This window comes from Anaerobacillus alkalilacustris (genome assembly GCF_001866005.1).
GTDB lineage: Bacteria > Bacillota > Bacilli > Bacillales > Anaerobacillaceae > Anaerobacillus > Anaerobacillus alkalilacustris.
The window spans coordinates 1-44,105 of sequence record NZ_MLQR01000040.1 but is presented as its reverse complement, the minus strand read 5'-3'; the positions used below and the strand labels follow the sequence as shown (position 1 = coordinate 44,105).

36 protein-coding genes, 1 tRNA gene, 1 rRNA gene and 1 riboswitch are annotated in these 44,105 nt (G+C 33.8%); of the genes, 28 read left to right on the top strand and 10 right to left on the bottom strand.

The window, feature by feature from the left end; all coding sequences use genetic code 11:
* The first annotated feature begins 131 nt into the window (after positions 1-131).
* A 5S ribosomal RNA gene (gene rrf / locus BKP37_RS15915) occupies positions 132-247 on the top strand.
* A gap of 412 nt (positions 248-659) precedes the next feature.
* Here the strand turns inward: rrf and BKP37_RS15910 are convergent.
* A complete protein-coding gene (locus BKP37_RS15910; RefSeq protein WP_071310614.1) occupies positions 660-851 on the bottom strand; it encodes a hypothetical protein in 192 nt (63 codons plus the stop codon).
* A 133-nt stretch (positions 852-984) separates the two neighbouring features.
* On the opposite strand from BKP37_RS15910, the gene BKP37_RS15905 reads away from it, so the two are divergent.
* The 8 genes from BKP37_RS15905 (at position 985) to BKP37_RS15870 (ending at position 9,234) form a co-directional block, all read left to right on the top strand.
* The gene (locus BKP37_RS15905; protein WP_071310613.1) at positions 985-2,127 is read left to right on the top strand and encodes a trans-sulfuration enzyme family protein; all 1,143 of its coding nucleotides are present in this window, start codon (positions 985-987) and stop codon (positions 2,125-2,127) included.
* Positions 2,128-2,336: 209 nt separating this feature from the next.
* A tRNA-Met gene (locus BKP37_RS15900) sits at positions 2,337-2,413 on the top strand.
* Between the two features lie 234 nt (positions 2,414-2,647).
* Entirely contained in the window at positions 2,648-3,643 is a 996-nt protein-coding gene (gene thiL, locus BKP37_RS15895; RefSeq protein ID WP_071310612.1) for a thiamine-phosphate kinase, read from the top strand.
* 1 nt (position 3,644) lies between these two features.
* Positions 3,645-4,103, top strand: a complete 459-nt coding sequence (gene tsaE, locus BKP37_RS15890) for a tRNA (adenosine(37)-N6)-threonylcarbamoyltransferase complex ATPase subunit type 1 TsaE (protein WP_071310611.1) — start codon at positions 3,645-3,647, stop codon at positions 4,101-4,103.
* Positions 4,100-4,801 (top strand): tRNA (adenosine(37)-N6)-threonylcarbamoyltransferase complex dimerization subunit type 1 TsaB, encoded by a 702-nt coding sequence (gene tsaB / locus BKP37_RS15885; protein WP_071310610.1) that lies wholly within the window; start codon positions 4,100-4,102, stop codon positions 4,799-4,801. The genes tsaE and tsaB overlap by 4 nt, the downstream gene beginning before the upstream one ends.
* A gap of 15 nt (positions 4,802-4,816) precedes the next feature.
* Entirely contained in the window at positions 4,817-5,266 is a 450-nt protein-coding gene (rimI, locus tag BKP37_RS15880) for a ribosomal protein S18-alanine N-acetyltransferase (protein ID WP_071310609.1), read from the top strand.
* The gene (tsaD, locus tag BKP37_RS15875; protein WP_071310608.1) at positions 5,266-6,282 is read left to right on the top strand and encodes a tRNA (adenosine(37)-N6)-threonylcarbamoyltransferase complex transferase subunit TsaD; all 1,017 of its coding nucleotides are present in this window, start codon (positions 5,266-5,268) and stop codon (positions 6,280-6,282) included. The genes rimI and tsaD overlap by 1 nt, the downstream gene beginning before the upstream one ends.
* Before the next feature lie 822 nt (positions 6,283-7,104).
* Complete coding sequence (locus BKP37_RS15870; protein ID WP_071310607.1) at positions 7,105-9,234, top strand: hypothetical protein; 2,130 nt, start codon at positions 7,105-7,107, stop codon at positions 9,232-9,234.
* Positions 9,235-9,415: 181 nt separating this feature from the next.
* Here BKP37_RS15870 and BKP37_RS15865 read toward each other — a convergent pair whose 3' ends face one another.
* The gene (locus BKP37_RS15865; RefSeq protein ID WP_071310606.1) at positions 9,416-11,344 is read right to left on the bottom strand and encodes an ABC-F family ATP-binding cassette domain-containing protein; all 1,929 of its coding nucleotides are present in this window, start codon (positions 11,342-11,344) and stop codon (positions 9,416-9,418) included.
* 262 nt (positions 11,345-11,606) lie between these two features.
* On the opposite strand from BKP37_RS15865, the gene moaC reads away from it, so the two are divergent.
* Entirely contained in the window at positions 11,607-12,101 is a 495-nt protein-coding gene (gene moaC, locus BKP37_RS15860; protein ID WP_071310605.1) for a cyclic pyranopterin monophosphate synthase MoaC, read from the top strand.
* 331 nt (positions 12,102-12,432) lie between these two features.
* Positions 12,433-13,062, top strand: coding sequence for a redox-sensing transcriptional repressor Rex (locus tag BKP37_RS15855; RefSeq protein WP_071310615.1), 630 nt, complete (start codon positions 12,433-12,435; stop codon positions 13,060-13,062).
* On the opposite strand, the gene BKP37_RS15850 is transcribed toward BKP37_RS15855, so the two are convergent.
* On the bottom strand, positions 13,050-13,232 hold the full coding sequence (locus tag BKP37_RS15850; protein ID WP_071310604.1) for a hypothetical protein: 183 nt from the start codon (positions 13,230-13,232) through the stop codon (positions 13,050-13,052). The two genes, BKP37_RS15855 and BKP37_RS15850, sit on opposite strands and share 13 nt — an antisense overlap.
* A 171-nt stretch (positions 13,233-13,403) precedes the next feature.
* Between BKP37_RS15850 and BKP37_RS15845 the strand changes: the two genes are divergently transcribed.
* From BKP37_RS15845 to thiH, 3 genes are all read left to right on the top strand, one after another.
* Positions 13,404-14,825: an MDR family MFS transporter gene (locus BKP37_RS15845; RefSeq protein ID WP_071310603.1), complete on the top strand. Its 1,422-nt coding sequence runs from the start codon at positions 13,404-13,406 to the stop codon at positions 14,823-14,825.
* Positions 14,826-14,913: 88 nt separating this feature from the next.
* A riboswitch (TPP riboswitch) is annotated at positions 14,914-15,024 on the top strand.
* 149 nt (positions 15,025-15,173) lie between these two features.
* Positions 15,174-15,947, top strand: a complete 774-nt coding sequence (locus tag BKP37_RS15840) for a thiazole synthase (RefSeq protein ID WP_071310602.1) — start codon at positions 15,174-15,176, stop codon at positions 15,945-15,947.
* A 76-nt stretch (positions 15,948-16,023) separates the two neighbouring features.
* The gene (gene thiH, locus BKP37_RS15835) at positions 16,024-17,130 is read left to right on the top strand and encodes a 2-iminoacetate synthase ThiH (protein ID WP_071310601.1); all 1,107 of its coding nucleotides are present in this window, start codon (positions 16,024-16,026) and stop codon (positions 17,128-17,130) included.
* Positions 17,131-17,221: 91 nt separating this feature from the next.
* Here the strand turns inward: thiH and BKP37_RS15830 are convergent, their stop codons facing one another.
* Positions 17,222-17,422: a YdiK family protein gene (locus tag BKP37_RS15830; protein WP_071310600.1), complete on the bottom strand. Its 201-nt coding sequence runs from the start codon at positions 17,420-17,422 to the stop codon at positions 17,222-17,224.
* Positions 17,423-18,136: a CPBP family intramembrane glutamic endopeptidase gene (locus BKP37_RS15825; protein WP_071310599.1), complete on the bottom strand. Its 714-nt coding sequence runs from the start codon at positions 18,134-18,136 to the stop codon at positions 17,423-17,425. It abuts the gene before it with no gap.
* 586 nt (positions 18,137-18,722) lie between these two features.
* Here BKP37_RS15825 and BKP37_RS21070 point away from each other — a divergent pair.
* The 4 genes from BKP37_RS21070 to groL all read left to right on the top strand — a co-directional run bounded on the left by BKP37_RS21070 (position 18,723) and on the right by groL (position 21,779).
* Positions 18,723-19,094, top strand: a complete 372-nt coding sequence (locus BKP37_RS21070; RefSeq protein ID WP_425424998.1) for an RNA-guided endonuclease TnpB family protein — start codon at positions 18,723-18,725, stop codon at positions 19,092-19,094.
* The gene (locus tag BKP37_RS21065; protein WP_425424997.1) at positions 19,031-19,264 is read left to right on the top strand and encodes a zinc ribbon domain-containing protein; all 234 of its coding nucleotides are present in this window, start codon (positions 19,031-19,033) and stop codon (positions 19,262-19,264) included. The genes BKP37_RS21070 and BKP37_RS21065 overlap by 64 nt, the downstream gene beginning before the upstream one ends.
* A gap of 493 nt (positions 19,265-19,757) precedes the next feature.
* Positions 19,758-20,042, top strand: a complete 285-nt coding sequence (gene groES, locus BKP37_RS15815; protein ID WP_071310598.1) for a co-chaperone GroES — start codon at positions 19,758-19,760, stop codon at positions 20,040-20,042.
* A 102-nt stretch (positions 20,043-20,144) separates the two neighbouring features.
* Complete coding sequence (groL, locus tag BKP37_RS15810) at positions 20,145-21,779, top strand: chaperonin GroEL (RefSeq protein ID WP_071310597.1); 1,635 nt, start codon at positions 20,145-20,147, stop codon at positions 21,777-21,779.
* Positions 21,780-21,863: 84 nt separating this feature from the next.
* Here the strand turns inward: groL and BKP37_RS15805 are convergent, their stop codons facing one another.
* From BKP37_RS15805 to BKP37_RS15795, 3 genes are all read right to left on the bottom strand, one after another.
* Positions 21,864-23,081 carry a site-specific integrase gene (locus BKP37_RS15805; RefSeq protein ID WP_071310596.1) on the bottom strand — a complete coding sequence of 406 codons (1,218 nt, stop codon included), beginning with the start codon at positions 23,079-23,081 and terminating at the stop codon, positions 21,864-21,866.
* 290 nt (positions 23,082-23,371) lie between these two features.
* Positions 23,372-23,614: a helix-turn-helix domain-containing protein gene (locus BKP37_RS15800; protein ID WP_071310595.1), complete on the bottom strand. Its 243-nt coding sequence runs from the start codon at positions 23,612-23,614 to the stop codon at positions 23,372-23,374.
* A gap of 149 nt (positions 23,615-23,763) precedes the next feature.
* Positions 23,764-24,783, bottom strand: a complete 1,020-nt coding sequence (locus BKP37_RS15795; protein WP_071310594.1) for a hypothetical protein — start codon at positions 24,781-24,783, stop codon at positions 23,764-23,766.
* Between the two features lie 570 nt (positions 24,784-25,353).
* Between BKP37_RS15795 and BKP37_RS15790 the strand changes: the two genes are divergently transcribed.
* The 5 genes from BKP37_RS15790 to BKP37_RS15770 all read left to right on the top strand — a co-directional run bounded on the left by BKP37_RS15790 (position 25,354) and on the right by BKP37_RS15770 (position 31,659).
* On the top strand, positions 25,354-25,809 hold the full coding sequence (locus BKP37_RS15790; protein WP_071310593.1) for a hypothetical protein: 456 nt from the start codon (positions 25,354-25,356) through the stop codon (positions 25,807-25,809).
* Positions 25,810-25,893: 84 nt separating this feature from the next.
* A complete protein-coding gene (locus BKP37_RS21060; protein WP_084034781.1) occupies positions 25,894-26,169 on the top strand; it encodes a tyrosine-type recombinase/integrase in 276 nt (91 codons plus the stop codon).
* 385 nt (positions 26,170-26,554) lie between these two features.
* A complete protein-coding gene (locus BKP37_RS15780; RefSeq protein ID WP_071310591.1) occupies positions 26,555-27,421 on the top strand; it encodes a DUF4007 family protein in 867 nt (288 codons plus the stop codon).
* Positions 27,418-30,828: a hypothetical protein gene (locus BKP37_RS15775; RefSeq protein WP_071310590.1), complete on the top strand. Its 3,411-nt coding sequence runs from the start codon at positions 27,418-27,420 to the stop codon at positions 30,826-30,828. The genes BKP37_RS15780 and BKP37_RS15775 overlap by 4 nt, the downstream gene beginning before the upstream one ends.
* Before the next feature lie 15 nt (positions 30,829-30,843).
* Positions 30,844-31,659, top strand: a complete 816-nt coding sequence (locus tag BKP37_RS15770; RefSeq protein WP_071310589.1) for a phosphoadenosine phosphosulfate reductase domain-containing protein — start codon at positions 30,844-30,846, stop codon at positions 31,657-31,659.
* A 464-nt stretch (positions 31,660-32,123) separates the two neighbouring features.
* On the opposite strand, the gene BKP37_RS15765 is transcribed toward BKP37_RS15770, so the two are convergent.
* Entirely contained in the window at positions 32,124-32,402 is a 279-nt protein-coding gene (locus BKP37_RS15765) for a hypothetical protein (RefSeq protein WP_071310588.1), read from the bottom strand.
* A gap of 309 nt (positions 32,403-32,711) precedes the next feature.
* Here BKP37_RS15765 and BKP37_RS15760 point away from each other — a divergent pair, with 309 nt between their 5' ends.
* The 3 genes from BKP37_RS15760 to BKP37_RS15750 are packed head-to-tail and all read left to right on the top strand — an operon-like array spanning position 32,712 to position 41,376.
* Positions 32,712-34,526 (top strand): hypothetical protein, encoded by a 1,815-nt coding sequence (locus tag BKP37_RS15760; protein ID WP_071310587.1) that lies wholly within the window; start codon positions 32,712-32,714, stop codon positions 34,524-34,526.
* Positions 34,526-36,073, top strand: coding sequence for a pyridoxal-phosphate-dependent aminotransferase family protein (locus BKP37_RS15755; protein WP_071310586.1), 1,548 nt, complete (start codon positions 34,526-34,528; stop codon positions 36,071-36,073). The genes BKP37_RS15760 and BKP37_RS15755 overlap by 1 nt, the downstream gene beginning before the upstream one ends.
* On the top strand, positions 36,073-41,376 hold the full coding sequence (locus BKP37_RS15750; protein ID WP_071310585.1) for an FtsK/SpoIIIE domain-containing protein: 5,304 nt from the start codon (positions 36,073-36,075) through the stop codon (positions 41,374-41,376). The genes BKP37_RS15755 and BKP37_RS15750 overlap by 1 nt, the downstream gene beginning before the upstream one ends.
* Positions 41,377-41,397: 21 nt before the next feature.
* Here the strand turns inward: BKP37_RS15750 and BKP37_RS15745 are convergent, their stop codons facing one another.
* Positions 41,398-41,631, bottom strand: a complete 234-nt coding sequence (locus BKP37_RS15745) for a hypothetical protein (RefSeq protein ID WP_071310584.1) — start codon at positions 41,629-41,631, stop codon at positions 41,398-41,400.
* An 877-nt stretch (positions 41,632-42,508) separates the two neighbouring features.
* Here BKP37_RS15745 and BKP37_RS15740 point away from each other — a divergent pair.
* Both BKP37_RS15740 and istA read left to right on the top strand, forming a co-directional pair.
* Entirely contained in the window at positions 42,509-42,784 is a 276-nt protein-coding gene (locus tag BKP37_RS15740) for a hypothetical protein (RefSeq protein ID WP_245712547.1), read from the top strand.
* Positions 42,785-42,938: 154 nt separating this feature from the next.
* Positions 42,939-44,105 (top strand): IS21 family transposase (istA, locus tag BKP37_RS15735; RefSeq protein WP_071310582.1); only part of this gene is annotated, 1,167 nt, incomplete at its 3' end.

Below are 44,105 nucleotides of genomic sequence, written 5' to 3'. Positions count from 1 at the left end.
GACGTGTGGAGCTGAGAGATACTAATCGGTCGAGGACTTATCCTAAAAATAAGAATTGAATTCACACTCAAGAATCTTAAATGTATGTTATCTAGTTTTGAAAGAATGATTTCTTTCAACTAAATATATTATCTAGTGGCGATAGCGAAGAGGTCACACTCGTTCCCATGCCGAACACGATCGTTAAGCTCTTTTGCGCCGATGGTAGTTAGGGGCTTCCCCTTGTGAGAGTAGGACGTTGCTAGGTAAAAAAAGAACACATTCCAATGGAGTGTGTTCTTTTTGTTTTCGGAAATTGAGTATTTGCGTTAAGTGGTGCTGCATCTGCGTCTGCTAGTATCGCTTTGAAGTAAGCTTCCTCGATGCAAAGCAGCACGTAGTAAATTCAAAGAAGTATATTCATGAGGTAAACGAAGTCAGTAGCTTTTCTGCGTCTAAGAGTGTCGCTTTGCAGTGTGTTTCCTCGAAGCAAAGCTGCATGTGCTGAGCACAGAAAGAAAAGGTAACGCAAAGGAGTGATGCGTGACCAAAATTGTCAAGCACAGAGGAGAAAGGTAACGCAAAGTGCAAAGCGCAGATCCATGATCAACATACTTACACAAAGAGAAAAAAACGGTAAAGATAGATACTGAAACTACCCAAGGCCTTCGTCCAATTTTCTATGAATTTTCATTACTTTGCTTAATTTCCTTTTCACTAAAAATTTCGTTAACCTCTTCTAATTGTTTATGCTGATCAACGGCATCGCCTGCATAGAAAGGAGTTGAGTGGAAAATATTTTTTGGATTTAGATCGCCCCGTATAGTAACTCCTTCTTTAGATAAATACTTTTCTCTTTCTTTGTTACTCATATATAAAACCTCCCATAAATTAGTAGGCTATAGTTATTCCCTATCCTTTAACTATTACTTAAACAATGGTAAAATTCTAAATAATATATTTTTTTAAAATGAAATTTTTGAACAGTTAATTGGAGGCATAAAAATGACATTTAAGTTTAATACGAAAACCGTTCATTTTCAAAAGAAAATGGAAGAAATGAATGTAAGTAAATCACAACCGATTTATCAAACATCTGCGTTCTCTTTTAAAGATTTAGATGATATGGAAGATTTTTTTAAAGGAAATAAGGAATATCTATATACAAGATATAGCAATCCGAATACGGATGACTTAGGTCAGGGAGTAGCGCAATTAGAAGGGGCACCTAAAGGTTTAGCTACTTCATCTGGTATGTCTGCGATTCTAGCAGGGATATTAGCGGTGGTTAGTCACGGTGATCATATTATTGCCTCTGAAGATATTTATGGTGGTACTTATCAGCTTTTTGCAAATGAATTAAAAGAGTTTGGTATTGAAGTTTCTTTTATTTCTATGCATAATTCTGTTGAGATTGAGAATGCTATTAAAGGAAACACAAAACTGTTATATTCTGAATCCATTACAAATCCACTTTTAAGAGTGGAAGATATTGCATCTATTGTTTCTATTGCAAAAAGGAATAATTTAAAGACAATGATAGATAATACATTTGCAACACCTTTTTTAATTAAACCATTTGAATTAGGTGCAGATTTAGTTGTTCATAGTGCCACTAAATATATTGGTGGTCATAGTGATGTGACTGCAGGGGTATTAGTAGGAAAAGAAGAAATAATTGCTAAAGCTAAATCAAAGGTTGTCAATTTAGGTTGTAACCTAAGTCCTTTTGAAGGATGGTTAGCTTGTAGAGGGTTGAAAACTTTAGCTGTTAGAATGGAACGCCAAGTAAAAAATGCACAAGCCCTTGCTGATTTATTACGAAATAACAGATTTATTGACAAAGTTTATTATCCGCAATCAGTTTCCCCTAATGGAAATGGAGCTATTGTTACAATTGATCTTGGTGAACATTGTGATTTACACCTATTTTTTAAATCTTTACAATGGATAAAAATAGTACCTACTTTAGCCGGAGTTGAATCTTCAGTTACTTATCCACTCGGGACGTCACACCGTTCAGTTCCTGATGCAATTAGACAAAAGTTGGGAATTACGAAAGGCTTAATCAGAGTTTCGTTGGGAATTGAAGATTCTGTCGATATTATTAACGCCTTTGCACAAGCTATAGAAAAATCTAGAGTATAATTTGCATTAAGGTTATTAATATGTTAATGTATACATGTTAGCGATAAACATCTGCAAACGCAGATGTATTATCGCAAGATGGAGCACATTGAGTTTAGCTTCGAAAGATAAGCACAGCAACTCGACGCACAACTACTGAGTATTACTAGTAGAGGAAGAGCGAGTCGATGCATCAAAAGCAAGTAATTAAACGACATATTTTATATTATCGCGGGGTGGAGCAGTCTGGTAGCTCGTCGGGCTCATAACCCGAAGGTCGTAGGTTCAAATCCTGCCCCCGCAACCAAAAATTATTTCATTTCCATTTAAGTAAACACAACTACGCAAGATCCTATGACTTGCGTTTTTATTAATTTTAAGCAAAGTAATGTCAAACTTCTACTATAACTCCAGTACTACTAGGTTTTTTTCAGAAAATAAGATACACTACTATATGAACAACCTTAGGAAGATACCTAAGGTTTTTTACACATTTCAATGGACAATTTTAAAAAATTATTTCAAATAGGTGTGAAACTACTTGTTACGTGATGAATTTGATTTTATTACTAAAATAAAGCCTAAAATAGCTCATCAATCCTCATTAAAAAAAGGAATCGGTGATGATGCAGCTGTTTTTGAAGGTAATAGCATGTTTGATGAGCTTATATGTATGGATACAATGGTAGAAGGTGTTCATTTTACTAAAGAAACGATGGCACCTTTTATGATTGGATATAAAGCTCTTGCGGTAAATATTAGTGATATTGCTGCGATGGGTGGAGTACCGACGTATTACCTTGTTTCAATTGCCATTCCTAATGATTGGGATGAAAAAGAACTCAAAGAAATTTATGAAGGAATGAAATCTTTAGGAGATAAGTATTCAGTCGATTTGATTGGTGGTGATACTGTTTCTTCTAAACAAGGACTCATCATCACAGTTACCGTATGTGGAAAAATAGAAAAAGAATCTAGTCTATACAGAAGTAACGCATCTCCAGGAGATTTCGTTTTCCTTATTGGAGAAGTAGGTGGTTCTGCAGCTGGTTTAGAGCTATTACTAAAACACGGGTTACATTATCCTTTTTCAAATCAAGAAAAAAAGTTAATAGAAGCACACCAGTATCCAACTCCACAAATTGAGGCAGGACAGTTGCTAGCTTCTAGTAAGCAAAGGATATCATTAAATGATATTAGTGATGGACTAGCCAGTGAAGCTAATGAAATTGCAGAAGCAAGTAATGTTACGTTAAATATTGACTATGATAAAATACCTCGAAATTCATTTATAGAGCCGTATTCTGAAGAAAAGCAAAAGCAGTGGATCCTTTTTGGTGGTGAGGATTATCAGCTTATAGGAACAATACCTAAGGCTTTTTATTCTGAAATTAATCAAACGTTTAATCAAAACGGTATAAAGTTCACTATTATAGGTGAGGTAAGTTCAGGGGATGCCGAAGTTTATTTAATAAATAATTATGCTAAACAAATCTTGCCTAAAAAAGGCTTTAATCATTTTAATAAAGGTGAATAATATGGATAACTTTACGATATATACATCGTCTCCAGAAGAAACAATGGAATTTGCAGAGAAGTTAGGTAGACTAATTCAAGCAGGTACAGTTATTACCCTTGAAGGGGATTTAGGTGCTGGGAAAACTCACTTTACAAAGGGGTTAGCGAAAGGACTAGAAGTAAAAAGAACAGTGAATAGCCCTACATTTACAATTATTAAAGAGTATAAAGGAAGATTGCCTCTCTATCATATGGATGTTTATAGAGTTAGTGATGGTGATGAGGATTTAGGGTTTGATGAATATTTCTATGGTGAGGGTGTTTCTGTTATTGAATGGTCTAGCTTAATCGAAGAACAGCTTCCATCAGAACGCCTCGATATTCAGATATTTCATCAAGGAGACCAAGAACGGAGAATAGTACTAAGCCCAATTGGTGAAAGGTATAATCTATTATGTAAGGAGCTACTGATTAAATGAAAGTATTAGCCATTGATACGTCTACTTTTGTGTTGGGTGTGGCATTAGTAGATGGAGATAAAGTGCTAGGAGAATTAACTACTAACCTAAAAAAGAACCATTCTCTTCGTTTGATGCCAGCTATTCATTCGATCATGAACGATGCAGGAGTTTCTCCTAAAGAATTAAATCGAATTGTGGTTGCTGAAGGACCTGGTTCGTATACAGGAGTTAGAATTGGTGTTACAACAGCTAAAACATTAGCTTGGACGTTAAAAATACCACTGATAGGTGTGTCTAGCCTAGAAGTTTTGGCCCAAAATGGTCGCCACTTCAACGGAGTTGTTTCACCAATTTTTGATGCAAGAAGAGGTCAAGTTTATACAGGGCTTTATGGAGTAAAAAACAAGGTGTATACGAAAATCATGGATGATCAAATCTGTCTTTTAGAGGATTGGGTAACATTATTAAATGAGAAGTATGAGAATGTTCTTTTTTTAGGTAATGATATTCCAATACATAAACATATAATGGAAGAAAAGTTAGGAAATAAGGTTCAATTTGGTTTATTAAGTGATCATAATTCAAGACCAAGTGAATTGGCGAGATTAGGATTATTGAGAGAACCAAATGTCCATATACATGATTTTACACCTAACTATATTCGATTAGCAGAAGCTGAGGCAAATTGGTTAAAGGAACAAAAAAATAATAGTTAACAAGGTAGTTGTCTTATGGGAGAAAATTATAAAATACGCTATATGTTTTCTGAAGATATAGATGATGTATTAAAAGTTGAGCAAAATTCTTTTGCGACTCCTTGGAGCCGTACGGCCTTCGTTAATGAGCTTGTTAATAATAAATTTGCTCATTATCTTGTCCTAGTGAGAAATGAAGAAGTCATTGGATATTGTGGAGTTTGGGTAATTGTTGATGAAGCGCATATCACAAACATTGCTATACATTCTGATTTTCGAGGCCTTAAGCTGGGAGAACAGTTACTTGTACACGCAATCGAACTTTCTCGTACACTAGGAGCAACAAAGGTAACGTTAGAAGTAAGAGTATCCAATCATGTTGCACAAAGACTTTATGCTAAACTTGGGTTTCAACCAGGGGGAATTAGAAAAAATTATTATACAGATAATCAAGAGGATGCTCTTGTCATGTGGGTGGTATTATAATGAGCGATAAAATAATCTTAGCTATTGAAACAAGCTGTGATGAAACAGCAGCAGCGGTTATAAAGAACGGTACTGAAATTTTATCAAATGTAGTTGCTTCTCAAATTGAAAGTCATAAACGCTTTGGTGGTGTTGTCCCTGAGATAGCATCCAGGCATCACGTGGAGCAAATTACAATCATAATTGAAGAAGCCATGAAAGAAGCGAATAAAACTTTTGAGGACTTATCGGCCATAGCTGTAACAGAAGGACCGGGGTTAGTAGGCGCTTTATTAATAGGTGTAAATGCGGCAAAAGCACTAGCATTTTCTCATGATTTACCGCTTATAGGGGTTCACCATATTGCTGGTCATATTTATGCCAATCAATTAATAACTAACTTTAAATTTCCACTTATGACATTGGTGGTTTCTGGTGGACACACAGAATTAGTCTATATGAAGGAACATGGTAATTTTGAAGTTATTGGAGAAACTAGAGATGATGCTGTTGGTGAAGCATATGATAAAGTAGCAAGAACACTAAGCTTACCTTATCCTGGTGGACCACACATTGATCGTCTTGCAGCGGAAGGTTCTCCAACAATAGATTTACCTAGAGCGTGGTTAGAGCCTGACTCATATGATTTTAGTTTCAGTGGATTAAAATCAGCAGTGATTAACACATTGCATAATGCAAAGCAGCGTGGGATTGAGATTTCAAACGAGGATTTAGCTGCTAGCTTTCAGGAAAGTGTAATTGAAGTGCTTGTGGAAAAGTCGAAAAGAGCAGCAATTGAATATCGTGTTGAGCAATTTTTGCTTGCTGGTGGAGTTGCAGCAAATAAAGGGTTAAGAAAGAAGTTAACTGAGGAATTTGATCAGTTAGCGATTGAGTTGATCATCCCCCCTTTATACTTATGCACAGATAATGCAGCAATGATTGGAGCGGCTGCTTTTAATTATTTAGAAAAAAAACAATTTGCGAATTATGAACTAAATGGTGACCCGGGTTTGGATTTAGAAAGAGAGTATTAATATAAAAGGACTGTCGATTGAAGTAACAAGTTCAGGTTTGAGAGGGAAAAAGTGAATTGACAAGATAAATAACGGAGAGTTTGGCATTCAAAACCCATAGAGATTAACATTGTAAATAGCATACAAAACGCACAGATATAACATCTGTGCGTTTTTATTCTGTGAATTGCTCTGCTAACGGACACAGGAGACCTTATTTTACCGATTTGATCAAATTGTTCGAGCTATCGGACATGAGGTACGTTATTTCATGAAAATCTGCTATATTTGGTGCTAAATTAAGTTTATAACGAACCTGATGTCCACTCCTTTTAAAAACCCCTTTGTTCACAAATAACGGCTCTCTTGTCCGATAGAGTTAATATAATCAACAAAAGATTAGGTAATACTAATATTCGCATTTTTTCTTCGATATTTACTCGTATTAACTTTTATATTCTTGAATAACTGAGATACAAATATATGGTATCAAGTGACTAACATTTGTTGTTCAAATAAAGGATGCTTTAGTGCAATAATCCATCTACTTCTTTCACATTAAAACTTTGTAAAATGTAGAAAGTAAATGAAGTTATTTTTACATAGAAGTCAATAGAGAACGTAGGTACTTATTAACAACTCTCTTGTGGATAATGTGGATAAGTAGTAAAAAACGTATAAAATTAGGCTAAAAACATGTTGATAAAATTTTTGGGGATAAAATCAGTATTTATGTTAATAAGTTTCTTGAAACCTTTTGTTAATCATGTTTATTATGTGGATAAAGTTGTTGATAATGTGGATAGATCATAAAATAGTACTGTAATTAATTGAGGGAGTAGAATGAATATAAAATTTAAAAGTTGTTTTGCGTATTTTATCTTATTTTTGTTGTTAATAAGTTGTGAAAAGGTTTATTCAGCAGAAGAAATAGAAAAAAACTTAGTATTAGTACTAGTTCCAGATTTGTCATTTCAAGAAGTAAAATGGCTAAAAGAAAAAGGAGAATTTCCACAGTTGTGGAAAACTGGTGGAATGGCTGCGATGAATGTTCGTCCTGATGGACCATACTCTTTTTTAAATAACGCTGTAAGTCTAAGTGCAGGAGTTCGAGGGTTAGGTATAGAAGGTTGGAATGCTTATTCAAAAGGAGAATTTGATAATGGGACATTAGTAGAGGAACGTTATCAACAATGGACTGGGAAACTTGTTGATGAGGGCATTATTTTTCACCCGTACTTACATAAGCTTGTGGATAAAAATAAAGAAACGACCTATCGAGCGGATATAGGGATTTTAGGACAAACATTAAAGGAAAATAGTGTCCATAGTTATGTTCTTGGAAACAGTGATTATAATGAAGAGAAAATTCGTTACGGTCCTCTTCTAACAATGGACCAAGAAGGTTTAACAAAAGGCTTGTTAGATGCAACTAGAAAAAGTCCAGGATCTGCAGCAGGTGTTGTAATGGATGTGGATAAAATATTAGCCTACTTATCCACATTTAATAATCAATCGTCCTTCTTTGTGATTGAATGGGGAGATTTATACCGGTTATATAAGCAAAAAGATGTTATGACAGATGAGTATTTTTCAAAACAGTATGAATTAACATTATTAAATTTAGAGTTGTTTATGTATCAGCTTTTAAGTGGTAACTATACTGATAATCTTATGATGGCATCACCAATGGTTCATAATGATGCCTATCATAATAAAGAACGGTTAGCTCCTTTTTTTTATTGGCAAGGTTCTTTAGGGGAGCATATCTTTCATATTTACTCTAGTACAACTAGGCAACCATTTATCATTAGTAATTTTGATCTTGTCCCGACGTTACTCAATTATTTTCATATAGATCATTCAAATAAATTTTTTGGTAAGCCACTACATATTAAAGAGGTAAATGAGTCATTATTGGAAAGCGGTCTCAAGAGTATTGATTTAATGTTTGTTATTTTTAAAACTAGAAATGTTGTTCTGTCTAGTTACATAACCATACTTGTCCTCTTATTAATTTTGGTTAGTGTTATTATTTTTTTGAAAGATCAAAAGGAAGGGTGGAAACAGACTGCAAAAGTCTTACTCGTAAGTGGTATTAGCTCACCGTTATGGTTATTACTAACACCATACGCTCTAAATTATATTCAAGCTAATATTTACTTATTGTTATTAACTTTATTGAGTTTCTTAACAGGCTATGTATTAGTTAGATATGTTTCCAACCCTATTTTTGCTATAAGTGTCTCTTTATTTGTAGCGATAACAGTTGACTTGTTTTTAGGACATTATTTTATGCAAAGATCATATTTAGGCTATGATCCAATCATTGGAGCTCGATATTATGGGATTGGAAATGAGTATGCAGGAATTTATTTAATTTCTAGTATCCTTTTATTAGATAATCCTCTGTTTAGAAAGTGGTTTTTGTTATTGTTCATTAGTTTAGGACAGATCTTTGTTTTAAGCTTCGCAAATCTAGGAGCTAATGCCGGGGCAACGATAGCCACCGGGGTTATGTTTGGGTTTTTTTATTATCGATTTTACGTTACTAATTTTCAGTGGAGGAAACTACTGCTTATTTTTAGTGTCTTAGTTCCAGTTGTTATAGCAATCCTATTTTTTGCCCAATTAAATGGAAAAGAGTCTCACATTGGATATGCTTTTTCAAAATTATTTCAAGGAGACGTGCTTTATATCACTGATACGATTAAAAGGAAACTAGAGATGAACTGGAAGATTTTCCGATTTAGTAATTGGACACAGTTATTTGTAACAACATATTTTTTGATTGCTTTGTATTTATGGAGAGGGAAAAAAATTGTAAGGAATGAAGCGAAAAAGTTGATAATACAAACAGGGGTGGTAGCGTCGCTTGCTTTATTAGTATTTAATGATTCAGGAGTTGTTGCAGCTGCTACATCAATGTTTATCATTGTTTGTACAAGTTATTATTGGGCTTTGGAAAATTAAGAATTTAATATTAAGAAGGTGTAGGGAGAGTCTCTTCCTACACCAATTGAATCAACTAATTTGTACTTAAGGGTCATTAGCCCCCCACCTCTAAGCGTAGCGTAGGTGGGAACTTCCATTCAGGTGGAGTTGAGACTCCATCTGAATTTCCGATGTTCTAGCGAAGCTAGAACGAGTTCTCTTAACCTTCTAACTCGCTCCATTCATCCATTAAAATATCAAGCTTATTTTTTAGGTCTTCGATTTCACTATTCAGTTGACTAACACGTGTGTGGTCTTGGTATACTTCAGGATCGCAAAGCTCTTCTTCTTTCGCGGCTATAGAAAGCTCTAATTTTTCGATTAACTGTTCAATTTCCTCAAGTCGGCGTATGCGTTGGCGTTCTTTACGTTTTGCTTCTTTATCTTGAAGAAAGTTTTGCTTTGTTAGTTGCTCTTCATTTAAAACGACCTTTTCCAACTCTTTTTCTTTGAGTTGCTGACGTTCTATGTTTTCTTGTTTTTTTGCAATATAGTAATCGTAGTCTCCTATATAGTCAATTAATCCATCCTTAGTCATTTCTACAACCCGTGTTGCCATACGATTAACAAAGTAACGGTCATGAGATACGAATAAAATAGTTCCAGGATAGTCTAGTAACGAGTCTTCTAGTATTTCCTTACTATCTAAATCAAGGTGGTTTGTCGGTTCATCCAAAATAAGAAAATTTGCTTTTTGCATCATAAGTTTTGCTAATGCTAACCGTGCTTTTTCACCACCACTTAAATCAGAAACAATTTTTAAGACGTCATCTCCACTAAATAGGAAGTTACCAAGTATTGTACGAATTTCTTTCTCAGGAGTTAAAGGGTAATCGTCCCATAGTTCGTGTAAGACTTGTTTATTTGAAGAAAGTTTTGCTTGTTCTTGATCATAATAACCAATATTCACATTACTACCGTATTTGATCGCTCCAGTTAAAGGCTCTAATTGTTTTGTTATTATTTTTAATAATGTTGATTTTCCGATTCCGTTCGGCCCAAGTAGAGCAATACTTTCGGTTTTGTTAATAGATAGGTTAAGATTTTCAAATAAAGGGTTTGAACTAGGATACCCACCAGAAAGTTGCTCAGTCCGTAGTACATCATTTCCAGTTTGCTTTTCGATATCAAAAGAAAAACGGGCAGATTTTTCGTCGCCTTGAGGCCGATCAAGAACATGCATTTTTTCTAACTGCTTTCGTCTACTTTGTGCTCTTTTGGTCGTAGAGGCTCTGGCAATATTTTTTTGAATGAATGTTTGTAGCTTATCGATCTCTTCTTGTTGTTTTTCAAATTGTCTCAATTCGATTTCATAACGTTTCGCTTTTTCGTCTAAATAATGGCTATAGTTACCGACAAATTTTGTTGCTCTTGTTCGTGAGATTTCGTAAACAATGTTTGCGACTTTATCTAGGAAATATCGATCGTGAGAAACAATTAATATGGCTCGATCATAATGAAGTAAATATTGCTCAAGCCAAGAAAGAGTTTCTAAATCTAAGTGGTTGGTAGGTTCGTCTAAGATAAGTAAATCTGGACGTGTTAATAATAGTTTACCTAAAGCCAATCTTGTTTTTTGACCGCCACTTAATGCAGAAATCTTTGTAGAATAATCTTTATCTGAAAAATGAAGTCCTGATAATATTCCACGAATATCAGCTTCATATTTGTAGCCGCCCTTTTCTTTAAAACTTTCAGAAAGAATATCATAGTCCTTTAATAATTTTTCATAGTTTTTTTCATTGTTAGTTTGAGACGGATCCCCCATCTTTGCTTCTAAGTCTCGTAATTCTTTTTCCATCTTCATAAGAGGCTCAAATACAGTAAGCATTTCATCCCAAATTGAACGACTAGATTCTAGGCCTGTATTTTGTGCTAAATATCCTACTGTTACCCCTTTTGGTATAATGACTTCTCCAGAGTTATAGGATAATTTCCCAGCAATTATTTTAAGTAGAGTAGACTTGCCAGCACCGTTTCGACCAACAATAGCTACTCGATCTCTTAATTGGACTTCTAATTTTATATTCGATAATATAGGTTCTGCACCAAACGTTTTTGTCAATTGTACACATTGTAAAAGTATCATTTTTCATCATCCTAACATGTAGTAGCTAGTATCACTTATATTAGTTTACCGTAATCAAATATGCTCAAGCAAGAAAACTTCTGACGCGGGTCAAATCTTAATTAAAAGAATTATGGTTGACCTACTTTAATATGAAGTGAATGATAAACGAAAGTAATTAAATTGTAATATTATCTTTCCTAGTTATAAGAGTAAGATTAGATACAAATTTCACAAAATAGTGTACAATGTAGTTGTAACGAATAGAAAGGGGACATTTGATATGTCATCGTTTACTCATTTTAATGAACAAGGCCGTGCCAAAATGGTTGATATTTCAGAAAAAAACGAAACGGTTAGAACTGCTATTGCTAAAACGAGCGTGACAGTATGTGAAGAAATTCACAAAAAAATCGTGGAGGGTTCAATCGGAAAAGGAGATGTACTTGGTGTAGCCCAAGTTGCGGGAGTAATGGCTGCCAAAAAAACAGCTGATTGGATTCCTATGTGTCATCCACTTGCGCTAACTGGGGTCGATGTAACCTTTAACTGGTCTGCAAAAGAAGACCAACATATACTAAATATTCTTGTAAAAGTTAAAACAAAAGGAAGTACGGGAGTGGAAATGGAAGCGCTAACTGCTGCTTCTGCAGTAGCTTTAACCGTCTATGACATGTGTAAAGCTATCGATAAAGGAATGGTTATTGGTCCAACTTACCTATTAGAAAAAACAGGTGGGAAAAGTGGAGACTTTAAAAGAGAGCTAGAAATAGAGTAGTCTGATTTCAATAGCAATAGTTTAACAAAATATTCAACTTACGTTATAGTAATAGTAGATGGAGTATATTGGTTATCCATCACTAACCATCAAAAGAGAAAAATAGGTTATTTATATTAAAAATAAGTACAGATAAAATAAATATATTTTATCTGTACCAAATATATTGGAAAAGGTCAGGAGTTAAGTTTACTAGTATGTCTTGTCTGAGACAATATACAAATAACGATTTTTCGTTAGAGGAAAGAACGTATGTGAATATATTTCCATAGGTTTTAATTATTACCTTTATTCAAAATTAAAGGTACAGGTTGGAGGCGTGATTATGAATATTGATCAAGGGAAAATACCTCAAGCTACTGCAAAACGATTACCTTTATACTATCGTTTTTTGGAGAACTTACAAGCATCTGGTAAGCACCGCGTATCATCTACAGAATTAAGTGAAGCAGTTAAGGTAGATTCAGCAACAATTAGAAGAGATTTTTCCTATTTCGGAGCGTTAGGAAAAAAAGGCTATGGATATAATGTTAATTATTTACTGTCGTTTTTCAGAAAAACATTAGACCAAGATGAGATAACGAAAGTAACATTAATAGGTGTTGGTAATTTAGGTACAGCGTTTTTACATTATAATTTCTCTAAAAATAATAGTACAAAAATTGACATGGCATTCGATGTCCAGGAAGATAAGGTAGGGACTGAGGTAGGGAATGTCCCAATTCATCATTTAGATGATTTAGAAAAAATTCTTGACCCAGATGTTACGGTCGCTATTTTAACGGTACCTTCCTCGGTAGCCCAAAAGGTAGCTGACCGTCTTGTTGATTGTGGCATTAAAGGAATTTTGAACTTTACACCAGCAAGATTATCAGTACCGAAAAACGTAAGAGTCCATCACATTGATTTATCAGTTGAACTTCAGTCGTTAATTTACTTCTTGAAACATTATCCAATGTAGCTACTTAGGTTATCACTACTTAAAAGGTGATAATCTTTTTTTTTAAAAGATAAGAAAGTGGGGATTTCTGTAATTTGGTACTGTCTAGCTTCAGAGCTTACTATTTCGATCACTTCAGACAAGCAACTAACTTCAATTCCTGCTTGAAAGCCTTCGTTGATTAGCTTCATGCAGCTTTGCTCTTGAGCAAACGGTGTGGCACAGGAGCAGCTGCTCGTGACTAAGGGCGCCATGCGCTTTTCTTATGAATATTTTCTTTTCGCCCCCCTAAACATTCTATTCTAGCCAATCACATGATATAGTAGGAAAAGAAAATGTTTCGGGAAACGAGGGATTAATTTATGAGCAGATTATTCCCGGAGAAGTGGCTAGTTGTAATAGCTGTTTTACTAGGGACCTTCACAATTATTTTAAATAATAGTATGTTAAATCCGGCAGTACCACATCTTATGAATATATTTGGTGCTGATGCTGTTTCGACTGGTTGGGTAATCACGATATTTATGGTCACAATGGGAATTACTATGCCTTTGACAGGTTATTTAGGTGACAAGTACGGAAAGAAACAACTTTATTTAATTGGATTATTTATTTTTCTTGCTGGTTCAATTTTAGGTTCTACTTCGTGGGATCTAAGTTCGCTTATTTTTTTCCGAGGTATGCAAGGGGTAGCAGGCGGTTTGATGATGCCGTTATCCATGGCACTTATATTTGAAGTGTTTCCCAAATATGAAAGAGGATTAGCTGTTGGGATTTGGGGAATAGCAGCAATGATGGCTCCGACAGTTGGTCCAACAATAGGTGGATTTATTATAGAGACGGGTCCATGGCAATGGCTATTTTTAGTGAATGTTCCAACAGGAATTATCGGTTTAATTATTGGTTCAATGTACTTGAAAAATACGAATAAGGTAGAAGGAATTTCCTTCGATAAATGGGGCTTTGTAACCGTCACTGCCGGTGTAGGTACGATTCTTTTTGCTCTAGGTAAAGTGTCAACGTTACAGCATTTATCAGATCCGTTTAACATCGGATTAATTGTTTTTGGGGTACTATCTTTACTTCTTTTTATTCGAATAGAAAATAGAACTAAGCAGCCGTTACTAGATTTATCTATCTTTAAGAATAGAGCCTTTACTTATAGTGTGTGGATATCTATATCAACTTCAATAGCTTTATTTGGTGGGATTTTTCTAATTCCTTTATTAATTCAGCACGTGTATGGTTTAAACGCAATCATTACAGGATTAATCTTTCTTCCTGCTGCTCTATTTTCAGGTATTTTCATGACAATAGGTGGACGGATTTTGGATCAAAAAGGTCCTTTACTTGTAGTGACTAGTGGTTTAGTAGTTACAGCGATATGTACCATGATGTTAGGTTTTACAACGAAGGACACATCACTTGTCGTTATTTTTTTATTAATGGCAATGAGAGGGATTGGTCAAGGTTTATCAACGATGCCAGCAACAACTGCAGGAATGAACGCCATTCCAGATCAATTTGTTTCAAGAGGTTCAGCGATGAACAATGTGTTTAGACAGATGAGTTCAGCATTAGTAATCGTTTTTATCTCTATTTTTTATGAAGTTAGAAGAGCGCATGTTTTTCCGATGGTAGGTACGTTAGAAGAAGCAAGCTTGCAGGCTATTAACGAAGGCTTTGTCATTCTAGGAGTTATTGCTATTGTTACCGTACCTTTGGGATGGTTACTTGGAAAAGAGGCTGAGAAGCAAGAAAAGAACACAACAATGTCAGCGTAATATAACGTTTTCAGATAGCATAATTTTCTAAGTGCTTTTATTATATCTATTTTAAAAAATTGTGTTATGATAGAAAAAAGAATATTTTTTTCACAGCTACGGGAGCCTAGAAGACTAGGCTGAGAAGATGACTGATCTGTCACAGACCGTTAACCTGATCTGGATCATGCCAGCGGAGGGAAGACTGTATTTGTAATGTTTATTTACATGTCTTTAGAGGCCGCATCTGTATGATGGGGTCTTTTTCATTCTGTTTGAAATCAAAAAGATCAGTACGCGACGTAGCTTTGGGTGGGTCTAAAAAGTAATTAAAACAATCACTAGAATGAAAACTTAGGAGGAGAAATTATGGCAAGAGATCTATTAACTATCGGCGGTGTTGAATTGAAAAGTCGTCTTTTAATTGGGACAGGAAAATTTAATGACGACTCTATTATCCCTGAGGTAATTAATTCTTCAGAATCTCAAGTAATTACAGTTGCAATGCGACGTGTCGATTTTACTACGAGTCAAGAAAATATTATGAAACATATTCCAAAAGATATGATTCTTTTACCTAATACATCTGGAGCAAGAACAGCTGAAGAAGCTGTGCGAATTGCAAGACTTGCTCGTGCAGCTGGAATGGGTAATTGGATAAAAATTGAGGTCATATCTGATCAAAAATACTTACTCCCAGATAATTATGAAACAATTAAAGCAACAGAAGTTTTAGCAAACGAAGGTTTTATTGTACTACCATATATGAGTCCGGATTTAATGGTAGCCAAAAAGCTAGAAGAAGTAGGGGCCGCAGCAGTAATGCCATTAGGGGCTCCAATTGGAACAAATAGAGGATTAAAGACGAAAGAGCTCATTCAAATACTAATAGATGAATGTAAAAAGCCAGTGATTGTTGATGCAGGTATTGGTAAGCCTTCCCAAGCATGTGAAGCTATGGAACTGGGTGCAGATGCTGTCTTAGTTAACACAGCAATCGCAACTGCTGGAGATCCTGTTGCAATGGGTGAGGCATTTAAATCAGCTGTTCATTCAGGGCGCCTAGCTTACTTGTCTGGTGTAGGTGGAGTGACTACACATGCAAGGGCATCGTCCCCGTTAACAGGATTTTTACAAATGTAGAAATATTAAAAAAGAATATTTTTTGGCATTCTAAAGTATGTTTCCATTCTATTTGAAATAAGAAAGGAGCTTTATTGTGAGTTTTTATTATGAGTACGAAAAGTTAAAGGACTTACCTTTTAATCAATATTTTCACCGTATGACAGAAATGGATGTAAAGAGGGCTTTGCAAAAGAGAAGATTAAATTTTGAAGATTTGTTAGCACTATTGTCACCAGCTGCAGAGAATTGCCTAGAGGAGATGGCGCAGAAATCACACGAATTAACCGTTCAGCATTTTGGAAAAACAATTTTACTCTTTAATCCAATTTATATTGCTGATCACTGTGTTAATCTTTGTACGTATTGTAGCTTTAGTGTTACAAATAAATTTGAGCGGAAGAAACTTTCGATGGGAGAAATTGAAGTGGAAGCACAAGCGTTAGCAAAATTAGGCTTGAAGCACATTCTGATTTTAACAGGTGAGTCTAAAACACATACACCAGTAACGTATATTGCCGAAGCTGTAAAGGTGTTGAAGAAGTACTTTTCTTCTGTTGCAATCGAGATTAATCCACTTGATACAGAGGAATATAAACTATTAGTAGATGCCGGTATTGATGGTTTAACAGTATATCAAGAAGTTTATAATGAAGAGGTTTATAAATCTCTTCATATAAAAGGTCCAAAACGTGATTATCGTTATCGTATGGATACACCGGAACGAGGTTGCGATGCAGGGATTCGCCAGATTAATATTGGTGCTTTACTTGGGTTAGATGATTGGCGTAAAGAAGCATTTTTTGCAGCGATGCATGCGAATTATTTACAGACTAAATATCTTGATGCAGAGATTAGCCTCTCATTACCTAGAATGCGTCCGCATATCGGTGAGTTCCAACCCCCTTCAATTGTTGAAGATCGTCACCTAGTTCAGGCAATAACCGCGTTTCGGTTGTTTTTACCGAGATCAGGGATTACTCTTTCAACTAGAGAACCACAACAATTACGTGATAATCTTATTTATTTAGGTGTAACAAAGATGTCTGCTGGAGCAAGTACGGAAGTTGGTGGTTATTCAAATTGTAATTCAGGTACTGCACAATTTGAAATATCCGATGAGCGATCTTTAGAAGAAATTAAAACTATGATTAAATCTAAAGGTTATCAACCTGTTTTAAAAGATTGGGAATTAATTGTTTAAAAACATGATTGTAAGAACATTTACGTAAAAAAAATTGTACGTGATAGAAGTTTTGCCTAAAGATTAAAAAAACGGGCCTCGGCCCGTTTTTTTAATCTTTATTTTTCCTTTTTAATATCTTTTTGAATGCGAAGTATCTGTAAGAAATTGTAAAGTCGTAGGCTGCAAGAGCCATGAGGGCAATTGTGAAGAAGTCCCATTGACCAGTTCTTGTATTTTGTTGAATAGCAAAATATACAAATAGACAGCCCATGAAAAAATATATTATTCCCCAAACATATGGTGATCTCATTTAATAAAGTCCTCCAATAAAGCCTTGCATTTCCTCAAGTTTTCTTTGAAGTTCGACTAGTCTATCCCCGAAAACAACTTGAACAAGCATAACAAAGCTATTTAATGCAACGTGCGCCATGATCGGCACGATAATTCTTTTCGTTTTAACATAAAGGAAGGCAAATACAATCCCCATCGATGTATAAACTAGTAAATGCTCAAAATCAAGGTGGACGGCTGCGAATATGACGGAGCTAATAATGGCAGCTATCCAGAAATTATATCGCTTATATAGCGTCCCAAAAATAATCATTCTGAAAATAATTTCTTCTAAAATAGGACCGATAACAGCTACTACGATAATTAAAGCTGGTGTAGCTTTTGCTAACTCAACAATCATTTCGGTATTTTCAGATCCTGGTTCGATCCCGAATACGCCAATTTCTATAAGAACTGCAATATATTGGGCTATGAAGGCCATGAAAATACCAGCAATTGACCATACAATTGCTTCACTTTTTGAGCTTCTATTTCGTGTTAAGTGTCGCTCTGTCATATCTTGTCTTAACAAAAGCAAAATTAATACAAAACCAAGAGAAAAACTAAATAAAGTCCAAATACCTGGAATTTGTCTCTCATCCATCCCCATGAGCATTAAAATAGGAACACCGATAAAAGCAGATAACTGCATTAGAATATAGGTTAATATCACTAACCAGTAACGTTTTGTCAAACCAAAAACTCCTTTTTACATAATGTGAAATGTAGAAATGAAAAAAATTTTATTGGGAAATTTTCTATCATACACCTTGATAACAACACTATAAGGCTTCGAATACAAACTAACCTTCTATAAAATGTTCGTTTATTCAATATCTACATTCATATTGTAACATAGAATTTTAAAATCTATTATGTAGTAACTTTAACAAGGTTTCCGAAAAGAATTCTCTCACTTCAATCGTGTGAGGGGTGAAGTCCAACGATAAGTGGGAGATGAATTATCGGTTGGCGTTAGCAAAAGCTCATGCCACAATCAGTCTATACATATAGAAAGGTTGGTAGAACAATGAAAATAGATAATAATAAGCACTCAGTCTTTCTTTTGCATTATAGAACAACCAAAAAGGAACAGTCTACATTGAGAATGGCTATGTCAAGCTACCAAAACTAAAAACACTGGTACGAATCAAGCAACCATAGATTATTTCAAGGTTTGATTAAGTCTGTAACCAATTCCCCAACCCCAACTAATAAATATTTTGCTTCCGTTCTTACTTAAGGGAAATGAACAACTATCTCCAAAAATCGACACAAGAGTGGGTATTGATGTTGGCTTGAAAGACTTCGCCATATTGTCTAATGGCACAAAATATGAAAACCCTAAATGGTTGCGAAAAGCTGAAAAAAAATTAGCTTTTTTGCAACGCTCTTTGTCACGCAAAAAGAAAGGCTCTAAGAATCGAAACAAGATTCGACTACAAGTAGCAAAACTTCACGAAAAGATTGCTAATCAATGTATCGATTTTCTTCACAAGATTAGTAACGAAATCACAAACGAAAACCAAGTTATTGTGATTGAGAACTTGAAAGTGAAGAATATGCAAAAGAATCATAAGTTAGCGAAGTGTCTTGGTCTAAATTCAGAGAATATCTTGACTATAAAGCAACGTGGAAAGGCCGTGACTTGATAATCGCAACTAAGGATTACGCTAGTAGTCAATTATGTTCTTGCTGTGGCTACAAAAACAAAGATGTTGTAAAAAACCTAAATCTTCGTGAATGGACTTGTCCAGAATGTGAAACCCATCATGACAGAGATATAAACGCAAGTATCAACTTGCTGAAACTAGCCATGTAATTTGGTATTTTCTTTAGGGGGAGGGACTAAACTTAAAGCTTGGTAAATATAGATAGCTAGTAAAAGTATCTAGTTCCTAAGAAGCTCCCACCTCAATCAGACAGTAAGGTCGGATAAGTGGTGAGTAGTTTACAGAAATATTATCACTACGGTATAAATATACTCTAAAACGTCAAAAGTAATGAAGGATAATTTTTCAAACCTATCAACAAGTATAGTTTAGTAATAGTTTTAAGTGAGAAGTAATTCATTAACCTTAAGGAGAAATGAATGTAATGCTCTAAACCGTATACGAGTGCACGCATATACTGGTTTTGTCGACAAATTTCGGTATTGAAAAAAACCAAGTTTTTCTAAAAAAAATCTGAAAAATACTTGCAAAATAGAATTGAAATGATTATTATAATAATTGTGTTAGCACTCAAGAGTAACGAGTGCTAATAATGAATTCAAAAATCAAAATAATAAAGTTGAATGAAGGAGGTTGTTTTCCTTGTTAAAGCCATTAGGTGATCGTATTGTGATCGAACAAGTTGAAACTGAAGAAAAAACTGCTAGTGGGATCGTACTTCCAGATACAGCAAAAGAAAAGCCACAAGAAGGGCGTGTAGTTGCTGTTGGTTCTGGACGCATTTTAGAGAGTGGTGAGCGCGTAGCTTTAGAAGTAAAAGAAGGCGACAAAGTAATTTTCTCTAAATATGCTGGTACTGAAGTGAAACTTGATGGTAAAGAATACTTAATCCTTCGTGAAAACGACGTATTAGCCATCGTGAACTAATCACTTGTACTTATGGTACAAATTGAGTACAAGTTATAAAAATCAAGAAAAATTTCGTAGGGGTAGACCTACTACATAGAAAACTAGGAGGGTGACAAAACAATGGCAAAAGAAATTAAATTTAGCGAAGATGCACGTCGCGCAATGCTTCGTGGTGTTGATGCTTTAGCTGATGCTGTAAAAGTAACATTAGGACCAAAAGGACGTAATGTTGTATTAGAAAAGAAATTCGGTTCACCTCTTATTACTAATGACGGTGTAACAATTGCTAAAGAAATTGAACTTGAAGATGCTTTTGAAAACATGGGTGCTAAGTTAGTTGCTGAAGTTGCTAGCAAAACAAACGATATTGCTGGTGACGGTACAACTACTGCAACTGTTTTAGCTCAAGCTATGATCCGTGAAGGATTGAAGAACGTAACAAGTGGTGCAAATCCAATGGTACTTCGTAAAGGTATTGAAAAAGCTACTGTTAAAGCTGTTCAAGAGCTTCAAGCAATTTCAAAGCCAATCGAAAGTAAAGCTTCAATCGCACAAGTTGCTGCAATCTCTTCTGCTGATGAAGAAGTAGGACAATTAATTGCAGAAGCTATGGAGCGTGTTGGTAACGATGGTGTTATCACAATTGAGGAATCTAAAGGATTTACAACTGAGTTAGAAGTAGTTGAAGGTATGCAATTCGATCGTGGATATGCATCTCCATATATGGTTACTGACTCAGATAAAATGGAAGCAGTTCTAGAAAATCCATACATTCTTATCACTGATAAGAAAATTGCAAGCATTCAAGAAATCTTACCAGTTCTTGAGCAAGTTGTTCAACAAGGTAAGCCAATCCTTTTAATTGCTGAAGATGTTGAAGGTGAAGCGTTAGCTACTTTAGTTGTTAACAAACTTCGTGGTACTTTCAATGCTGTAGCTGTTAAAGCTCCAGGATTCGGTGACCGTCGTAAAGCAATGCTTGAAGATATCGCTATCCTAACTGGTGGAGAAGTAATTACAGAAGAATTAGGATTAGATCTTAAGTCTGCTAACATTACTCAATTAGGTCGCGCTTCTAAAGTTGTTGTAACAAAAGAAAACACAACAATCGTTGAAGGTTCTGGTGATTCTGCTAAAATTGCAGCTCGTGTAAGCCAAATTAAAGCTCAAGTAGAAGAAACTACTTCTGAATTTGATAAAGAAAAACTTCAAGAGCGCCTAGCGAAATTAGCTGGTGGTGTAGCAGTTGTTAAAGTTGGTGCTGCTACTGAAACTGAGTTGAAAGAGAAAAAACTTCGCATTGAAGATGCTCTAAACTCTACTCGTGCAGCAGTAGAAGAAGGTATCGTTTCTGGTGGTGGTACAGCACTAGTAAACGTAATCAATGCTGTGAAAGGCATTCAAGCTGAAGGCGATGAGTTAACAGGTGTGAACCTTGTATTACGTGCTCTAGAAGAGCCAGTTCGTCAAATCGCTCACAATGCTGGACTTGAAGGTTCAGTAATCGTTGAACGCTTAAAGAATGAAAAAGCAGGAATTGGTTTTAACGCAGCAACTGGTCAGTGGGTAAATATGATCGAAGCTGGTATCGTTGACCCAACAAAAGTAACTCGTTCAGCTCTACAACACGCAGCAAGCGTATCTGCAATGTTCTTAACAACAGAAGCAGTAATCGCTGATAAGCCTGAAGAAGGCGGCGGAATGCCTGATATGGGCGGAATGGGCGGAATGGGTGGAATGGGCGGCATGATGTAATCTGCCCCTGAAACCCTTGAAAGTTAAGGTTTCTATGTAATGTGAAAGCAAAATGCTCACATTTTGCTCACAGACTTAATATTTCTATTTAAGGCTTCTCATTAATTCTCCAAATTTATGAGAAGCCTCTTTATTCATATCTTTCGTCAAATGGTGATAAATATTTCGAGTTGTATCATCGTTCGAATGTCCCAACCTTTTCATAATTTTTTCTAAATCGACACCTGCTTCTGCTAGTAAAGAGGTGTGAGTATGCCTTAAAGAGTGTGGTGTCAGCTTTTCGTTTAACTTTGCTAACTTCAATAAGCGTCTCATCCTATTTCCTACATGTTTAATATATAAAGGGTAACCGTAATAACGATCTATTTTTGTAAAAACAAATCCTAAATCGTTATATAATTCGCCTAATCTTTCAATGTTTTTTTCTTGACTTCTTTTATGATTGCTTAGGGCTTGAATAACATTGTCTTCTACGGCAATTTCTCTTCTTGATTTTTTTGTCTTAGGAGTTAAAAGTCGATAATTTTCAATTTGGTTCAACGGGTTATAGATAGTTTTAGTAATCTTAATAGTTCTATCTTTAAAATTAATATCTGACCACTTTAATGCGAGCATTTCCCCCACACGGATCCCTGTATAGGATAATAACAAGAACATTTCATAATCCATATAGAGTCCTTGATTATTAGCAGTCTTTAAAAATAGAGATAATTCCTCTTTCTCCATAAATTTGGGAACTTGTTCATTCTCTAGTTCTTCAATTGTTTTTTGGTCTTTTTTCAGATAAGCATATTGTGTAGGGTCATTTCTAATCTTTCCTAATTCTACTGCTTTTTTAAAGATCATTCTGCCGGTTCTATGGATCCCATCTACGGTAATATCTGCATATCCTTTAACTTCTTTTAAATCATTTAAAGCATTTTGATATAATTCTGGTGTAATACTTCTCAATTTCAAATTAGCGAAATAGGGTATTAACTTATCAATTTCATGATTTCTCACTCTAATGGTACCGGGCTTAACCTCTCTAGTATTACTGTAAATTTCAAGCCATTGCGGTACAAAGTCTTTAAAGATCACATTTGATTCTTGAAAAAAAGTACCTTGATTTAGTTCCGTCATGATCTGTGCAGCAGCAGCCTCGGCATCTTTAAAATTATTAAAACCACCTCTAGAGATTTGTTTCCTCCTTCCTGTAATTGGATCGATTCCAATATCAAGTCTAAAGGTGACCTTTGCACCACATTTACATTTTTTTTCATTAAGACATTTGCATCCTCTTCTTGTGAACGAACCTTTCATTTAAAAATTCCCTTCTTTATAGTATCGTTGTGTGTCGTTAAGTTTGAAATTTCAATCCTGATTTTATTAAGCTACTGGGCATATGCTAAAGCTCCCGCTAAAATGAATGCTTTTTAATTGCTTAAATTGGAATTAAGGAAGCGACATTTAGATGAGTCAGTTTAGAAATATACCTAAAAATATTTTTGATATATTTTTAATATATGCTTTCACACCTCGCTTTCATAAATATTTTACCACTAAACTGAATATTGAGAATTTAGAGTTCCTCTGTTTTATTTAATTTAGGGCTAGTTAGCTTGAGAGGGTGTAGACTTCATTTGTTTGCGATCTGAGATCCAAGTTTTGAAATCGTCTTTATCTACCCTTTTCGATGCACCAATCTCATAGTTTGGAATGCCTCCATGTTTGACATGGATTTGAAATAATTCATAAACCCTACGTCTTGAAATACCTAAAAATTGAGAGATATGATTCGCTGTAAGAGTATCGGGTAAAGAGTTCCAAGTAGTGAATTTATTATTGTTTTCCATAGTAGTGTGTCCTCCTAAAGTTTGTTATGTTTGTTTTGCAGAAATCATTATAGCGTCGATTATTGATATTCGAAGTAGTTTATGAAAACTAGTTAATATTTTAATATTTGAGTGAAGTGATATTTCCATTATTCTTTAAACCTTATAAACTAGTAATCTACAACTACATCCTGCAAGTTACTAAGAAAACCTTTTGCTCTTAATCTTTCTTCTCTAGCTCTAATGTTTTCAGGTATTTTATGCTCTGTTACATTAATAGAATGGTTATCTGTGTCTGAGGCTACCCTAATGTTTTCTAAGATTCCTTTGGTATATGCCTCGTTTTTAAAGCAGTGGTGAGCAATATGAATTGAAATTGCTTTGTCTATGTCAGACATTTTGTATTTTTCAACATCAGTGAAAAATATGAGTATTTTTGATAAATTAATCTTTTCTGAAGACCTACTTTTACGAATGCAATTTAAATACTTATTTAATTTATTTTGTTCCAATTGGGCTACTGGTGAATTAAATTGTTTAATATACTCAGCAAATGTAGAGGTTTGTTCATCATTTTGGATTATGAAGTCTGAAGAAAGAGCAAGTTCAAGAAAATCACTCAATATTTTTTCTTTTTTGTCTTTTAAATGATGTACTATAATTTCGTTAAGGTATTTAGTTATAGTATTGTGTTTTTCATTGTCTTTCTTATTGACTTTAGATATTGTAACTTGTTTGTTTTCATCATTATTCATTGGTCTTGTGACTATTGATTTCATTGAGGTATCAAACACTTGGTGTTTGTTTTCTTCCATGTTTTCAGTATCGCCTTCATCATTGTTTTCTTGATTATTTAAAATTGAGGCATTAATTTTATAATTTCTTAAATCTTGATAGTAAGAGTAGTTACAGATTGTTATTCTTAACCCTTTTTTTCTTGGCATTGCTATTTTAGTTATTAGGTCAAGTTTACTTAAACGAGTTAAAGCACCCCGCACTTGTGCATAGGTCCAGCCTGTTTCTTTTGCAAATTTTTCTGTTGAGATTATTAACTCACCACGTATACATTGAGCTGAGTCAATAAAATTTGCTTTCTCCAATAGGAGTGTAAAAATCATCTTATCCATTACATTTGGGATTTCATAGCGTGGTAGTATTAAGAATCCTTTAGGTGTTAAAGTTTTTTCCATTTGTGTTACCCCTTCCTAATAAAAATCCTAAATATATTACTAGTAACTAATTTGGATTTTAAGTCTTCAGGAAAAAAATATCTATGCTTGTTGTTTAAAGTCATTTTTTTAGTTGGGATTTGTACTAAAAAGAAAACTGGAATATAGTTGGAGAGGACAACCAAATCCTGACATTTAAGATATTGCTCTTGAATATGTTAAACATTGTTTCTCGGTTCATTTAGGTATTTATAGTGTCTACAATAAAAAGTGATGTGAATCATCTTTAAAATGTTCATGGAAGGTTGAAACATTGTTTCAATAGGAGGAGCGTCCAACCATACACCCCTTCCAAGTAAAGGCATATAGTACTGCGCGGAGAGTATTAAGCAACTGCTCACAGACTAGTGAAGAAAACCTTATACACCTAATTTGTGATTTTCTGATATGATTTATTTGTAGCTATTACTGAGATTGTGAGGGTTTCACTTAAACTAACGAAGCAGGATTATGGAGTAATCAAAAGAATTCCTTGTTTTAACATCATTTATTGTGATATTAATTCTGAGAAACAGTGAGGTTGTCGTTATTATGGACATTTTGGGTTTAATTTTTGCGAGCATTATACCATTAGGATTATTGTATTTTTCCAGAAGAGAAAAAAAACGAGTAGACAAATTTGGTGTGACGAGTAGCACCAGAAGTTATAGCGGCAAATTTTTAGGACCTCAAACACGTTATTTTAAAGACGGGTACAGAGTTTATTTTAGTAAAAATGACACAGGTGAAGATTGCATTAAACTTTATGGAACCGATAAAGAATACTCTGAAGGTATAGAATACATAAAATTTCAAAAAGAAGCTCAATTTGTGGGTAATGCTAATTCGAAAAAATATCATAATAAAAAATGTGAGTGGGCTATCAAGACAAGTATTCACAATAAGGTTCCATTCAATTCAGCCAAAGAAGCAAGAGATCAGGGATATATATCTTGCGATGTTTGTTTAGGAAATACAAATAACAAGATAAGGGTTTTCGATCAATAATCAAAATTTCGTTGTTAACACCCGACAAAAGTGTGTCTAACGACAAAAAGCTGACCTGATTTAGTTGTAGTTAAGCTAACAGATGTGTTCCTACAATTTATTGAGAAATTGGTTCATCATAAGAAAGCCCAAGAGCAATTAGAAGTTGAACTAGGCAAAAACTATCAAAATGTATATAATCTTGTTTTCACCAATAAAAGTGGAGGGTTTATCAAATCGGCCTTTATTCATACACAAATGAGAACCCTGATTAACAAAGCGGGTTTAGCAGAAATAACCTTTCATGGCTTACGTCACACACACATCCGCTTATTAATTCAAAATGTTGTGAGCATCGAAGCTCTAAAAGTTAGATTATGAATTCGTGATATAAAAAGCACATACTCTCATCTTCTATTCCGATAAGCGAGATTAAATAGCAAGGTAGCTCAAATTTACTTATTGATTTGAGCTACCTCTTTTTTGCATATGGACATCAATTAGGAATACTAGATTTGCTTGGAATAAGTTGGAAATTATATTCCTTTTTAAACAGCAGACTGAACCTTTAACAAAGCCTAATTTTAAGAGTTCATCAGTTTTATTGAGGGATATTAAAATTGGAAAATTACAACTATTGATTCAACACACAACATGATATGGTTATTTCTTCTTGTTTGGAAACTGAATTACAACAAGAAGTATGATAGAATGAATTAGTAGTAATTCTGGAGACTGCTCTCCAGAAATAAAGGAGCGAATTAAATTGGGTTTTGGACAACATCAAAGTTTTTATCTTAGAACATATTGGTTAAGAAAAGCTATACAACAATTAGATAACAATAGATTTTTCTATGATAAAGATGCATCAGAATTGATTGGTTTAGGGACAAATATGGTTAAATCGTTGAAGCATTGGATAGAAGCAACGGAAATTTGTGAAACTGACAAACGGAATGCTGAAAATAAAGTAATTCACACTATTTCACCATTTGGAGAAATCTTTAATGAGTATGACCCTTATATAGAAATGAATGATACTATAAGCATCATACACTATCACATTGTGGACAATAAAGAACCATCAACTACTTGGTATTGGTTTTTTAATGAATATGAAAAAAAATCCTTTGTGAAGGAAGAGGCTATAAAGGACCTTATTACTTGGATAAATAAGAATTACGATTCTAAAAATTCGATTGATACATTAGAACGTGACATTGATTGTTTAATTAAGCAGTATTATTCCAAAAGCAAATCAGATGACCCCGAGGAAGTAATTCAAAGTCCTCTTACAGCTTTAAATCTGATAGAAGAAATTGACGGAAGAATTTATAAGAGAAGTCCTAAATATGAAAACATCGGTTTAACAGCATTAATGTATGTACTGTTAAAATACGGACATTCTGAAATATCAATAGATGAGCTTGAAACTAACAGGAATCTATGGGGGAAGATATTTAATTTACAAAGAAGTGAGATTGTAAAGGCAGTTGAACAACTTGTAAATGCTACTAAGTATCCACTTGTTTTTGATAGAACGAATAGATTGGATTTAGTTAGAGTTACCCTTGTTGATCCTATTGATTTTTTGAAAGAAGAGTATGTTAGAAAAGAAAGGGCATTAAGATGATAATCACACAGAGTAAATTCAAATCAAGTGTTAATATAAAGCTCGATTTAGGTAGTGAATGGATAGCAGAAAGGTATATTCCAACACCTACTCATTCAGAGAGTCTATCAGGAGTGTTAGAAGGTTTTTTAGATAAAGGAAATAAGTCACACATATTAATAGGATCATATGGTTCAGGGAAATCCATGGTTGGAACATTAATTGCAAATGTAGTTTCAAAAAATATTGAACAGGATACTTTCAATGAGCTAGTTACTAAATTCGATAAAGTCACTACTCAAGAGGAAAGTGTTGGTCGATTATTTAGTCAAGTTTATAAATCAGAAAAAAAATATATACCTGTGGTGATAAATGGAAACCAAGGGACTTTTCGTGAAGCGATAATCTCCTCAATACACAAATCAATTAGTAAGTATGGATTTGATTTCTCTATACCTTCTTACGTTGATGAAATTAAGAATAAAATTATATTATGGGAAGAACAATTCCATGACACTTTTGTTCAGTTTAAAAAACACTTAAAAACAAACAATTGGACTGTAGAAAGTTTTATTAAAGATATTAATGGATATGAAACTGAGACAGTTGAATGGTTTAAAAAGACTTATCCATTACTAACTGCAGGTGCCGAGTTAGGCCTCTCTTATAATCTTGACATAACTGAGCATCTAACGAATATTTTAGATGAACTCGATAAACAGAACTTAGGAATATATTTAGTATATGATGAATTTGGAAGGTTTCTTCAAAGTTTGGATAAATATGAAACGGTTGAAGCCATGCAAGACATCCAAGATATTGCTGAAATAGCTGATCATCATCAAAGTGCAAACTTTAATGTTCTTTTAATAACTCATAGAAATCTAAATCAGTATTTCCTTAGTTATGGGGAAGATCTACAAAGTGAATTTAAAAGAATACAGGGACGCTTTAAGATTTACCATACTTATAGTGATCCAGCAACATTTATTAGACTTGCTAGTCAAGTTACGTCTAGTTATAGGGATAAATTGAGTCTGGAATATAAGTTTGAAAATGAAATCATTAAATATGATTTATTTCCAGAATTAAACGGAAGAGAAAAGAAGACAATTGTAGTTGAAAACTCTTTTCCTTTACACCCAGCTACACTTTATACCCTTCCGCGTCTAGCCAATGCTGTAGCTCAAAATGAAAGAACTTTATTTACGTTCTTAGAAAGTAATGAAAAAGGTGGACTAGCAAATTACTTTCACGCAGAAAAAACATGGTACCCTGTAAGTAGTTTATTCGATTATTTTGAACCAGCATTTCAAGAATTTATGAGTGACTCCTTAATTGGAAACTCGTATCTTAAATATTTGAGAGTTAAGAAAAGAGTAGAGAAAAAAGCTTCTGCACATAGTGAGTTACAGATATTAAAGCTATTCACACTGTGGGATATTGCAAATCTAAGTAGCAAAAGAAAATTAACAAAGGATTTTATATCGTTTGCGCTTAATTGGGAGTTAAATAAGGTTAATAAAGTAATCGAAATACTTGAGAGTAAAAAGCTTATAAGGTACCGCTTATTCGATGAGAATTGGGAAGTTTTTGAAGGAAGCTCCATTGATTTAAATATGAAGATAAAAGAAAAAAACCTCTTGGGTATTAATAAACTCGATAGTATAAGCATCATTAATAAAGTTTTAGAATCAAAATATGCATACCCTAAAAGATACAATGATGAGAAAAATATGATTAGGTTTGCAGCTATAAAGCCTATATATGCTAATGATATATGTGAAAAGGAATTACAAATCATTAGTAACGATTCTAATTCAGATCTTAAAGTTCTGTATGTTATACCAGAAAAGGATGCAGATACTGAGGAAATAAAAAGTAACATTATGGGATTAAGCAAAGGCCATGCCCAAATAATATTTGCTGTACCCAAGAAGTCTCTAACCAATTTTGATGAGGAAATTATAGAATTATCATCGGTTGAGAAACTATTAGAGGATAAATATTTATTGAATGAAGATCCAATTATTGAAGAAGAATTGCTGAAAATAAGAGAAAATAAAATTTATCGTATAAGAAAGCTTCTAGAGCCAATAACTCAATATAAAGGTTCATTCTGGATTTATGAAGGAACCAACTTAGGTGTTAAAAGCAGAATAGCGCTAAGTGAACAGTTATCTCAGATTGCATCTAGAATTTATGGGCGTACTCCAAGAATAAATAATGAGTCATTTAATAGAAGAAATATTTCAAAACAACAATTAAAAGCTGCGAAAGAAGTCATAGATGCTATCATTAGTGGAGAAAGTGATAAGTTTAAAGGACCTGCTAAGTTAATATATGCCTCTGTAGTAAAAAATAATAATATTAATCTTCAAAATGAAAGCGAAGAAATAACATTATTACGTGAAAAGATAATGAATGAGATAAAAGCAGAAAGTGGAAATTTTTCTACTTTAATAAAGATTTTTAAAGGAAGAGATTTTGGGATAAGAGAACCAATTATTCCTGTATTGCTGACAGCTATCTTAAAAAATGAATGGAAATATATAATGTTTTACCATAAAGATGGTTCATACATTAATGATGTAAATGGTGACATTTTATACGACAGAATGTTAGATAAACCAGAAAATTATACTTTTAGTCATCAAAAATTAGGTAATAAGTATAAAAATATAATAGACGTTATAGATGAATGTTTTGAGTCATATAGAACGGAGTTAGATTCCTCTTATCATCCTAGTGTCCGATTAAACAGAATGCTATTGAGGTGGCTTAATAGTCTACCAAAGATAGCTCAAAAGACAAACAATCTATCAACAAAAGCAAATATTTTTAAAAAGCTTATTACAAAGGGCGAGTTTGAACCGGATATTGCATTAAAGGAACTATTAAGGTTAAAACTTGACGTAAAAGTGGTAAACAAAATTAAACAAGAGTGTGAAGTCTACTCGCAAAATCACAAAAAACAAATTGAAGAAACAATTTTCAAATTAACAAATACCAATTCCTTTGAAGAGTTATTTGAGTACATTGAAAATCAAAATGAGCTAGTAAAAGTTGATAATAAGTTATTTAATTTAATATTATCGACCGATAATAATAACTGGATAAATAAATTGTCAAGCGAATTAGTAGGTGTAAGTAGAGAAGATTGGTCTGATGCGACAAGTGAAGTATTCTTCAAAACAGTTAAATCACTTTTAGAAACGAATATTGAAAAACTTAAAGATGAATATCATGAAGTGCAAGTTGATTCAAAAACCTTAGCAATCCCTAAACGGGAATTATCTCCAAAAGGTAATATTATTTATTCTAATGTAAAAACAGATCTTGAGTTAATGGCAAGGAAACTACCTAAAGAAGAGATTACTGCACTACTATATAAGTTGTTGGTAGATTACTATGAAGAAAATAAATAAAAAGAGGTGACAAGTATGTACGGTAGAGAACCCATATATATTGCCATGTTTAGCGGAGGAGCTGCAAGTGCCTATGTAGCTTATTTAATGGTACAAAAACATGGTGAGGAGACATCTCAGTTATTTTTTACTGATACCCTTTGGGAACATAAAGACAATAAACGTTTTATGGTTGAAGTAGCTGAAAAGATCGGAATAGATATTAAGACGGTAAGAGATGGAAGAACGCCAGAGGAAGTATTTGAAGAAACACGTTTTCTAGGAAACTCAAGACTAGCAAAATGCTCGTCTGATTTAAAGGTTACCCAAACAATGATCTATCTCGAAGAACTACGAGATGATGGATATGAACCAATACTTTATTTTGGAATTGGTAAACATGAGAAACGAAGACGTGAAGGGATCGAGGCATTATATAATCATTACCTACTTCCTCGTAATGGAGAGGAGCAACCAGTAAAAACAGTATTCCCACTTTACGAAAGTAATATATCTGATGATGAGATAAAGAAGATAATTACAGTGGACTGGGATATTCAACTTCCAGAGATGTATCATCTAGGGTTCTCACATGCAAACTGTGGTGGTCGATGTGTTAGAGGTGGATTTAATCACTATAAACATTTATATGAAACTTGGCCAAGCGTTTATATTGAACAAGAAGAAATGGAAAATAGGTTAAGAGAACAACTAGGACATGTTACTATTCTCAAGAGAAATGGCAAACCATTTACCTTACAGGATTATAGAAAAGAGTTGGACAAAGACTCTGATATTGCTAAAAAGTTAGTTGAAGAAAACGATGTTCCTTGCGTTTGTCACTACTCTTAAAGAGAGTGAATAATAATGTCTAGTTTTTAGGGAGCTTGGATTGAGAAATTCAAGCTCTTTCATTTTATAGTCAAGCGTTGAATTGCTTAATAGCTTCAAGAATAAATTGTAATTCGTCGTTTAGGATGCGACATGATTACAGCCACAAGAATGTATCATCTTTTCCATTAGTTTTACTAGCGTTTTTTTATGCAATTCACCATTAAGTGCCAACGTATTTACTATTAGAAGTACATCAACAATTTTGAAGAGAAAAAGACTACTTCTCCTTATCTTTACCGAGGAATTAGGCTTGCTCTCCCACAATTAAGCTAATTATGGATTATCATCTTCTATTGAATGGTATCGTTGTACTGCGCAGCATATAGCAGTTGCTCTACTTGAAATGAAAAGGTGCCTAACCCAACTGTAGTAATACTTTACAGTCCCGGGGTCAGGCACTTTAATAGGAGAGTACTTTTGTTTTATAAAGCTTCTTCCAATTCTTTTTCAGTATACCCAAACATGTAATCTTCATCTTTTCCGTGTGAAGCCCAAATCTCTGCAGCTTCGTAAACGCTTAATGACTCATCATTATCTTCATCGGCATCATCTAAACCATAGTTACAATTTGTACAGTACATTTCACTATAAACATATTTTTTAGTTAATGACTCTCCACATTTTGGACAAGGTGGAGTCTTACCTGTATATTCATTCTCTTCTTTCGAACTTCCCCTTTTAAAAAGATCAAATATACCCATATTGATTACCTCCTTATTATATAAAATTTACATTTACATTTATTGGCTAACAGTTGCTCTTATTTTCTGAATTATATCATGTCTAATGGCAGAACTTATACACAAATATGAATCATCTCACAATTTAACAAGAATTCAGAAGATCATTGCCTCTAGGCACAATCCGTAGTTTGCTAGATTTCGTCTTCATAAACCCTTCATTTATTTAATAGTGCTATTAGTAATTAATTCATGGTGTAATAGACCCGCTTATTAAAGTATAATTACATTAGGTAAAATTTGTAACATGAAAAGGAAGGGATTAAAAAGATGAGCGCAATAAGATCGAATTGGGTTAACTTTTTAAGACAATATGGTCCTATTCCTCAAAATGACAATATGTATGATGAAACTATACAGTCAATTTTGAGGAAAAAGAAAGTTACACCAATTAGAATTGATACGGAATATCTTGAAGAACTAGTTGAAAACTTTAAAAGTGTAAATCCTTATTCAGTTGTATTGACTGGTACAGCGGGAGATGGAAAGACCTATTACTGTCGTGAAATTTGGAAAAGACTTGGTGGATCTGAAGTCAAGTGGGCGGAAAATAATAAGATAGAAGAGTTAATGGTTAATAATTACAAAGTAATATTCATAAAAGATTTAAGTGAATTATTGGAAGACGAAAGAGAAATACTGTCTACAATGGCTGACTCAATTATGGGTATGGAAAATAGAATAGTATTTTTGGTAGCTGCAAATGATGGACAATTGCTTGAAACGTGGAAGATGGTAAAACAAAGCTATAATGTTATAGATTCAAAAAACTGTATTGAGGAACTTTTAGTAGAAGGGAAAAAGGAGAAAACAGGCTTTCTTATTAAATTATACAATCTAAGTAAAACTAATTCAGCAGAGCTTCTCCCTAAGTTAATTAAAGAAGTATTAAATAATCCCGGCTGGGAAGAGTGTAACAATTGCTCATTTAATAATTCACATGAAACTCTTTGTCCAATAATCGAAAACAAGAAGAGATTAGAAGAAGAAACTAGCTTAATAACGAAGAGGTTAGTAGACTTATTAACTTTATGTGAAATAAATGAGATTCATATGCCATTAAGGCAATTACTTCTGTTGGTCTCAAATATGTTACTAGGTCATCCAGATGTAAGGGATAAATTGTTAAAGTGTACTGATATATCGAAAATTAATGAAAACAATACAACTTACTTAGCTAGCATTTATCGTAATATATTCGGAGAAAACCTGACGGAGAGAAAAAGAAATTCGACAGATATATTTGTGACACTTAATAAATTTGGTATAGGATCAGAAACGAATACGCTCGTAGATAATATATTGATATTTGGAGAAGATGATCAGGAGTACTATGAGCTTTATGAACTTCTTGTTCTATTGGATAAGCAATATGGAGCTGATAAGGTCTTTATTGCTGAGAAAAAATCCTACTTAGAAGGCGATGTTGAAGACAAAGATAATTTTCTAGAAATGTTAAAATCTCAACGACAAAGGTTATTTTTTGTAATTCCTGAGAAGCTAGAAGATAGATTAAACCTGTGGAATTTAACAACATTTCAATATGCAGGAGAGTTTCTAGACCAAGTTTATCGAGTCTCAAAAGATAATCAAAAGGTCAAACCCCAATACCTTACTAGATTAGTAAGAGGTTTAAATAGAATTACCACTGGTTTATTGGTGCAAAATAATGATCAATTAATCTTATCTACTTCCGGCAATTACTCTCAAGCCAAGATTAGTAGAGTTTTGGAGGAAATGGTTTCCGTTTCTCCAAAAAGAGGTGAGTATATTAAGTTTGATATGGGAGAAGACAATCAAAGAGTAAATTTATCAGTTAGTTTTGCGAGTGACCTAGAACCTGTGAAACTTAACTTACAATTAGTAAGATATGAATTTATATCTAGAGTGGCCGAAGGAGCATTACCCGGCAGTTTTTCAAGAGAATGCTACGAGGATATATTAGCATTTAAGAGTAGATTATTAAAAAAATTAGATGATAGAAGAAAAGCAGATGGTGAACTTGAAGAGGCTCAAATTTCCCTAAAACTATTAAAAGTAAATGAAAAAGGCATAGTTGAGCATAAGACTTTGGAGGTGTTCTAATGCTAAAAACTCTTCCACGAACATCTAACAATATCAAGTCAGATTTTTGGGTAGATGAAGCAATTTGGGGTCATAGATTGTACGATGAACAAACACCATGGCTTTGTGTAATGGAATTCATGGGAGTATTAAATTCAGAGTGCGAAAGAAAAAGAGCTTTTAAGGAAAATGAATTTAATAGGTTGGCATATAGCCCTTATACTAGGCTTTATTTGAGGAATATTCTTTTTAATAATCCTTTTATGGAAATTGTATATCGGGACTATCAAGCAACCAATGATGATAATAAAGCTTGGACTGATTGGTTGAAATTGGCTGAGAAAAACTTCGGAGGAAGCGATTACCCTAATCTGTCTTACTTAAAAGGAAACTTTGACACTTTTGATAAGTTCTACGAAACAGTTAAGTTCCTCCAGAGTAGTACTATTGAAGGAGAAAATAATAAAAGGTGGAGTTCTCAATTTATCTTTCCATATGGCAAAGAGTGCTTATATGAAGATTTGAGGGTGAATGGGAATAAAGTTCAGACTGACAGGAGATTCTTTGGAAGAACTGGTGAGTTGTTATATTTAATGCTTTCCCGTTCTAACAAAGGGGAAGAGCTTCTGGGTTTTCTTGAACCCAATATAATCAATTCAAAATCTATTTATAACAGATTAGCCCAATTATTGCAGCCGAATTATGGAAAAGCAGAAGTAGCAAAAGACTCAACAGGGTCCTACCTACCTTATGAATATTTACAAGAGTACACTAATATGGCTGACGATTGGATTAATATATTTAATAATAAAATACCAGCATACGATACTATACCGCATATAGTAAATATTACGGGCCTACACATGATTATCTATTTTCTTAATAGATCAAAAGATGTTCTTAATCAGAGTAATAAAACACAGTTTATTTTAGAAATTTTAGCTCCTAAAAAAACAATTATTAGGGATCTTGCATCAGATTCCTATATTAACAATAACAACCTTTCTAGGCAAGCTTTAGAGCATTATATAAGAAGTATTAAAGAAACAGAGGAATGGGAAAATATAGGGGACTTCCCTGATCCGTTCTTTGAAGCACAAAAGTTATTAAATAAATATTTTTTATGGCCATCAAATAGTGATGATCTGTTAGCAGAAAATGTTGACTCATTGGTAGAAGAGTTAGTGGACAAAGCAATTGCAAGACATAAACAGCATGTTAACAATTTCCATAGGGTATGGGGAAGAGAAATAGGGTTCTCCTCAAGTAGAAATAGTCAGCGAATTAGGTATGCTCCAACAGACAGTTTTTTAAAGACCTTAGTATTAGCAAATGTACCTGAAAGAATGGAATTTCAAGACTTTCTGAAAAAACTTTTTGAAAAGTATGGATTTGTTATTGGCGATAAAGAGGCAACAGATGTAATTAATTCAGGGCAAGCTGATCAAGAATCTTTCTCGGATAATTCACAAAGGTTAGAACAAAGGCTTTCTAGTATGGGACTACTAAGAAGGTTGTCTGATGCTTGTGCATATGTTGAGAATCCTTTTGCAAAGGATGGTATATAATGAATCATTTAGAGTTAATCGGAAAGGTAGCCGTCGAATACTTAAAATCTAATATAGAGAATGAATTTTCTGATGGAACTGCTAGATTTTTATTGGATAGACTGTCCGGTCCGCAGGTATCGGTTATATGTAAAGAAATCTTAAATGATATATATCTTAAAGATATAATTGATATAAAGATACCTATAGAACTAGCGGTTGGTAACGATTTACCTGATAATATTATTACACGGGAAAGAACGACTAGGTTACGACATACCCACACTGATAAGCCAGTGCTGCTGCTGGCAAATAATAATGACGATCAAGGTCAATCGTTAAGGAATATCTATACAATAGGGGCTAATGATCTTAAATCTAATACTCACCTGTGGATAAAAGTTGTATCGAAAGATTTACCCTCTATAAATGGAAGCGATAGATTATTAAATATATGGGGAAAAGCTTTAACAGGATTACTTAGTATTAACGACTGTAGCTTAGAAATGGTTAGTACGTTTATTGTCAGTACTAGAGAAAGTATAGACAAAGATGGAACCTCTCTTATTGAAGCATTGGGCTGGGCATTACCTGCTTTAAAAATCCCTAGAGATTCCGGTTATTTCTATAGTATTCCTGAAAATAGGTTAACTTATAAAAATAAGTGGGCAGCAGCTTTCAAAGAATTAAAAGAAAAGAGAAGTTATTTTCTTCATAAGCTAACTCCTTCTAGAGATGTAATAGAAAACGATCAACTTATAAATTCCTTCGAAGAAGCTAAAGAATATATTCCGGAAGATATACATCCTGCCATATTGAAGTTCATAGAATCTAAGCCCGGATGGAATGATGAATCTAAGGTATTAGCAACTTATGAATGGGAGCAAGACCATATTGGTAGTTTTTTCTCAGGTATTAAAATCTCCAAAAAAACAACTTTAGCTGAAGAAACAAAAGAATTCTTAGAGGATGAGTATTCTGATTTAATTACTGAAGAAGACGAGAATTACCTAGAGCTATTGGGGAAGAGAAAAGCAAGGGAACCAAATGAGGAAGATATAGCATTCTATGAAAAGCAAAGATATCAAATTGAGAGTGATAAGAAATTAAAGGCCAAGTGGGATAAGTTTATTTACGGAAAGCCTATAGAGTGTACTGATTTCTTAATTGGATTTATGCAAGCGATAGAAAGACTTTTTGCGCAATCCGAAGCATCAAGTGGAAAAAAGGTAATCAAAATTAAAACACAAAAGAGAGATTCAAGAAATGTTTGGCTAAATTTAAATACCGATCTAGGCTTGTATTTTTCTACTAGATATAAGGGATTAGAGAAATTAACCAAATCTTCAATTGAATGGGATACTTGTTATCTTTTTGAGTACGATAATTTTATAGAAGAGGAAAAGAAAAGGGCAAAAGCGAAGGGAAATCCTTTTAAGCCAAATAACTCAGTATCAAAGGGTTCAAGACAAATTAAATTTTACTTTGAGCTATTCTATCAAGATGAACATGGTATAGAACAAGACTGTAAAGTGCAATTGGTTTGGGAAGGGGCAACAAATGCAATTGGGATGGAGCTATTTAATGATGTAAGAAGATTAAAGGAAAAACCTTTCCAACACACAAGTGTAGCAAAAAACCCAATAAGTAAAAAAGGGAAGCTACAAGGAATATCGCTAAACGATATATATACCTTACAGGCAGTATATAGACAAGATAGAGGTTCTCTTGTAGGAGTATATGAGGAAGATAAAGATATATCAAAGCAGTTTCTTCAGGAATTGGAAAATTCTAGAGTTGAGGGGAGAGTTAATGAAGAGGGTTATCAAGAAATATCAACCTCTTGGGAAAAGTTTTCCAAAGAATACACTAATGCTCTTAATCACTGGGTAGAGGAAGGATTAATAAATGAGTCACATACTCAACAGTCAATACTATATGGAGAATTATTAAGTAAAATATCGAAATACGCAAAAGGAGACATTAACCGGATAAATATCTGGTATCCAATTATTAAATTAGGAGTGGTAGAGGTAAGAGATACGAGACCTTTAGCAATTATACCTCCTTGGAATCCTTTCAGGATGTCTGCTCTTGCGACGAAAATGCAGCAAATTAACAATATAATTATTTACTTATTATCATCAACAGAAATAGACTTTGGAGATTCAAAGCTTTTCTTCAATGAACTTATAAATGATATTGAGCATTCTTATTATCCAGAGATTTGTTTAGGATTTAATGGGGAGGATATCCCTGAATTATTATCAATCACAGATTCTCTTTATGATTATAGTTTAATGGAAATGCCGATTGTTAAGGTAACTGATCAAGAAACAAATGAAGATCCAAAAAATGCAAGTGAAAAGTTAACTGGTTTATTAGAACGGTATCTTGAGTTGCAACCCCATGAGGGTGCCAACTTAGGCGTCGTTTTATACAATTCCGACTCAACTAGATTACCACTGTCAATTGTGGATTCTATCTCGAAGTTAAACAGTAAAAATGACAATATAAGGTGTCAAGTGGTGTTAAGACATAGAGATACGAATAAACTAAATCAGATATATTCAAAGATGGTTGAAGGATCTGATTCTGATCCTGATATGTTTGTTGCAAGTGAAGTTACTAATGACTTTATGGCAAAGCTTCGTATTGGGGTAATGGCACATCAATCTTCTGTTTCAGAAAGAGAAGAAGGTAAACCTTACGATATAGTGTTTTTACAAGATGTAATTTCTAGACAAGCTAATTTTGAGTGGACTAAAGTAGAGACAACTTATAACCCGAGTAACTTAGAATTATTTCCAGCTAGATGGTCACGACGTCGCCCAGCTGCAAAAGATGAATTAAAATCTACCACTTATCTAGTATGCCCTAGTCAGCTAACCGAGGGATGGCAGTATTTAAGTTTTATTAGAAGTATATCGGAGAGTGTGGATGAAGAAGCAGCAGGGTACTTCTTACCTGCAAGGCAAATTACCTTTCAGAATAGTGAAACTAAAAATGTTTTTGAAGAATCTCATAAGCTTGGCGAGTGGGTAGCAAATTATGATGAGCTTCTAGATAGAAGACTTTTAAAAAGCCAAGGCGTCAATGTAATAAAGTATCAACATAATAAGACTAACGGTCCTAACTTAGTTGTCTCAACAACAACATCTCTTAAACTCTTAAAAATAATATTAAAAAGAAAATTCAAGACATTAAATCTAGGTATCAATGATGAAGATATCGACTGGTTAACCGATTATTTTATAAATGAAGCTAATGAGTTATCAGGAGATATTGTACTAAGAGCAGCAAAAATAGGACGATATGCTAGTGAGTTAATGGGAGTTGTCCTTAGTAAGTTAATTACAAAAGAAGAGGTTGAAGAAGGAGGAAGTATAGGCTGGTACTTCCTTGATGACTATGCAAGTTGGTTAGGAAAAAAAGAAGAGCAGATTGCCGATATACTTGCTCTTAGTCCATTTGAGAAGGATGGGAAATACTACTTAAAACTGTTGGTTACTGAGGCTAAGTTTGTAGATATAAAAAGTCTGTCGAATTCCAAGAAAACCTCAAAAAAACAACTTATTGATACAGTTTTGAGAATAAATGAGGCTTTATTTGGTGTACCTAGTCGTCTTGATAGAGACTTATGGTTGTCCAAAATTAGTGATTTGCTTGTCGAAGGAACGATTTTTATGCAGAACTCTACAATTGCTATTGAAAAGTGGAGAGAATTAATTAGAACAGGTAGAGTAGAAATAGAAATAAAAGGATATTCTCATGTTTTTGTACCAACAAGTGATGGTTCAGATACAATAGAGAGCGAGCAAATTAGAATAAATGAGGTTGAAAATAGCTTCCAAGAGGTTTATTCAAGAGAATCTGTTAGGGGTCTTATCTTATCTATTTTAGATAAAAAACCACTCTATAATGTTAGGTCAAATTTTGCTACTGAAGTTACATGGAAAACGTTTAACCCTTCCTTGCCTACGGATAAAAATGAGATTGAAAAAGAGATAAAAGAAAAAGTTAATAGTACAGAAGAAGAAGTAAGAAATGAAACCCCAGAGAAAAAGGTAGGAGAAGGACAGAACGAGGAGAGTAGTTCGGATGAAAAACGAGCTATGGATACTATTCCTAATTCAGAAAATAATACAAATATATCAAATGCAAATTTACAGGATTGGATAACTAATAATGTTAATGAAGAGGTAAATAGTAATAGCGAAGTAGATTGGCTCTCTAGTGCTGTTAATTCTTTGAAGGCAGCGTTGGCAACTTATAATTTACAAGGAAAAGTATTAGAATCTAGACTTACACCCAATGCTGCTATTATTAAGTTAAAGGGTTCCGATCGTTTAAGGGTAGAGGATATTGAAAAGAAAAAGTCTCAACTTTTAACAACCCATGCACTGAACATCATTAATATCCTCCCTCAGCCCGGTGAGATAGTAGTTTTTATAGAAAGACCACAACGGGAAACTGTTTCATTGGCAAATGTTTGGAATAATAGAGATTTGAAAAATGATATTAAAGATACCAATTTGAACTTTATATTGGGTGTAAAAGAAGTAGACGGTGAGGTACTGTATTTAAACTTAGGTGGAGCTTTCGGAGGATTAGAGCAGCATGCCCCTCATACATTAATTGCAGGTGAAACCGGGAGTGGGAAATCCGTTTTAATTCAAACCCTTATATTAGACATTTGTGCAACGAATTCAACTGATACAGCAAAAATATATTTAATTGACCCGAAATATGGTGTGGACTATCAAAACCTTGAAGAATTACCTCACTTATCAGAGGGGATAATTATTAATCAACAAAGAGCGTCGGAGATACTCGAAGAGCTAGTGGGTGAGATGGAAAAAAGGTATTTGATGTTTAGGGATTATAAAGTACCAAATTTAAAGGAATATAATCAGAAAGTAGACGATAAGCATAAGTTACCATTTATTTATCTCATACATGATGAGTTTGCAGATTGGATGTTAATAGATGAGTATAAGAGTACAGTATCATCCATTGTTCAACGGCTAGGAGTTAAAGCAAGAGCTGCGGGTATTCATTTGATTTTTGCAGCACAAAGGCCAGATAAAGATGCGCTACCTATGCAGTTAAGGGATAATTTAGGAAATAGGCTTATCTTAAAGGTAGGTAGTACTGGAACGTCAGAAATTGCACTAGGTGAAAAAGGTGCTGAAAATTTACTTGGTAAAGGTCATCTGGTGGCTAAATTGTCAGGAGAACCAAACCTGATTTATGCGCAAGTTCCATATATATCAAGTGAGGATATCAATAAAGTAAGTAACATAATTAAAGCAAAGAAATAAAATAAAGAAGATGGCTAAATGTTAGTCATCTTCTTTATATTCTGCACGTAATTGTAGTTTTTTTAATTCGTAATCTTCCTCAGAAGCGTGTCTCCATTGAGCAGCAAGTATCAGTTCAGACCATACTTTATCGGTTAAATTAGTTTTTTTGTAAAGTTTTAATAACATGAGTTTTAACTGTTTTTCACTGTATAAACCATCAAAGTAATCCAAATATATCCATTCTAGATTTTCCTGAACTCTTTTTATATCCATAAATATCCTCCGTCAAAAAAAGTGAGTTATATAAATCAATCAATTAATATCATTCTTTAGAGGTCGCAGCTTATTAATACTCTTACCAGAATCGTATGGGTGAGGATATAGAGTTTTTTTACATTTGTTGCACTCTACATCGCAGACTCTATCGTAAAGAAGTTCATGTTTTTTTTTTTTTTTTTTTTTTTTTTTTTTTTTTTTGAATATTCTGGAATTTCTTCTGTATCTTTTACGAAATAAATGCCTCCACATGTACATCTCATATGTATCCCTCGAGTGATTATATTAACTATAGCATAACTTACTTATTCGTTTTTTATAAATTAGATATTAAGGCATTATGAACAAGGATAAAGGTTAGAGTGTAATTTTGGTGAAAAGAGTAATAAATCATGACCGTTAGATTAAGAAAAAGTTAGTTACCCTTCCTTTTAATAAAGATAGTATATTTAAGGGCATTTAAAGGGGGTAGACAAATGGTGTTATTGTGATCACTGATATGTATAACCATTGAATAGATCCTACACCACAAAAATACGTCAACTGTACCAATATATAATTAACCGTTTGCCTTCTGTATAATTAATAAGTGGTTAAAGCAAAAGATTAATGATGTTTTTAGCAGGCGGTAATCTGAGAAATTAGTATTATAAAATGTCTAATATACCATGCGATATCTTTGACTTTTAGACTTTAATATTGATAAAAGAAAATGCCATTAACAGCGTTTTCGAAATTACCCTATACAATTCGACAATATCTAGTGAGATAAAGTTAAGCTAATGAGCTAAATAAGAGAATTCAGCAGTATAAATTACTATGAATTCTCCATTCAAAAGAATTTAATATTAAAAGGGAGGTGAGGAACGTTAAATTGCTAATTTGTTTAGACTGTAATAGTGTTTTTAATCTTGATTATGAATGGAAGGAGTGCAAGTGCGGACATTCGAAAGGAAAGTATATAGATAATCTAAACGCAATTTTTGAGGGAGATGCCGCGGTTCCACTAGGGTTTAGTAATGCATCACTGATAACTGCAATTAATAACCAACCAGATCAGGGACTTGGGGAGGAGTTTACTGCATTTGTTATTCCGAGGAAATGTCCAACATTTAGAAAAAACGATGAGTTAGATAAACCTGTTATGTAGTGAATATAGCTTTTTATTATTTGTGCTTAATCCCATGTAACTGCTAAACTAAAATAGACAGTTTCCGACAAATAAATTTGAACACTTATTTACCAAAATATCCTCTAACAGTATGATAGTTTTATATTATTTAACTGTCGGGGGGCTTTGAAAGGTGGAAAAGTGGTTGAAGTATGTGGAAATTAAACGAATGTTAGAACAAGGGTACTCAAAAGCAAAGGTTGCAGAAAAGTTTAATATTTCAAGAGGAACATTGTATAAGTACTTAAACATGTCTCCTGATGAAATGAGCATTTGGTTAGCTTCTTGTAAGACGAGGAGAAAAAAGTTAGATGTGTTTAAAGGGATGATCCTTAATTGGCTTAGAGAGTTTCCGGATGTCAGTGCTGCACAGATTTTTGATTGGATTCAAGATCGCTTCCCAGAGTTTAAAGTCGGGGAAAGTAGCGTTAGGAGTTATGTTCGCAATTTGAGGAAAGAGTATGATCTCCCTAGAACTAAGGAAGAAAGGCAATTTCAGGCGATTGAAGATACGCCAATGGGGCAACAGGCACAAGTAGATTTTGGACAAATAAAGGTAAAAACTATGGAAGGAAAGATGGTGAAACTATACTTTGTAGCATTTGTTTTATCTAACTCTAGGTACAAATATGTTGAGTGGTTAAATCGTCCTTTTACTACAAAGGATTTAATTATGGCTCATGAAAACGCTTTTCAATACTTTGGTGGAATACCTTATGAAATCGTGTACGATCAAGATCGAATTATTATTGTTAGTGAAAACTATGGTGATCTTATCATGACAAAAGAGTTTGAAGTCTTTCGTCACTCGCATCAACTGAAAATATATATGTGTAGGGCGTTTGATCCTCAAAGTAAAGGTAGAATTGAAAATGTAGTAGGTTTTGTAAAGAAAAACTTCGCAAAGTTTCGCATTTTTACTAATTGTGATAGTTGGAACGAGCAGTGCCTTCGTTGGTTAGAGAGAACTGGGAATGGTAAGGTCCATAATATAACGAAAAAAAGACCAGTCGAAGTGTTTCAAGAAGAAAAGAAACATTTACGACCAGCCCTTCCGCTTATTGATGCGACCAACAACAATAAGCAAAAATATACAAACCTTAATTCAAGTATAACAAGGACTGTTCGTAAGGACAATACTATTCTATTTAAATCAAATCGCTATAGTGTTCCTCTCGGAACATATTCTCCATTTGGAACAGTTGTTACATTATTAGTAGAAGAACAGACGCTAAAAATTATAGATCAAGAAACAGGCGAAATGATCGGGGAACATGAAATCTCCCTGGAGGTTGGGAAG

Coding starts and splice junctions, on each gene's coding strand:
- tsaE (WP_071310611.1), top strand. CDS start 3,645: ATGGATAACTTTACGATATATACATCGTCTCCAGAAGAAACAATGGAA.
- BKP37_RS15910 (WP_071310614.1), bottom strand. CDS start 851: ATGAGTAACAAAGAAAGAGAAAAGTATTTATCTAAAGAAGGAGTTACT.
- BKP37_RS15750 (WP_071310585.1), top strand. CDS start 36,073: ATGAATCATTTAGAGTTAATCGGAAAGGTAGCCGTCGAATACTTAAAA.
- groL (WP_071310597.1), top strand. CDS start 20,145: ATGGCAAAAGAAATTAAATTTAGCGAAGATGCACGTCGCGCAATGCTT.
- BKP37_RS15850 (WP_071310604.1), bottom strand. CDS start 13,232: ATGAAGCTAATCAACGAAGGCTTTCAAGCAGGAATTGAAGTTAGTTGC.
- BKP37_RS15840 (WP_071310602.1), top strand. CDS start 15,174: ATGGCAAGAGATCTATTAACTATCGGCGGTGTTGAATTGAAAAGTCGT.
- rimI (WP_071310609.1), top strand. CDS start 4,817: ATGGGAGAAAATTATAAAATACGCTATATGTTTTCTGAAGATATAGAT.
- BKP37_RS15775 (WP_071310590.1), top strand. CDS start 27,418: ATGATAATCACACAGAGTAAATTCAAATCAAGTGTTAATATAAAGCTC.
- BKP37_RS15790 (WP_071310593.1), top strand. CDS start 25,354: ATGGACATTTTGGGTTTAATTTTTGCGAGCATTATACCATTAGGATTA.
- tsaD (WP_071310608.1), top strand. CDS start 5,266: ATGAGCGATAAAATAATCTTAGCTATTGAAACAAGCTGTGATGAAACA.
- BKP37_RS15765 (WP_071310588.1), bottom strand. CDS start 32,402: ATGGGTATATTTGATCTTTTTAAAAGGGGAAGTTCGAAAGAAGAGAAT.
- BKP37_RS15755 (WP_071310586.1), top strand. CDS start 34,526: ATGCTAAAAACTCTTCCACGAACATCTAACAATATCAAGTCAGATTTT.
- BKP37_RS15905 (WP_071310613.1), top strand. CDS start 985: ATGACATTTAAGTTTAATACGAAAACCGTTCATTTTCAAAAGAAAATG.
- BKP37_RS15830 (WP_071310600.1), bottom strand. CDS start 17,422: ATGAGATCACCATATGTTTGGGGAATAATATATTTTTTCATGGGCTGT.
- BKP37_RS15870 (WP_071310607.1), top strand. CDS start 7,105: ATGAATATAAAATTTAAAAGTTGTTTTGCGTATTTTATCTTATTTTTG.
- BKP37_RS15795 (WP_071310594.1), bottom strand. CDS start 24,783: ATGGAAAAAACTTTAACACCTAAAGGATTCTTAATACTACCACGCTAT.
- BKP37_RS15845 (WP_071310603.1), top strand. CDS start 13,404: ATGAGCAGATTATTCCCGGAGAAGTGGCTAGTTGTAATAGCTGTTTTA.
- BKP37_RS15865 (WP_071310606.1), bottom strand. CDS start 11,344: ATGATACTTTTACAATGTGTACAATTGACAAAAACGTTTGGTGCAGAA.
- moaC (WP_071310605.1), top strand. CDS start 11,607: ATGTCATCGTTTACTCATTTTAATGAACAAGGCCGTGCCAAAATGGTT.
- BKP37_RS15770 (WP_071310589.1), top strand. CDS start 30,844: ATGTACGGTAGAGAACCCATATATATTGCCATGTTTAGCGGAGGAGCT.
- BKP37_RS15805 (WP_071310596.1), bottom strand. CDS start 23,081: ATGAAAGGTTCGTTCACAAGAAGAGGATGCAAATGTCTTAATGAAAAA.
- BKP37_RS15760 (WP_071310587.1), top strand. CDS start 32,712: ATGAGCGCAATAAGATCGAATTGGGTTAACTTTTTAAGACAATATGGT.
- BKP37_RS15800 (WP_071310595.1), bottom strand. CDS start 23,614: ATGGAAAACAATAATAAATTCACTACTTGGAACTCTTTACCCGATACT.
- BKP37_RS15745 (WP_071310584.1), bottom strand. CDS start 41,631: ATGGATATAAAAAGAGTTCAGGAAAATCTAGAATGGATATATTTGGAT.
- tsaB (WP_071310610.1), top strand. CDS start 4,100: ATGAAAGTATTAGCCATTGATACGTCTACTTTTGTGTTGGGTGTGGCA.